Origin of the sequence: Stenotrophomonas sp. MYb238 (genome assembly GCF_009496535.1) — a bacterium.
In the GTDB taxonomy this organism is placed as follows: domain Bacteria; phylum Pseudomonadota; class Gammaproteobacteria; order Xanthomonadales; family Xanthomonadaceae; genus Stenotrophomonas.
In genome coordinates, this window is sequence record NZ_WIDL01000011.1 from 1 (window position 1) to 56,937 (window position 56,937).

Here is a 56,937-nt window from a genome sequence, read left to right on the forward strand (position 1 = left end):
TGCTGTCGCCCCGCGCACGGCGCCGTCGCCCGCGCCCGCCGCGAAACCGGTGGCCGCTGACAGGATCGCCGCCAAGGCCCGTGTCCAGGAGCCGGCACCGGTCGCGATGCCTCCCCCCTCGCCGGCGCGCGCGACGATCACCCCGCCAGCGCCCCCGGCCCCGGCGGCGCCGGCCGCCTATGTGCTCGAACCGATGCCCGCGGTCGTTGACCAGGCAGCACCGCCACCGGCGTCCGCGGCCCTGCGCCTGCGCTCGGCCGCAGGGCCGACGCTGGAAGTGGACGGGCAGGTCACGGTGACGGCGCAGACGGCGGAGGCGGCCGTCGACGAGGACGCCAAGCTCCCGCTCCGGCAGTGGCTGGCGCGCATCCGCGCGCATCGCGACGGCGGCGACTTCGATACCGCGCGCGCCAGCCTGCGGCGTTTCGTGCAGGCCCATCCGGAAGCGCGCATTCCGCGCGATCTGCGGCCACTGCTCGCCGACTGAGTGGTTCCGCAGGCGCGCCGACGACCGCACCGGTCGGCCAGCGGCGTTGCCTCCGGCAAATAGCGGCCGCGCCCCATAGAATGGGCGCGATGCCCGATACCCTCGCCGCGCCCGCCAGCCACGTGCTGGAAATCAAGCACAGCCGTTTCCTCGCCCAGGCCACCCCGATCGGCAGCGCGGCCGACGCGCTGTCCTTCGTCGCGGACGTGTCGGTGGCCGACGCCACCCACAACTGCTGGGCCTACCGCTGCGGCAACGAGTACCGCTCCAGCGACGACGGCGAGCCGGCCGGCACCGCCGGGCGCCCGATCCTGGCCGCGATCGACGGCCAGGGCTACGACCGCATCGCCGTGGTCGTGACCCGCTGGTATGGCGGCATCAAGCTCGGCGCCGGCGGCCTGGTGCGCGCCTACGGTGGGACCGCGGCCGAATGCCTGCGGCTGGCGCCGCGCCTGCCGCTGGTGGCCACGCGCAGGCTGCGCCTGGCCTGCCCGTTCGACGAGCTCGGCACCGTATACACGCAGCTGGCCGCGCACGCGGCGGACAAGCTGGGCGAGGAATTCGACGAGCATGGCGCGCAGCTGTCCCTCGAACTGCCCGCCGACCGCGCGGAAGGCTTGAAAACCCAGCTGCGCGACGCCACCCGTGACAGGGTGCGATGGCTCGGGGAGTGAGGGAAAGAAGCGGACAGGGACCGCAGGCTCCCCCGCTCCCCATGCATCAGCCGGACCTGCTCCACCGCGGTTTTCCGCGTCTCCTTCCTCTCCACTCACTTCTGGCGCCATGACCGACACCTCCACCGAATCCACTCCCGCCCGCGGCAAGGCCAGACTCGGCACTTTGCGCGCGCTGTGGCCGTTCGTGCGCCGCCACATGGGCCTGTTCACCGCCTGGCTGGTGGCGCTGGCGGTGGCGTCGGCGGCCACGCTCAGCTTCCCGGTCGCGTTCCGGCGCATGATCGACGACGGCTTCAGCAACGGCAGCAACATCGACCAGGTGTTCCTGCTGGTGTTCGTGGTGGTGGTGGTGCTGGCCGCGGCCAGCGCGGCGCGTTTCTTCTTCGTCTCGCTGCTGGGCGAAAAGGTCGTGGCCGACCTGCGCCGGCAGCTGTACGCGCACCTGATCGCCCTGGACGCGCAGTTCCACGACCGCAACCGCAGCGGCGAACTGGTCTCGCGCCTGTCCGCCGACAGCGAGCTGCTGCGCAGCGTGGTCGGCAGCAGCATGTCGGTGGCGCTGCGCAGCACCGTCACCGTGGTCGGCAGCCTGGCGATGCTGTTCGTCACCAGCCCGCGCCTGGCCGCCTTCACCCTGGTCGGCATCCCGCTGGCGGTGCTGCCGATCATCCTGGGCGCGCGCCGTCTGGAAAAGGCCTCGCGCGCCAGCCAGGACCGCGTCGCCGACGCCAACAACCTCGCCAGCGAGACCCTCGGCGCGGTGCGCACCGTGCAGGCGCACGCGCGCGAAGGCTACGAGAGCGGCCGCTTCGCCGAGGCGGTGCGGGTGGCGGTGGCGACCGCGCGCGGCCGCATCCGCACCCAGTCGCTGGTCACCGCCATCGTCATCACCCTGGTGTTCGGCGCGGTGGTGCTGGTGCTGTGGTCCGGCGCGCACGACGTGATCGCCGGGCGCATCAGCAAGGGCGAGCTGGGCCAGTTCGTGTTCTACGCGCTGATCGGCGGCGGCTCGGTCGGCGCGCTCGCCGAGGTATGGAACGAACTGCAGCGCGCGGCCGGCGGCATGGGCCGCATCGCCGAACTGCTGCAGGAGCGCGCGGGCGTGCGTGCGCCGGACGCGCCGCTCGCCCTGCCCGTGCCGCTGCGCGGCGACATCCGTTTCGACGACGTGGTCTTCCACTATCCGCAGCGGCCCGGCCATCCCGCGCTGGACGGTTTCACCCTGCACGTGCGGCCGGGCGAGACCGTGGCCCTGGTCGGCCCGTCCGGCGCCGGCAAGAGCACCGTGCTGTCGCTGCTGCTGCGCTTCCACGATCCCGAATCGGGCGCGGTGAGCATCGACGGCATCGACCTGCGCCAGGCCGAACCGGGCGCGCTGCGCGAGCAGATCGCGCTGGTGCCGCAGCAGCCGGCGCTGTTCGCCTCCAGCGCGGCCGAGAACATCCGCTACGGCCGCTTGCAGGCCAGCGACGAGGACGTGCACGCCGCGGCGCGCGCCGCCGAGGCCGACGACTTCATCCGCGCCCTGCCCGAAGGCTATGCCAGCGAACTAGGCGAGCGCGGCGCACGCCTGTCCGGCGGCCAGCAGCAGCGCATCGCCATCGCCCGCGCCCTGCTCAAGGACGCGCCGATCCTGCTGCTGGACGAAGCCACCAGCGCGCTGGACGCGCAGAGCGAACGCGCGGTGCAGCAGGCGCTGGAGCGGCTGATGGCCGGCCGCACCACGCTGGTGATCGCGCACCGTCTTGCCACCGTGCTCAAGGCCGACCGCATCGTGGTGATGGACCAGGGCCGCATCGTCGCGCAGGGCACACACGAGCAGCTGCTGCGCGAAGGCGGGCTGTACGCGGAGCTGGCGCGGCTGCAGTTCATCGACTGAGGGCCGCTCGACACGTGGCGGTGCATGGCTGCACGCCATGCGCGGCGGGCAACCATGCATGGCGATGCCGGGGTCCATCTGCATCAGTCGTGGCGCTGCGCACCGGCGCAGTGAGACGAACGTCCTCGCGACGCCGCGCTAACGCGCGGCGATGCAGGCTTGCCCGGCCGAACCGGGTTGCATGCCACGCAGGAGGTCGCCATGTCGTTCCGCCAGTTCCCCGCCACCGACAGCAACGGCGAAAGCCGCATCATCATCGAGTTCACGCCCGAACCGGACAGCGCGCCGGACCACAACGACGCATCCCCGCGCTACGAACTGGACGACGGCCGCCACCTGCAGCGCAACGCGCGCGAGTTCACCACCCTCGATGGCGAACTGCGGCTGACGATCTGAAAAATCAGCCCTGTGTAGGAGCGACTTCAGTCGCGATGGGGCTTTCCTCTTGAAGGCCCCGTTCGCGACTGAAGTCGCTCCTACGGGTTTGCGACGCCATGCGGAACATGGCTGGCGAAGAATTCGCCAGCCATCTTGACAGCCTTGCGCCGCAAGGGCTGCCGGCGTTCATCCACAGGCTTGTGCGCAGGTCATCCACACCCGCTGTGGATGAATGCGCGCTCAGCGGTCCAGCACCCGGCCGATACCGCTGCGGTCGATCTCGCGCGCGGCCGCTTCCAGCACCTCCGGCGCGTAGCGCTGCACGAAGCCCATGCGGAAATGCACTTCGCCGCCGGGCGTACGCGAGGAATGGATCGAGGACAGGCTGATGCCGTGACGTTCGAACACATGCAGCAGTTCGCGCAGCGAGCCGGCGCGGTCCTCGGGCAGGTGCACGCTCATCGTGCGCGTATCGGTCAGGTCGGCCAGCAGGTAACCCAGGCGCTCGAAACTGTAGTTGCCGTCGCGCAGCGTCTGCTCGTCCACCGCCTCGCGGTTGTCGTCCAGGAACCGGCGCCGGAACGCCGCGCGCGCCGCATCGCTGCCGTCGGCCAGCAGCGCGCGCAGCTGCCGCAGCTGTTCCAGCAGGTGGTCCAGCACCTCGCCCGCGTGCGGGTTGCCGAACTGGATGTCTTCGTAGATCGCCGGATTGAGCGACAGGATGCGCGAGATCACCGCCGCGTCCAGTTCGAACGCGGTCGAGCGGTATGGCATCAACGCCTGCAGTTCGCCGAGCAGCGGCGCATAGCCGCGCAGCACGCCGGCCTGGGCCAGGTGGGTGGCGTGCACCATCGCCTGCACCAGCGCCATCACCCGGTCGTGGTGTTCCGGCGTGGCGCGCACGCACTCGGCCTCCAGCGCGGCGTACAGCCCTTCCAGCCAGGGGCGCCAGCGCGCCTCCACGCGCGCCTCGCACACCACCATCACCCTGCCCTTGAGCGTGGGCGCCTTGGGCGGGGCGGTCATCGGGTGCAGTCCGGCGACGCTGGCCTGCGAGCCCAGCATCGCCGCCACCGGCGCGCTCTTGATCGAGGTCACGTCCAGCCACAGCCTGCCGCGCTCGCGGCCGGCCGCGCACCGCACGTAATCGGCGATCAACGCCGGCGTATGCCGGATCGGCGCGGAGAACAGCAGCACGTCGGCGCGTTCCAGCAACTGCTCCGGCGTCTGCGAGGCGGCATCGACCGGGTCGTGGCCGATCACCTCCAGGCCCATGCGCGACTGGAAGAAGCGGCGCAGCCAGCGACCGTAGGCGCCGCCGCTGCCGACGATGCCGATGACCGGCGTCGCCGGCGCCTGCGCCACGCTCACGCCAGCCGCTCGGCGCGGAAGCGGTACGGCGTGCCCAGCGCGGCCGGCGCCGCCGCCAGCACGTCGAATTCCTCCACGCCCTGGGCCAGCGTCGCTTCCAGCGCGGCGTGGACGCCGGCGATGGCGCGGCTCACCGCGTCCTCGAAACGATGGCCCTTGAGCAGGAACGCCACCAGCAGCGACATCAGCACGTCGCCGGTGCCGGCCACGTCCACCGGCAGGTGCGGCGAGGTCCAGCGCCAGATTTCGTCGCGGCCGATCGCCAGCGTGACCAGCTCGCCCGGCACGCCGGACACCGAATGCGCGATCACCCACTGCGGGCCGCGCTCGAGCAGCACGCGCGAGGCGGCGATGGCCTCGTCCTGCTCCAGCGCGGGCATGCCGGTCAGTCGTCCCAGTTCGAAGGCGTTGGGCGTGACCAGCCAGGCGTGCGGCAGCAGGCGCTCGGCGAAGATGCGTTCCAGCCCGGGTTCGACATAGGGGCCGGTGTGGGTGTCGCCGATCACCGGGTCCAGGCAGTAGCGCAGGTCCGGGCACGACGGCAGTACCGCGTCCAGCCAGTCGGCGAAGGCCGCGCCGTTGGCGACGCTGCCGAAATAACCGGACACCAGCGCGCCGGCGCGCTGCGGCAGGCCGCGCTCGCTGGCGCCCTGCAGCAGTTCGGCGAACCAGTCCGCCGGCAGCACGCGCCCGCGCAGCGTCGCGTAGAACGGCGCGTTGCTGAGCAGCGTGGTGGGGATCTCCGCCACGCGCAGGCCCAGCGCGCGCAGCGGCGGCACCGCCGCGCTGTTGCCGGCATGGCCGTAGACCAGCTGCGACTGTACGGAGATCACGTCCACCGGCGAAGGCCCGTCCGGGCGCTGCCGGCGACCGTGCACGAGATGGCTGTGGTCGACGTCGTTCATCGCCGCATTCTACGCCGGCGGCCACGGCGGCCGACGGCATGGATGCGCACGCAACCAAACGCCGGAAACGACGAGGCCGCAGCAGGCTGCGGCCTCCGACATTCCCGTAGGAGCGACTTCAGTCGCGATGGGGCTTCACCGGGAAAGCCATCGCGACTGAAGTCGCTCCTACGGACGGGCGCAGGACTCAGGGCGAAGTCATGCGGTCCCAGAAGCCCTTGACGCCGTCCAGGAAGGTGGCCGACTTGGGCGAGTGCTTGCGCGCTTCCTCGCCGACGAAGGTCGCCTCGAACTGCTCCAGCAGCTTGCGCTGCTCGGCAGTCAGGTTGACCGGCGTCTCCACCACGATGCGGCAGTACAGGTCGCCTTCGGCGCGGCTGCGCACCGACCTGACGCCCTTGCCGCGCAGGCGGAACAGCTTGCCGGTCTGGGTCTCGGCGGGAATGCGGATCTCCGCCTCGCCGCCCAGCGTCGCCACGCGCACGGCATCGCCCAGCGCCGCCTGCGAAATGCGGATCGGCACCTCGCAGTGTAGGTCGTCGCCGTCGCGGGTGAAGATCGGGTGCTCGCGCACGCGCACTTCCACGTACAGGTCGCCCGGCGTGCCGGCTGGACCCGCCTCGCCCTCGCCCTGCAGGCGGATGCGGTCGCCGGTATCGACGCCGGCCGGCACCTTCACCGACAGCACCTTGTCTTCCTCGACGCGGCCGTTGCCGTGGCAGGTCTTGCACGGCCTGGCGACGATCTGGCCACGGCCGCCGCAGTTGTGGCAGGCCTGCTGCATGGCGAAGATGCCGCGCTGCATGCGCACCTGGCCACGGCCGCCGCAGACATTGCAGGTCTCGACCTTGCCGTCCTCCGAGCCGCTGCCGTCGCAGTCGCCGCATTCGACCAGGGTCGGGATCTCGACACGGCGCTCCACGCCGGCGACGGCCTCTTCCAGGTCCAGCTCCATCACGTAGCCGATGTCGGCGCCGCGCCGCGCCTGGCGCGCGCCACCGCCGCCGAAGATGTTGCCGAAGATGTCGCCGAAGATGTCGCCCATGTCCGGGCCGCCCGGGCCGCCGCCCATGCCGCCCATGCCGTGCTCGAAGGCGGCGTGGCCGTGGGCGTCGTACAGGCGCCGCTTGTTGCCGTCGGACAGGACCTCGTAGGCCTCCTTGCACTCCTTGAAAGCCACCTCGGCCGCGGCGTCGCCCGGATTGCGGTCCGGATGGTGCTTCATCGCGCAGCGGCGATAGGCCTTCTTCAGTTCCTCGTCACCGGCGTCGCGGGAGACGCCCAGTACTTCGTAGTAATCGCGCTTGCTCATGCTCTACCTCTCCCTCCCCCTCCGGGGGAGGGCTGGGGTGGGGGTTCGTTGATGCGACAAGGGTCCGGGACCGCAATACGGCCCCGAACCCTCACCCCGACCCCTCTCCCGAAGGAGAGGGGCAATGGACACCGTCAGGACTTCTTGTCGTCCTTGACCTCGGTGAACTCAGCATCGACCACGTCGTCGTGCGACGGGCCGGCCGCGTCTGCGCCCGGGGCCGGGCCACCCTGCTCGCCGGCCGAGGCGGCGGCGTACAGCGACTGGCCGGCCTCCTCCAGCGCCTTCGACCGCGCCTCGATCTGCGCCTTGTCGTCGCCCTTCATCGCGGTTTCCAGGTCGGCCAGCGCCGCTTCCACCTTGCCGATGACATCGCCGCCGACCTTGCTGCCGTGCTCGGTGATGGCGCTGCGGGTGGCGTGGATCAGGCCGTCGGCCTGGTTGCGGGCCTGCACCAGTTCCTGGAACTTCTTGTCTTCCTCGCGGTGCGTCTCGGCGTCGGCCACCATGCGGTTGATCTCGTCCTCGGACAGGCCCGAGCCGGCCTTGATCTCGACCTTCTGCTCCTTGTTGGTCTTCTTGTCCTTGGCCGACACGTGCAGGATGCCGTTGGCGTCGATGTCGAAGGACACCTCCACCTGCGGCAGGCCGCGCGGCGCCGGCTCGATGCCGGTCAGGTCGAACTTGGCCAGCGACTTGTTGTAGCGGGCCTGCTCACGCTCGCCCTGCAGCACGTGCACGGTCACGGCCGACTGGTTGTCCTCGGCGGTGGAGAACACCTGCGAAGCCTTGGTCGGGATGGTGGTGTTCTTCTCGATGATCTTGGTGAACACGCCGCCCAGGGTCTCGATGCCCAGCGACAGCGGGGTCACGTCCAGCAGCAGCACGTCCTTGACGTCGCCGCCCAGCACGCCGCCCTGGATCGCCGCGCCCAGCGCCACGGCCTCGTCCGGGTTGACGTCCTTGCGCGGCTCCTTGCCGAAGAACTCGCTGACCGCCTGCTGCACCTTCGGCATGCGGGTCTGGCCGCCGACCAGGATCACCTCGTTGATGTCGCTCGAGCGCAGGCCGGCATCGTTGAGCGCGGTGCGGCACGGCTCGATCGACTTCTTGATCAGGTCTTCCACCAGCGCTTCGAGCTTGGCGCGGGTCAGCTTGATGTTCAGGTGCTTCGGACCGGACGCGTCGGCGGTGACGTACGGCAGGTTGACTTCGGTCTGCTGCGCGCTGGACAGCTCGATCTTGGCGCGCTCGGCGGCGTCCTTCAGGCGCTGCAGGGCCAGCGGATCCTTGCGCAGGTCGATGCCCTGGTCCTTGTTGAACTCGTCCACCAGGTACTCGATGACGCGGTTGTCGAAGTCCTCACCGCCCAAGAAAGTGTCGCCATTGGTGGCCAGCACCTCGAACTGCTTCTCGCCGTCGACGTTGGCGATCTCGATGATCGACACGTCGAAGGTGCCGCCACCCAGGTCGTAGACGACGATCTTGCGATCCTTGTTGTCGCCCTTGTCCAGGCCGTAGGCCAGCGCGGCGGCGGTCGGCTCGTTGATGATGCGCTTGACGTCCAGGCCGGCGATGCGGCCGGCGTCCTTGGTCGCCTGGCGCTGGCTGTCGTTGAAGTAGGCCGGCACGGTGATGACCGCCTCGGTGACCTTCTCGCCGAGGAAGTCCTCGGCGGTCTTCTTCATCTTCTCCAGCACCTTGGCCGAGATTTCCTGCGGCGCCATCTTGCGGCCGTCGCTGGTGGCCACCCAGGCATCGCCGTTGTCGTGGGCCAGGATGCTGTACGGGACGTGGGCGATGTCCTTCTGCACTTCGGCGTCGGTGAACTTGCGGCCGATCAGGCGCTTCACCGCGTAGAAGGTGTTCTTCGGATTGGTGACGGCCTGGCGCTTGGCCGAGGCGCCCACCAGCACTTCGCCGTCCTTGGTGTAGGCGACGATGGAGGGCGTGGTGCGGTCGCCTTCCGAGTTCTCGATGACGCGGGCCTTGCCGCCGTCCATGATCGCCACGCACGAGTTGGTGGTGCCGAGGTCGATACCAATGATCTTGCCCATGGGGGACTCCTAGAGGATTCGTGTGCCGGCAGCCGCCGGGTATGAACGGGATGTGGGGGACGGCCGGACGACATTCAAGCCACCCCCGGAACGCTGTTTGCCGCCGGCCGCCCGCGTTAAGGCGGCGGCCAGCCGGCCGGGATCAGTCGACCCGGGCCACCACCACCAGCGCCGGCCGCAGCAGGCGCTCGTTGAGCAGGTAGCCCTTCTGGAACACGGTCACCACCGCGCCCGGGGCGATGCCGGCGGGGGCCTCGACCTGGCTGATGGCCTGGTGGTGTTCCGGATTGAAGGCCTGGCCGACCGGGTCGAGCAGGGTCAGGCCGTTGTCGGCGGCGACCTTGAGCAGCTGCTTGTAGGTCAGCTCCAGCCCTTCCCGCAGCGGGCTGGGCTCGCTGCCGGCCGCGGTCAGGCCCGCATCCAGGCTGTCGAACACCGGCAGCAGCTCGCCCAGCAGCTTCTCGTTGGCGAACTTGCGCGCCTGTTCGATGTCGCGCGCCACGCGCTTGCGCTGGTTCTCCAGGTCGGCGCGCTCGCGCAGCGACTCGCCCTTGAGCTGCTCGATCTCCGCGCGCAGCGCCTGGAGCTGGGCGTCCTGCGCCGCGGCCGCGCCGCCGGCGGTGTTCTCGGTCTCGAATTCGGGGTGGTCTTGGTTCATTTCCGGTTCCCTGGCGGTCGTTCTGCCGCCTGCCTGCTCCCCCGTATGTGGGCTGCCCCACCGGTTTCAAGGTTCCGGCTCATCCGGTGCGACCGCCGCGCATTAATGTGACCGGCGATGCGCCTTTCCCGGATTGACCTGCCGCATGCGCATGCTAGCTTTGCGCGGCCCCAACCTCTGCCGACCATGCTCAGACATCTTTCGATCAAGGATTTCGCCGTCGTCCGCGCCACCGAACTGGAATTCGGGCCGGGCATGACCGTGGTTTCCGGCGAAACCGGTGCCGGCAAGTCGCTGATGGTCGACGCGCTGGGCTTCCTGTCCGGCCTGCGCGCCGACAGCGGCGTGGTCCGCCACGGCGCCGCCCGGGCCGAGCTTTCGGCCGAATTCGACCTCGCCGACGACGCCCCCGCCCGCCGCTGGCTGCGCGACAACGAGCTCGACGACGAGGAGCAGTGCCAGCTGCGGCGGGTGATCCGCGCCGACGGCGGCTCGCGCGCCTTCATCAACGGCCGCCCGGTGCCGGTCTCGCAGCTGGCCGAGCTGGCCGCCTTCCTGGTCGAGATCCATGGCCAGCACGAACAGCAGGCGCTGCTGTCGCGCCCCAGCCAGCTGGCCCTGCTCGACGCCTACGCCCGCAACGAGGCCGAACGCGCCGCGGTGCGTGCCGCCAGCGGCCAGTGGCAGGCGCTGATCGACGAGCGCGACGCGCTGTCGCAGCAGGGCGACGTCTCCGACCGCATCGCCTTCCTCGAACACCAGCTCGGCGAGCTGCGGCGCGAGGAGCTGGAGCCGGCGGCCGTGGCGGCGTTGACCGCCAGCCACCGCCGCCAGGCGCATTCGGCCGCGCTGATCGAGGCCTGCCAGTACGCCGGCAACGCGCTCAACGGCGACGACGGCCCTGCCCTGCTCGGCCTGCTGCAGCAGGTGCGGCACGAGCTGTCGCGGGTCAGCCAGCACGATGCGCGGCTGGGCGAGATCGACGGCATGCTCGACGCCGCCGGCATCCAGCTGCACGAAGCCCTGGCCCAGCTGGACCGGGTGCAGGACGACCTGGACAGCGACCCGGAGGCCTTCGAGGAGATCGAGCGCCGGCTCGGCCGCCTGCACGACCTGGCGCGCAAGCACCGCGTGCCCATGGAGGAGCTGGCCACCACCGGCGACCGCATCGAAACGGAGCTGGAACAGCTGCGCGGCGCCGACGAGCGCCTGTCGCGGCTGGCCGGCGAGATCGACAAGGCCGCCGCGCACTGGCAGGCGCAGGCCGCTGTCCTCAGCGCCAGCCGCACCGTCGCGGCCAAGGCCCTGTCGGACACCACCACCGCGCTGATCGGCGAGCTGGGCATGGGCGGCGGGCAGTTCCTGATCGAACTGGAACCCCAGCCGCAGCCGCGCCCGGACCCCAATGGCGCCGAACGGGTCGAATTCCTGGTTGCCGCCAATGCGGGGCAACCGCCGCGCGCGCTGCGCAAGGTCGCTTCCGGCGGCGAACTCTCGCGCATCTCGCTGGCCATCGAAGTGGCCGCGCTGGGCCTGGATGCCGTGCCGACCATGGTGTTCGACGAGGTGGACTCGGGCATCGGCGGCGCCGTGGCCGACATCGTCGGCAAGAAACTGCGCGCGCTGGGCGAGCGCCGCCAGGTGCTGTGCGTGACCCACCTGCCGCAGGTCGCCTCCAAGGGCCACGCCCACTACCGGGTCAGCAAGGCGCCGGTGGAAGGCATGACCCAGAGCGCGGTGGAGCTGCTCGACGCCAAGGGCCGCGAGGAAGAGCTGGCGCGCATGCTCGGCGGCGCCGAGGTCAGCAGGGAAGCCCGCGCCGCTGCCCGCAAGCTGCTGGCCGAAGTCTGAAACAAGCCCCTGCGGGGCTTGGCAAGGTTTGCGCGCCACTGGCGCGCCTGCGGTGGAGCCTCATGCCGCAGGCCCGGGCGCAGGCGGGACTGGGCAGAAAGCAGGCGGCAGAATTCCACGCCTCGAATTACCGCGGGGCCTCGCCTCCGCCTCTCGTCCAGCACCCGCGCGCCGTTCTCCCGTTGGGAGAAGAGAGATTGCCGCCCGGGCGAACTCACGGCGGCGGCATCGAACCCACCCCATGAACGACGACACCGGCCCAAGGCCGGTGTCTTCTTCTTGCCTGCACGGGAATGAAAACCGGCCTCAGCGCCGCTTCTTGCGCACGTACAGCACCAAGGAATGCTCTTCAAGCTCGTAGCCGTGCTCGGCCGCGATCTTCTTCTGCAGTTCCTCGATCTCACGGCTCTCGAACTCGATGATCTTGCCGGTATCCACGTCCACCATGTGGTCGTGGTGGCCGCCTCGGTCCAGTTCGTAGACCGCCTGCCCGCCTTCGAAATTGTGCTTGAGCACCAGGCCGGCTGCCTCGAACTGGGTCAGCACGCGGTAGACCGTCGCCAGGCCGATCTCGTCGCCGCAGTCGAGCAGCTGGCGGTAGATGTCCTCGGCGGTCATGTGGTGCTGGGGCGTGTTCTGCTCGAGCAACGCCAGGATGCGCATCCGCGGATGCGTCACCTTCAGGCCGACTTTGCGCAGGTCGTTGGATTCCATGGCCATCGTGTTCATTGGCGGTTTAACGCCAGTTGCCTCCGGTCAGATCGCGCTGGGTGCCGGGGAGTGTATCATCGCCGGGATTTCCTCAATCGCCTGTCCCAATGCGCAACCTCCTGCTGATCGCCGTTGTCGCCCTGTCCACCGCCGGCTGCGGCATCATCTACAAGCAGCCCATCTACCAGGGCAACCTGCTGCAAGAAAAGTCCGTCGCGCAACTGCAGGCCGGCCAGAGCAAGCAGCAGGTCAACGCGCTGCTGGGGACGCCGTCCATTCCCGACCCGTTCCATGCCCAGCGCTGGGACTACACATCCAGCCAGCGCGTGAACCGCCTGGGCAAGACCGAGGTGAAGAATTTCACCGTGTTCTTCGAGAACGACCGCGTCACCCGTTGGGAAGGCGACTACTTCCCCAACCAGGATGCGGAACTGGCCCAGAAGAGCGTGCGCCAGTTCGGCCGCAACCTGGCCAAGGACAAGAAGAAGCGCGGTGGCCGCTGAGGCCGGGCGCCACGCACCGGATCAATCGCCGCCGCGCGCCCGCCGGCGGCGATTTTCTTTGGGGTCGGCCAGCAACGGCCTGAGCAGTTCGACGCGATCCCCGTCATGCAGCGCCTGCTGTGGCCGCGCGAGCACGCCATGCACGGCCGTGGCCACGGAATCGCCACCGGCATCGAGCGCCGCGGCCTCCACCGCGTCGGCGACGGTGCACCCCTCCGGCAGGAGCAGTTCCTGGCGCAGGTAACGCTCCGGCCAGGCCAGCACCACTTCCACGCGCATGGCTCAGCCCTCCTGCTCGGCCACACGCACGAAATCGTTGACCATGCGGTCGGCCAGCCCCTGGAAGCCCAGCGCCAGCGCCGGCCCGAGCAGGCGCGAGGTGGGCTCGAACTCGAGCTCGAGACTCACCTTGCACGCGGCATCGGACAACGGCTGGAACTGCCAGCGGCCGTGCAGGCGCTTGAACGGGCCATCCTTCAGCTGCATGTCGATGCTGCCGGGGCGCTGCAGCGTGTTCTCGGTCATGAACCAGGTGCGGAACGAACCCAGCCCCAGATCCAGGCGCGCCACAAGGCGCTCCGGCCCTTCCTCCAGGATCTGCGCCGCCTCGCACCAGCGGAAACGCCGCGGATAGGCGGCGACGTCGTTGACCAGGTCGAACATGCGCTCGGCCGGCTGTTCGACCAGGGCGCTGCGGCGGATGGTAGGCATGCGGGATACGGATGGATGTTCGGAATGCCCCCGAATCGGAGACAATACGGAAATGAGCAAGAAACCCGGTAAGGATAAAGCAAAGAACGCGCAGGCCGACAAAACCATCGCGCTCAACAAGCGTGCCCGCCACGAATACCACCTGGAAGAACGCTTCGAGGCCGGCCTGGTGCTGCAGGGCTGGGAGATCAAGGCCATCCGCGCCGGACGCGGCAACATGACCGATGCCTACGCCTACGTGAAGGACGGCGAGATCTTCCTGATCGGCGCGCAGATCACGCCGCTGATCCAGGCATCCACCCACACCGTTCCCGAGGACCGCCGCCAGCGCAAGCTGCTGCTGCATCGGCGCGAGATCGACAAGCTCATCGGGCGGGTGGAACGCGACGGCTACACGCTGGTGCCGACCGCGATGTACTGGAGCAAGAACCGCATCAAGCTGGAAATCGCGCTGGCCAAGGGCAAGCAGGCCCACGACAAGCGCGATGCGGCCAAGGACCGCGACTGGGCCCGCGAGAAGCAGCGCGCCCTGCGCGCCCACAACCGCAACGCCTGAGTGGCGTGGCGGGGTTCGCCCGCCGCCTCACCTTCAGCCCTGCAGCAGCGCCCGCCTGCCGTACACATGGGCATCGCACCTGCGCTGCGCGACATGCAGCGCCGCGAGCCGCACCGCCAACGCGAGTCGCCCGGCATCACAGCCGGCGCCGGCCATCCAGCGCTGCGCCTCCTCCGCCGCGTCCGCTGGCAACAACGCCAGCAGTTCGACATTCTCCAGGGAATCGACGACCGCCTGGAGACGCACGGAAAGGCCGACGACACGTGCCGTATAGCCACCCGCCTGCACCACGGCAATCACGACCGCCAGCCCTGCCGCGCCTCTGGAATCCCACATGCCCATGGCGACGCCCAAGGCCGACAACGACGCCAGCAGCAGCATTGCGGCAAACCCGGAATGCCTGAGCGGAACCATCGCACGCCGCCGGAACGCCCGGTGACAGAGCAACGCAAGCGCCAGGACGGCCAACGCCTGTACGCCCGGCTGCGCGGCCATGAGCGCAGCGCCCGCCGCCGATGCCAACCCCAGGCAGATCCACGAAGATGGCATCGCTCGCCTGCGGAAATCCGCGCCAACGGTCGCTGCCAATCCACTCAGGCGATACGGACAAGGAGAGTGCATCTGGTCATGCGATCACGGAAACATGACAGCCATGGTGGACAGCCCCATGTCGCAGATCGGTCGCAGCGCCGTTAAGCCATTCCGCCATGCTTCCAGCACGCTGCACACCGACTGCGGCCCGTGCATCCAGGCAAAAGAAAAGCCCAGCCGGTGAAGGCTGGGCTTTATAGATGGTGGAGGTGGGCGGAATTGAACCGCCGTCCGAAGGCACTCCATCCCCGGTACTACATGCTTAGCTCGCCGTTGTATCTCGTCCCGGAACAGCACGGCGCGCAAAGCGCATCCCGGAACCAGCCCGCTTCATCTAGCCTGGAGCTGACGGGCAGCCACCCCATGCGATTCCGTGATGATGACCCTACGCAGCGAGCACGGACACAAGCTGTTTCGGGGCTTAGGCCTTAAGCGGCCAGAGCGTAGTTGTCGTCGTTGGCAACTATGAGTTTTGCAGCTGGATTTACGAGGAAAGCTACCCCCTCGGCATGCACCAAGCGACTTCACAACCCCCGTCGAAACCAGTGCACCCCCGATTTCTTCAAGAATCTTCAGTCTTCAGCGTCCGGATCCGCGGCGCGGTCCGAACGATGCTCGACAACCGCCATGGTACGCGATGCAGCCCAATGCGTCACCTGCGCACATCGCCGTGGACATCCCGCAGTCATGCGTTACCCGCGTCTCCGCGCAACGATGCACTCCATGTCCCTGAAATGAAAAACGTCCACAAACCCGAGGTCTGCAGACGTTCTTCAACTGGCGGAGTGAGAGGGATTCGAACCCTCGATAGAGCTTTTGACCCTATACTCCCTTAGCAGGGGAGCCCCTTCGGCCTCTCGGGCATCACTCCGTTTTCTTTCGTCCTGCCGCGTGTTCCGTGGCAGGGCGCGAAGAATACCGTTTAACGGGGTGAAAGGTAAACCCTTATTCGGAAGTTTCTTCGCTTCCCGGGGCAGCCGGCTCGTCGCCGCGCTGGATACGCTGGAAAATTTCCTCGCGGTGCACCGCCACGTCCTTCGGCGCGGTGATACCGATACGGACCTGGTTGCCCTTGACGCCGAGCACGGTCACGCTGACCGAGTCACCAATCATCAGGGTTTCGCCTACACGGCGAGTCAGGATCAACATTGTGCGAATCTCCATGGAACCGGCGGGGGCTTCCCGCCGGCATTGGCGCGCTGGATACCTGCGCCCCACGACAAAGGGAAAAGACTCCCAATGTTAACGGCAGGGCGCCGGCGCCTTCAAGGCGCGCGACTGTGTATGTTCATGCCAAGTGTGGCTTGACCCATTCCATCACCCCGTCGAGTGCGGCGACCAGCTTGGGGCCGTCTTCGCCACCACCCTGCGCCAGATCGGGTCGACCACCACCCTTGCCACCGATCTGACCGGCGACGTGGGACAGCAGTTCCCCGGCCTTCACCTTGCCCGTTGCCGAGCCGTTCACACCGGCCACCAGAGACGCCTTGCCGTCCTGCGTGCCGGCCAGCAGGATCACCGCGTCTCCCAGCTGCTGCTTGAGCCGGTCCATCGCGTCGCGCAGCGCCTTGGCGTCGAAGCCCTCCAGACGTGCCGCCAGCACCTTCACGCCGCCGATCTCGACCGCGGAGGCGCCCAGGTCGGCGGTAGCACCCGAGGCCAGCTTGGCCTTGAGCGCTTCCAGCTCGCGCTCGAGCTTCTTCTGCCGCTCGCCGAGCTGGCGGATCTTCTCGACCACGTCGGTCGCCGCGCCGCCCAGCAGGCTCGCGGCCTCGGCCAAGCGGGCCTCCTCGGCGTCCACGTGGTCCAGCGCACCCTGCCCGGTCACCGCCTCGATGCGGCGCACACCGGAGGAGACGCCGCCTTCGGAGGTGATCTTGAACAGGCCGATGTCGCCGGTGCGCGACACATGGGTGCCGCCGCATAGCTCGGTGGAGTACTCGCCCATCTTCAGCACGCGGACGTTCTCGCCGTACTTCTCGCCGAACAGCGCCATCGCGCCGAAATCCAGCGCCTGCTGCATGCCCATGTGGTGCACTTCGGCGGAATTGTTGGCGCGCACCTGCTCGTTGACCTTGCGCTCGATGACCGCCAGTTCGTCCGCGGTGATCGGCTGGAAATGCGAGAAGTCGAAGCGCAGGCGGTCCGGCGCCACCAGCGAGCCCTTCTGCTGCACGTGGGTGCCGAGCACCTCGCGCAGGGCGGCATGCAGCAGATGGGTGGCGGAGTGGTTGAGAATGGTGGCGCTGCGACGGGCGGTATCGATCGCACCGGACAGCACGTCGCCCAGCCTGATCGTTCCCTGCTTCACGCTGCCGACATGACCGTGGAACTGGCCGGCAAACTTCTGCGTGTCGGAAACCGCCACGTCCACGCCACTGCCGGACAGCGCGCCGGTGTCGCCGACCTGGCCGCCCGACTCGGCGTAGAACGGGGTCTTGTCGGTGAACAGGATCACCTCGTCGCCAGCCTGCACGGCGTCCACCGGGCGGCCGTCCTTGAGCAGCGCGACCACCTTCAGGCCGTCGGCCTGCAGCTGCTCGTAGCCCAGGAAGGCGGTCGGCGACAGCGTGGCGACCAGTTCGGCCGGCAGCTGCACGCCGCCACCGAACTTGCCGGCGGCACGCGCCATTTCGCGCTGGTGCTCCATAGCGGTGTCGAAGCCGGCCATGTCCACCGTCATGCCGCGCTCGCGGGCGATGTCGGCGGTCAGGTCGACCGGGAAGCCGTAGGTGTCGTACAAGCGGAACGCATCGGCGCCGGGAATGACGCCGTCGCCGACCTTGGCCGCAACGTCGTCGAAGATCTTCATGCCGGCATCCAGCGTCTCGGCGAAGCGCTCTTCCTCGGCCAGCAGCGCCTTCTGCACCGTCGCGGCGGCGGCCGGCAGCTCCGGATAGGCCTCGCCCATCAGCTCGACCAGGGTCGGCACCAGCTTGTGGAAGAACGGCTGGCGCACGCCCAGCATCCAGCCGTGGCGCAGGGCGCGGCGGATGATCCGGCGCAGCACGTAGCCGCGGCCTTCGTTGGACGGCAGCACGCCATCGACGATGAGGAAAGAGCAGGCGCGGATGTGGTCGGCGATCACGCGCAGCGACTTGTTCTCCAGGTCGGCGGTGCCGGTCAGCCCGGCAGCGTGGCGGATCAGCGCCTGGAACAGGTCGATCTCGTAGTTGGTGTGCACATGCTGCAGGATCGCCGCCAGGCGCTCCAGGCCCATGCCCGTGTCCACGCATGGCGCCGGCAGCGGCACCAGGGTGCCGTCGGGCTGGCGGTCGAACTGCATGAACACCAGGTTCCAGATTTCGATGAAGCGGTCGCCATCCTCGTCCGGCGAGCCCGGGGGACCGCCGGCGATGTGCTCGCCGTGGTCGAAGAAAATCTCGGTGCATGGGCCGCACGGACCGGTATCGGCCATCTGCCAGAAATTATCCGAGGCATACGGCGCGCCCTTGTTGTCGCCGATGCGCACGATGCGGTCTTCCGGCACGCCGACCATGTCGCGCCACAGCGCATAGGCCTCGTCGTCGTTGTGGTAGACGGTGACCAGCAGGCGTTCGGCCGGCAGCTTCCAGACCTGGGTCAGCAGTTCCCAGGCCCAGGCGATGGCGTCCTTCTTGAAGTAGTCGCCGAAGGACCAGTTGCCCAGCATCTCGAAGAAGGTGTGGTGGCGGGCGGTATAGCCGACCGAATCGAGGTCGTTGTGCTTGCCGCCGGCGCGCAGGCAGCGCTGGACATCGGCCGCGCGCACGTAGCTGCGCTTCTCCGCGCCCAGGAACACATCCTTGAACTGCACCATGCCGGAGTTGGTGAACAGCAGGGTCGGGTCGTTGCCCGGCACCAGCGGCGCCGACGGCACGATGGTATGGCCCTTCCCCCTGAAGAACTCGAGGAAGTCGGCGCGGATCTGTGAGGTGGTGAACTTTACGGGTGTATTCATGGAGGACTGGCGATAGGCGGGCTGGCGGCCGCCGGCTCCCACGCGGCGCGTGGATCCGGAAAGGCCGAAACCCTGAAAGGGTATCAGGCCCGGTCCATTCAGTCCTCCGGGTCGTAGCGGGTGGCGCTGCGGATGCAGCTCCCGTCGAAGCCGCGCCGGGCCAGCATGTCCGCCGCCTTGCGCCGCTGCGCCAGGTCCTGGGGGCCATCGGGGCCGAAACGGCGGCGGACCAGTTCCCGGGCCAGTTCCGCCCAGTCGCCCTCGAAGGTGGCCATCGCGGCCTCGATCCGTTCGCTGTCTAGGCCATGGGTGCCCAGTTCGGCACGGATATGCAGCGGGCCATAACCGCCTCCGGTGCGGTTGCGCACCAGCGCCTCGGCGAACCGGGCGTCGTCCTGCCACCCGTCTTCGGCCAGCCGGGCCACGGCCGCCGCCGCCTCATCGGCGTCGACGCCGCGCGCGATGAGCTTGCGCCCCAGCTCCTTGCGCGAGTGCTCGCGCCGTACCAGCAGCCCAAGGGCGCGCTGCACAGGGGTCTGCTCACGCTGGCGCTTGCGGCGGGTGGGCGGGTCTTCGCGGGTATTCATGCCGACGGGATGCTCCTGCGGCCGTACTGGATCAAACAGCATGCCGGGATTGCCGGCCAGCGTGCGGAGGTGGAATTTCTTCCAGCGGGAAAGAAGATGGCCTGCAAATCGCCGGGGCGCCGGACGGGGTGCAATTCATGCATCAGAAGGCTTACTCATCCCCCGACCTGTTTCGTACTTTGGCCCGCGCCGGGAGGGGGGCTGGGCCATGGCATGGGCTCCATTGGCAATGGAGCCCCAGACAGCCTCCCCGGCAAACACGGGAGCTTCAACCGCAAAGATCCTGACAACCGGAAAATCGCAGGGGCGGACGACGTCACTGACGATGCGCCGCCCGCCCCTGCGGGAAAATCATTCCTCGTCTTCGTCGTTGCCCGCATCGCGGGCGGCGTCGGCAGGCTGGAATTTCTCGCGCAGTTCGGCCTCGAGCCGGGCAGCCACCTGCGGGTTGTCGCGCAGGTAGCCGCGGGCGTTGTCCTTGCCCTGGCCGATGCGCTCGTCGCCGTAGCTGTACCAGGCGCCGGCCTTCTCCACGAGCTTGGCGTCCACGCCCATGTCGATCAGTTCGCCCTCGCGGCTGATGCCTTCGCCATACAGGATCTCGGTGATGACCTGCTTGAACGGAGGCGCCAGCTTGTTCTTGACGACCTTGATCTTGGTCTGGTTGCCGATGATCTCGTCGCCCTTCTTGATCGCGCCGATGCGGCGGATGTCCAGGCGTACCGAGGCGTAGAACTTCAGCGCGTTGCCGCCGGTGGTGGTTTCCGGGCTCTGGCCCGGCATCATCACGCCGATCTTCATGCGCAGCTGGTTGATGAAGACCACCAGCGTGTTGGAGCGCTTGATGTTGCCGGTCAGCTTGCGCAGCGCCTGGCTCATCAGGCGGGCCTGCAGGCCCGGCAGCTGGTCGCCCATCTCGCCTTCGATTTCGGCCTTCGGGGTCAGCGCGGCGACCGAGTCGATCACCAGGATGTCCACCGAGCCCGAGCGCACCAGCATGTCGGCGATTTCCAGCGCCTGCTCGCCAGTATCCGGCTGCGACAGCAGCAGGTCGTCCACGTTCACGCCCAGCTTGGCGGCGTAGATCGGGTCCAGCGCGTGCTCGGCGTCGATGAAGGCGGCGGTGCCGCCCTGCTTCTGGCACTGCGCGATGGCCTGCAGGGTCAGGGTGGTCTTGCCCGAGGACTCGGGACCGTAGATCTCGACCACGCGCCCCTTGGGCAGGCCGCCGATGCCCAAGGCGATGTCCAGCATCAGCGAGCCGGTCGGGATGGCTTCGACGGGTTCGACCACGCGGTCGCCCATGCGCATCACCGAGCCCTTGCCGAACTGCTTTTCGATCTGGCCCAGCGCCGCAGCAAGAGCACGCTTCTTGTTATCGTCCATCGGGGTCTTCCTCGTCGTTGATGTCATGGATTTCGTCATGGGTCCACTGTAGCGGGGCCGTATCGCACAGGCTGAGACTGTTTGCGACGTGGCCAGATTATTGGGATGGGAAGGATACCGGCAGCAGCCCTGCCTCCCATTACCCGTAGGAAAACCTCGCGGCGGCGCTGGGAAACGCCATCGTCACCGGTTGGGACGGAGCAGGCCGCAGTACAGCCCCTCGATGGCGAAATCCTGGTCCGGCAGAACTTCGATGGGGGCGTAGTCGGGATTGCGCGGCAGCAAGCGGATGCGGTCCTTGCCCACCTTGAGCAGCTTCACCGTGATCTCGTCGTCGATGCGCGCCACCACGATCTGCCCGGAGCGCGCATCGCGGGTGCGATGAACGCCGATCAGGTCACCGTCGAAAATGCCCTCGTCGATCATCGAATCGCCCTGCACCTTCAGCAGGTAGTCGGGCGCGGGCGAGAAGAACACCTTGTCCAGCACCACGAAGTCGTCCGATCCCGCCCCGATGTCCGCCCCGATCGGCAGGCCGGCGGCGACCCGCCCCAGCACCGGCAAGCGCAGCACGTGTTCCTCGACCTTCGTGTCCGCCGGCATGACGGCTTCGTCGTCGCCGGCCGGCCGCACCAGGCGGATGCCGCGCGCCCTGCCCGGCACGCGCTCGATGGCGCCGGCAGCCTCCAGGGCATCCAGGTGGTATTGCGCCGAGCGCACCCCCTTGAAGCCGAAGGCACGGGCGATCTCGGTCTGCGACGGCGGCACGCCCTCGCTGTCGATGCGCTCGGCGATCAACTGCAGGATCGCCTGCTGGGTCTGGGTCAGGTCCATGGTTAGTAGTATTACTACTAACTAACATCATCGCAAGTATCTGGGACCGATCAGGCGACCTCTTGGGTCGATTGGCTCATCGGCAGTAACAGAGAGGCCGGGGGGCCGCATCCGGCTCCCCGCATCCGCTGCGGAAAGTAGCCGGCTGGTGACCGGCCCTGCACCGGAATCCCTGCGGAATCCAGCGGCCGGCAAGCGCCTACGGCCGCTTCCCGCTGCGCCAGATCGAGAACAGGATCCACACGCCGCACAGTCCGGCGCCGAGGAAGCCGGCCACGCCCAGCGTCAGCAGCCAGCGGTTGGCGCCGCTGCCGATGCTGTTCATGACGATGGACGAGCCGATGATCAGCGCGGCGGTGACGATGCCAACGGTAAGCCGGTTGGCGGCGCGATTGACCTGGTCGCCGAAGCCTTTCAGCGCCGGGGTGTCCACCATCAGCCGCATGCGCCCGCGGCGGGCCGCCTGCAGCAGGCGGCGCAGGTCGCGCGGCAGGTCGCCGGCCAGGTCCAGCGCGCCCATCAGGCTGCGACGGCTGCGCCGCAGCACCGCGCGCGGCGCGTAGCGGCGGCGCATGATCCGCTCCAGGAAGGGGCGCGCGGCGCCGGCCATGTCGAAATCCGGGTCCAGTTGCCGGCCCATGCCTTCCAGGGTCAGGAAGGTCTTGATCATCAGCGCCAGGTCGGCCGGCAGGGTCAGGCCGTACTGCCGCAGCAGCGCGGTCACGTCGCCCAGCATCAGGCCGATGCGCAGGTCCTTGAGCGGCACGCCGCGGTACTGGTCGACGAAACTGCCCAGGTCCTGCTGCAGGCGCGATTCGTCCACTTCCACGCCGCCGGCCCATTCCAGCAGCACGTCGGTCACCGCTTCCGGATCCTGCGACACCAGCCCGTGCAGCAGCCGCGCGACCTGGAACCGGCGCTGCTCGGACAGGCGCCCGACCATGCCGAAGTCGATGATGCCGATGCGGCCGTCGCGCATGTAGAAGATGTTGCCCGGGTGCGGATCGGCGTGGAAACAGCCGTCGTCGAGCACCATCTTGAGGATGATCGCCGCGCCGGTGTGGGCCAGCGCCACGCGGTCCAGGCCGGCGGCGTCGACGGCGTCCAGGTCGCGCCCGGGAATGCCATCGACGAAGTCCTGCACGTTGAGGCTCTCGCAGGTCCATTGCCAGTGCACGCGCGGGATCAGCACCTCCGCATGGCCGGCGAAGTTGCCGGCGATGCGCTCGGCGTTGCGGCATTCGGCGGCGAAATCCAGTTCGCGGCGCAGCGACTGGGTGAACTGCTGCACCACTTCCGAGGGCCGGTAGCGGCGCAGGTCCGGCAGGCGCGCCTCGATGATCTCGGCCAGCCTTGCCAGCAGGCGCAGGTCGGCCTCGACCACGTCGCGGATGCCGGGCCGGCGGACCTTCAGCACCACCGTGGTGCCGTCGTGCAGCCAGGCGCGGTGCGCCTGCGCCAACGAGGCGGCGGCCATCGGCCGCTCCTCCAGGCGGGCGAAGGCCTGCTCCGGCGGCTCGCCCAGGTCGGCCTCGAGCTGCCCGCGCACCTGCTCGTACGGCAGCGCCGGCACCGCGTTCTGCAGTTCGCTGAACTCGGCGATCCATTCCGGCGGGAACAAGTCCACGCGCGTGGCCAACACCTGTCCCAGCTTGACGAAGGTGGGGCCGAGATCCTCCATCGCGCGCCGCACCCGCACCGGGGCCGACATCTTCAGGATCTGGCCGGGATCGTTCCAGTGCAGCAGGCGCCCGGCGCGCTGCAGCACCTCGGCCATGCCGATGCGGCGGACCACGTCGCCGAAGCCGTAGCGGATCAGGACCGCGGCGATTTCCTGCAGCCGGCCCAGATCGCGCACAGTGCCCAGGGCTTCCCACATCAGCCGCGCCCTCCGCGTCCGCGCTGGCGGCGGGGCGTCACAGCAGGGCCTCCAGCCCCTCCAGCGCGCACGCCACGGTCTGCCGCCGCACCGCGTCGCGGTCGCCGTCGAAATGGAACAGTTCGGCATGGGTGTAGCCGCCGCGCCGCTTCCAGCCGATCCATACCGTGCCGACCGGCTTGTCGGCGCTGCCGCCGCCCGGCCCGGCGATGCCGGTGACCGCGACGGCGACGCTGGCGCCCGAATGCACCAGCGCGCCGGACACCATCTCGATCACCGTCTCGCGGCTCACCGCGCCCTGGCTTTCCAGCGTCTGCGGGCGCACACCCAGCAGCGCCTGCTTGGCCTCGTAGCTGTAGGCCACCATGCCGCTGTCGAACCAGTCCGAGGAGCCGGCCACGCCGGTCATCGCCTTGGCGATCCAGCCGCCGGTGCAGCTCTCGGCGGTAACCACCCGGTCGCGGGCGGCGCGCAGGCGCTCGCCGATGCGGGCGGCGAGCCGCTCCAGTTCGGTGTCGTCGGGAAGGGGCATGTCGGCGTCTGCGCGGAACGGTCACCCGTTGTAACGCAAAAGCGCGCAGCGGCGAAACCGCCGCAGCCGCGCGCCATCGCTCAGCGGCCGCAGCCTTCCAGCTTCAGCGTCTGGCCCGGCTTGAGCGCATAGGCCGGCGCACGCAGGCCGTTGGCGCGCGCCAGGGCCGGCACGTCGCACTGGAAGCGCGCGGCGATGCGGCCGAGCGTGTCGCCCTTGGCGACCTTGTAGCTGCGCGCGGCCGGACGCGGCGCCGGTCGCGCCGGCGCGGCCGGCACGACCGCGGCGGCGGCAACCGCCGACTGCATCGACTGCACGTCGCCCACCGCCACGTTGCCAGTATAGGCCGCGGCCTGCGGCCGCTTGATGGCCGCGTTGAGGTCGGCGGTGATCAGCGCCCGCGCCAGGTCCGCGCGCGGCCCGCTGACGCATTCGCGGTTGTACAGCCCGGCGATGCGGGTGGTCGCGTTGATCGTGGTACCTGCCGGGATCCAGCCATCGGCCTCGTAGCGCGGGTTGAGGTTGCGCAGCACGCGCATGTAGCCGTCGCGGGTACCGGCGCTGCCCAGGCAGATGGTCAGTTCGTAGATCGTGGTGGAGCGGGCCAGGCGGATCGTCGCCGGCTGCGCGTTGACCTTCGGGAACTCGACGCCGTATTGCCGCGGGTGCAGGAAGATCCAGGCCGCGGCGATCACCATCGGCACGTAGTCCTTGGTCTCGCCGGGGAACTGGTTGTAGACCGAATCGGTCCAGAAACCCTGGCCCGCGCTCTGGTTGAACACCCGCAGCGCCCTGCCCTCGCCGCCGTTGTAGGCGGCCAGCGCCAGTTCGATGTTGCGGTTGAGCTGGCCCATGCGCTCGTTCATGTAGGCGGCGCTGGCCTCGGCGGCGCTGCGCGCGTCGAAACGGGTGTCGAAACCGGTGCCATCCGGGCCGAGGCCGAAGCGGCGGCCGGTGGCGGGCATGAACTGCATCAGCCCGGCCGCGCCGGCGCGCGAGGAGGCATGCACGCGGCCGTTGGACTCCTTGGCCAGGATGCCGAACAGCAGGGCCTCGGGCAGGCCGCGCTTCTCCCATTCCGGCCACATCACCGCGCGCAGGTTCATGTAGTTCTCGTAGCTGGTCAGCAGCGCCGGGCGCATGTCGGTCAGCCAGCGGCGGATGCCGGCCTGGATCGCCGGGTTGTATTCGACCATCTCGTCGAAGGCGTGGCGGGGGTCGTTGAGCAGCGCCGCCGCGCGCGCGGCCTCCGGGACGTCGGCGACCAGCGGGCCGACGTGGTCCGGGTCGGCCTCCAGGGTGTCGCCGGCCTCGTCGGCGGCGTCGCCGGCGCTGTCGTCGGCGCGCTTCTTCAGCAGCCGCTTGTAGGTGGCCAGCAGGGTGCCGACCTGGCAGCCCTTCTGGCCGATGCAGGCGTCGATCACGTCCTCCATGTCCTCCAGCGCCGCGTCGCCCTCGGCAGAGCCCTTGGGGTCGGCGTTGGCCACCAGCAGCAGCGCGTCGGTGTAGCGCTTCTCCGCTGCCGCCATGCGCTGCTCGATCGCATCGACCCTGGCCTTGTCGCGGGCGGACACGCGCTGCGCGTAGGCGGAGGGAACGGCGACCAGCAGCGAAACGGCGACCAGCAGCGAGCAACGACGGACGGACGGAACGGAAGCGGGCATCAGCGGCATTACAGGCGGAAAGGCTGGCAGGGTAGCCGCCGGCCTCGCCCGGCGGCAACCGGCGCATGGAGGCGATACAGTCGGCCGTTAGAATCCTTCCCAGTCCCTCCAAGAGCTCCCCATGGATCCCATCCTGATCGGCAAAGGCGTAACCGACGACATCGCCGTCACCCTGCTCCCGCGCTTCGGCAACCGCCACGGGCTGGTGGCCGGCGCCACCGGCACCGGCAAGACGGTGACCCTGATGACCCTGGCCGAGGGTTTCTCGCGGCTGGGCGTGCCGGTGTTCCTGGCCGACGTGAAGGGCGACGTGGCCGGCCTGGCCGTGGCCGGCGACGGCGGCGAGAAGCTGGCCCAGCGCGCCGCCGACATCGGCGTGGCCGACTACGCGCCGGCCGCCAGCCCGGTGGCGTTCTGGGACCTGTACGGCCAGCTCGGCCATCCGGTGCGCACCACGGTCAGCGAGATGGGGCCGACCCTGCTGGCGCGCATCCTCGAGCTCAACGACACCCAGGCCGGCGTGCTCGACATCGTGTTCAAGCTGGCCGACGACCGCGGCCTGCTGCTGCTCGACCTGGACGACCTGCGCGCGCTGCTCAACCTGGTGGCCGAGGAGCGCAAGGACGTGTCCACTGAATACGGCCTGGTCAGCGCGCCGTCGGTGGCGGCGATCCAGCGCGCGCTGCTGCGCCTGTCGCAGGACGGCGGCGAAAAGTTCTTCGGCGAACCGGCGCTGGAACTGGCCGACATCATGCGCGTCAACCACGACGGCCGCGGCGTGATCGGCATCCTCGCCGCCGCGCAGCTGATCCTCAAGCCGCGCCTGTACTCGACCTTCCTGCTGTGGCTGCTGTCCGAGCTGTTCGAGAAGCTGCCGGAAGTGGGCGACCTGGAGAAGCCCAAGCTGGTCTTCATCTTCGACGAGGCGCACCTGCTGTTCGACGACGCCCCGGCCGCGCTGGTGCAGCGCATCGAGCAGGTAGTGCGGCTGATCCGCTCCAAGGGCGTGGGCGTGTACTTCTGCTCGCAGTTCCCCGACGACGTGCCGGCCAACATCCTCGGCCAGCTCGGCAACCGCGTGCAGCACGCGCTGCGCGCCTTCACCCCGCGCGACCAGAAGGCGGTGAAGACCGCGGCCGAGACCTTCGTCCCGAATCCGAAGCTGGACGTGGTCGCCACGCTGTCGCAGCTGGGTACCGGCGAGGCGCTGGTCTCCACCCTGCAGGACAAGGGCATCCCCTCGCCCGTGCAGAAGACGCTGGTGGCGCCGCCGCGCTGCCGCATGGGTTCGATCACCGACGCCGAACGCGCGCAGGTGCGTGCCGGCAGCCCCGTCGGCGCCCGCTACGACACCGCGGTCAACCGCGAATCGGCGGCGGAGATCCTGGCCCGGCGCACGCAGCAGGCCGCCGAGCAGGCCAAGGCCCCGGCCGCGCGCACCCGCGAGCAGGACGAGAGCCAGGAAGGCGGCTTCGGCCAGGCCATCAAGGACGCCATCTTCGGCACCAAACGGCGCCAGGGCATGATCGAGACCATGGCCAAGCAGACCACGCGCACGGTCGGTACCAAGCTGGGCAACCAGATCGTGCGCGGCATCCTCGGCGGCATCTTCGGCGGCAAGCGCTGAGCGCGGCATGCGCGGAGCCGGCCGTTGCCGGCTCCGCGCACCTCCCCCACAATCGCGGCAGCACATCACGGGGGATGTCATGGAAGACCGCAGGCGCAACCGCACCCACACGCAACCGCAGCCGTTCTGGCAGCGGCTGCGCGCCATCACCTTCTATCCGCTGCACGGCCCGGCGCTGTATTCGCTGGTCGCGCTGACGCTGTGCACCCTGCTGGGCCTGCTGCCGGGCATCGGCTGGATCCTCAACCTCGTCACCTGGGTCGCGATCTACCGCTACGCGTTCGAGATCCTGCGCGAAACCGCCAATGGCCGCATGCGCTCGCCCGAGCACACGCTGGGCAGCAGCGACGGCACCGTGGTCCGCCTGCTCGGCCTGATGATCCTGATGGGCCTGTTCGTGGTCGCGGCGGCGGTGTTCCTCGGCCCGGTCGTCGGCCTGGTGGCGCTGGCGGCGGTGGTGTTCCTGCAACCGGGCTGCGTGATTTCGCTGGCGATGGACGGCAGCCTGCGCACCGCAGCCAACCCGGCCACCCCGATCACCCTGGCCGTCCGCATCGGCTGGCCGTATCTGGCCGCGTTCGGGCTGCTGTTCGTCATCCAGGCCAGCGCGCTGACCGCCGGCAAGTGGCTGCACGCGTGGATGCCGCCGGTCGTCGGCGAGCTGGCGTTGACCTTCTTCGCCATCTGGGGGCTGTTCTCGGCGTTCCACCTGCTGGGCTATCTGGTCTACCAGTATCACGTCGAACTCGGCTTCGATCCGGAAGGCGCCGCCGAGCCGCTGTCGCGCCACGAACCGGACCGCGCGCTGCTGGACGAGGCCGAACACTACGTCCGCGAAGGCCATCCGGACGCGGCGATGGACACCCTGCGCGGCGCCATCCGCACCCGCGCGGTGGGCCTGCCCGTGCACGAGCTCTACCAGCGGCTGCTGCTGCGCAGCGGCGCTCCCGACGCGCTGCGCGACCATGGCCGCCAGTACATCAGCCGGTTGCTGATGGAAAATCAGGAACGCACGGCGATGAACGTGCTGCGCGAAACGCTGGAACGCGCCCCGGACTTCACGCCCGCCGAGGCGCAGCAGGCCGAACTGCTGGCCGCGCGCGCCGGCATGGGCGGCCAGTTCCAGCTGCAGGTGGATGCCCTGCGCGCCATGCTGCGGGCCTGGCCGCGCGCCGCGCAGGCGCCGCAATGGGCGCTGCAGGCGGCCATGCTGCTGGGCGAACGCTACAACCGCGACGACGAAGCGCTGCAGCTGCTGGACGAGGCGCTGGCCCGCTGCGATGAGGAGGAACAACGGCGCAGGCTCGATGCCGCGCGCCGTGCCTTGCAGCCCCAGCCGATCCGGGAAACGGCGCGCGATCGGTCGTGAGCGCCGCCGCATGACCGCCGGCAGCGTGCACGCACGACGGGCACGGGAAAGGGCCTAGTCGTTCTCCAGCAGAAACCGCGCCTTTGCCGCCTGGGGCGCCTGCGGATAACGCTGTTCCAGCACGGCCAGCAGGCGTCGCTGTTGTTCGCGGGCGTGTAGTTCGCCGTGGCGCAGCGCCAGCCGCAGCCACGCCTGCGCCGGCTCCCCGCCCGGCTCCGCGGCAACCCGTTCCAGCGCGGCCTCGGCTTCCTGCAGCCATCCCGCCTTGAGGCAGCGTTCGAACAGCAGGCGCGCGGCTTCCGCCGTTGGCGGCATGCCGGCCGCCAGCCCCTTCTTTGCGATCTCCTGCTGCGCGGCCAGGCCGGCGGCGTCGCCCCCGGCATCCAGCCGCAGCAGGTCCAGCGCCCTGGCCTGCATGTCGGCGGGCCTGCCGGCGTTGCAGGCCACCCGGTAACGCGCGACCGCCACGTCCAGCCGGTGCGGCTGTTCGCCGGCGAGTTCGACCAGCAGGCGTTCGGCCGCGGCGTTCTCCAGCCGCCCCATGTGCTGCAGCGCCTGCTCCCAGCGTCCATCGACGGCCGCCGCGCCTGCATCGTCGGCCATGTAATCCCCGCGGACCTGGCGCGTCAGCACCAGCAGGCCGCCCAGCGCCGCACCGGCCATCAACCCGCCGGCGTGGGCATCGAAGCCGATCCCGGCTTCGGCATTGGCCAGCAGGTTGTATACCTCCCAGCCCAGCCACAGCGGCAACAGCCAGATCGCCGGTGCCCGCACGTAATCGAACACCACCCCGAACCAATAGAAGAAACGCACCGGGCGCGTCCCCCAGACCACGCAGAACGCGCCCATCACCGCGGCGATCGCCCCCGACGCGCCCAGCCCGCTGCCGCTCTCTCCCCAGCGCCACCACAGGCTGGCCAGGCTGGCGCCGAACGCGCCCAGCAGGTAGACGCCGAGAAAGCGCCAGCGGCCCAGCGCGCCCTCCAGCAACAGCCCCAGGATCACCAGGAACACCATGTTGCCCAGCAGGTGCATGAAACCGCCATGCAGGAACGCCGAGGACAACATGCGCGCCGGCGACCATTCGGAACTGCGCATGACGTGGCGCAGGGTGAACACCTCGTCCAGCCGTGCCTGGTACGGCCGGCGCAATGCCTGCCAGGCGCCATGCTGCTGCGCCGATTCGAACAGCCGCCCTTCCTCCAGCGCGGCAAGGAACGCCACGTCGCCCAGGGTGGACATGCCCACGAAGCCGGCGCGCTGCGCTTCCGGCACCGCTTCGAGGTTTGCCAGCGCATCGCGCCGCGTGGTCAGCCGCAGGTGCTTCTCATAGGCCGGCACTTCGTACTCGCCCAGCCCCGATTGCCGGTACCACGCCTGCGCCGCCTCGATCCTGCGTTCGTCGCCCAGCTGCCAGCCGAAGTAGACCATCACGTTGGCCACGACCAGCAGCACCGTCACCAGCGGCAGCGTCGCCAGGTTGAGCGGCTTGTGCAGCGGCAGGATCAGCATCGTCGGGCATCCGTGTCGAGCGCCGCAGCTTCAGCCATCGGTTGGCCCGGCGCAAGCGTCCACGGCTACCATGCGTCCCTTCTTTCCGATGTTCCACCGCGATGAGCCGCTGGCGTCCCCCCGCAGAAAAGAGCACCGCCCTGATCACCGCGCAGGGCCACGCACGGCTGAAGGCCGAACTGGACGAACTGTGGCGGCAGCGCCGGCCCGAAGTGGTCAAGGCACTGGCGGCCGCCGCGGCCGAAGGCGACCGTTCGGAAAACGCCGAGTACACCTACCGCAAGAAGCAGCTGGGCGAGATCGACCGACGCGTGCGCTACCTGAGCAAGCGCCTGGAGGTGCTGCGCGTGGTGGACACCCGCCCGAGCGACCCGGATGCGGTGTTCTTCGGCGCGACGGTGGAACTGGAGAACGTCCAGTCCGGCCAGACCCACGTCTACCGCATCGTCGGCCCGGACGAGACCGACGCGACGGCCGGCTGGATCAGCATCGACTCGCCGCTGGCCCGCGCCCTGCTGAAGAAACGCATCGACGACGCGTTCGACGTGGAACTGCCCAGCGGGAAACAGGGCTTCGCCATCGTCGCCATCGACTACGCGGCCGGCCCGCAGGATCCGTCGGGCGCCGATGCCTGAGCGTCCGCCGCGCCTTGGTCGCGGCGACGATCCGCGCACCCGGCACATACGCCAGCGCATGCGATCAGCCCGCCCGCATCGTGGAATCAAGCCACTAGCCAGCGCCGTCCGGAACATACCCGGACGTATTTGACGCGCCTTCGCCGGCCTGTGTATTGCTCTGCGGTTGCCCATGTCACGGAAGAAGCATGCACGCGCCCGACACCATCGCCCCCGCCCTCGAACAAGACGTCGCCAGCCAACGCCGGCAGGCGCGTACCGGCATCGTCATCGACGCCTCGTGCGACGTGTCGGCCGATTTCATCGCCCATCCCGACGCGGCGGTGATTCCCATCCCGATCCGCATCGGCCCGGTCACCTATGTCGACCAGCACGACGCCGACGCGACCAGCCGCTACATGCGCGAGAACGCCAACGGCGAGGGCGTGTCCGGCCAGTCGATCCCGCTGGACGCGGCGCAGATGAGCGCGTTCTTCCTCGAGCGCTTCGCGCTGGAATACGACTCGGTGTTCTGCCTGACGATCACCGCCAGCCGCAGCCCGATCCACGATGCCGCCCGCCACGGCAGTACCCTGGCGATGAACGCCATCCGTGCCGCGCGCCAGGCCTCGGGCATCACCCGGCCGTTCCAGTTCCGGGTCATCGACACCCGCAACATGTTCGCCGGCTCCGGCGTCCCGGCCATGGCCTTGATGGACATGCTGCGCGCGCAGGTGCCGCCCAAGGACATCCGCGATCCCCTGCAGCGCATCATCGACACCACCCACACCTATTACGTCCCGGACAACCTGGGCTACGCGCGCACCCGTTCGCGCGTGCGCGGCGACCGCAGCATCAAGCTGCTCAACGTGCTGCTCGGCAGCGCGCTGGACATCAAGCCGATCATCCTCGGCCGCAACGGCGACACCCATCCGGTCGCACGCTTCCGTGGCCGCGACGAAGCCTGGAGCCGCCTGTTCGCCCACGCCGGAACACGGGTGCGGCGTGGGCTGCATGCCCCGCACCTGGTCGTTTCCTACGCAGGTCCAGTGCAGGAAGTGCTGCAGCTCGAGGCGCTCGCCCAGTTGCGCCATACCTGCGAGGCGGAAGGCGTGCGCCTGCACGTGCTGCCGATGAGCATCACCGGGATGATGAACATCGGCCCCGGCGGGCTCACCCTGGCCTTCGCCGGCGAGCCGCAGAACGACCGTTTCTGAAGCCGGCCGCAGGAGCGCATCGTAGGAGCGCCTGTAGGAGCGCACTTCAGTGCGCGACGGGCTTTACCGGGAAGGCCTCATCGCGCACTGAAGTGCGCTCCTACAGGTGCCCCTACATGCGCTCCTGCGCTTCATGCAGCGGCGGCGGATACCGGCGGCCTGCGCGCAGCGGCCGGAAGTAGTCGGCCCGCGCGTGGAAGGCGGCGTCCTGCCGCGGGTGCCAGCCCGGCACGCCGGCCAGCGGCAGCGGCCGCAGCTGCAGCGGGTCGTCGAGGATTTCGCCGGCCGCCATCGCTTCGGCCACGCGCGCCACGCAGGCTGCGTCGTCCCCGCCCTGCGCCACCACGCACCGCCCGACCAGCAGGCGCCCGGGCGCCAGCGCCTGCTCCATCAACGCGTGCCCGATCACCGCGGCAACGGCGATGCCGCCGTCCTGCCAGCGCGACGCGTGCGTAGCGAACAGTTCGTACCAGCGATGGCCGTCCCACAGTGGCAGCAGGGCCGGATCGGCGATGCGCACGATCACCCCGCATTCGTCGAACTGGGTCAGCGCCTGCTGCGCGCGGTTGCGCCGCTGCGGCCCCAACGCGGCGATGTGCAGGCACTGGCGCGTGTTGAGCGCCAACTTGATCGCCGGATGGCGCGCCCAGACCAGCGCATTGAACAGGTCGTGCCAGTTCTCCATGCGGGTGGCGATATGGCCATGCGTGGCGATGCGCGTCTCGTAATGCAGGCCATCGGCGAGCAGCGCCGCATCCTGCGCGACGAAGCGCCGCCCCGGCAGCGGCAGCGCCGTGTTGAGCGCGTCGATGCCGGGCCACGCCGCCGAGGTCAGCAGCGCCCGGTGCCCGGCATAGGCCTCGAACAGCGGATGCCGGAAACATGCCGGATCGACCTGCGCCCGCGGCGGCGCGACGAAGCGGCGCCGACCGGATGCGGCATCGGCACCGGCATCGTCCGGCGCGGCGCGGCCGTCCCTGTCGCCCGGCTGGCCGGTCACAGCACCTTGAGATCGAACGGCCTGGCGGCCTGCGTGACGAGGGCATCGCCGAACAGGTCGTGCTCGTCGCTGTCGGTGATCTCCACATCGACGAAATCGCCCACGCGCAGCCCGGCCTCGGCGGCGTTCTGCACATGCACCAGGCCGTCGATTTCCGGCGCATCGGCCTTGGAGCGCGCCACCGCGATGCCGTCCTCGATGGCATCCACCAGGCACTGCTGCACGCTGCCGATCTTCGCTTCGAGCTTGGCTGCGGAAATGGCGGCCTGCTTCTCCATGAAGCGCGCCAGGCGCTCCTGCTTCACTTCTTCCGGCACCGGATCGGGCAGGTCGTTGGCGGTGGCGCCGTCCACCGGCGAATAGGCGAACGCGCCGACGCGGTCGAGCTGGGCGGCGTCGAGGAAATCGAGCAGCTGCTCGAACTCGGCCTCGGTCTCGCCCGGGAAGCCGACGATGAAGGTCGAGCGCACGGTGATGTCCGGGCTGATCTGCCGCCAGCGCAACACGCGCTCCAGGGTCTTGTCGACCGCGCCCGGGCGCTTCATCAGCTTGAGGATGCGTGGGCTGGCGTGCTGGAACGGGATGTCCAGGTACGGCAGGATCCGGCCCTGCGCCATCAGCGGCACCACGTCGTCCACGTGGGGATAGGGGTAGACGTAGTGCAGGCGGGTCCATGCGTCCAGTTCGGACAGGCCCTCGCACAGCGCCTTCATACGGGTCGCGTATTCCTTGCCGCGCCAGGTCCCCGGCGCATACTTCCGGTCCACGCCGTAGGCCGAGGTGTCCTGCGACACCACCAGCAGTTCGCGCACGCCGCCCTTCACCAGGCGCTCGGCCTCGCGCAGCACGTCCTCGACCGGGCGCGACACCAGGTCGCCGCGCATCGACGGGATGATGCAGAAGCTGCAGCGATGGTTGCAGCCTTCGGAGATCTTCAGGTAGGCGTAGTGGCGCGGGGTCAGCTTGATGCCGTAGTCCGGCACCAGGTCGACGAACGGATCGTGCTTCGGCGGCAGCGCGGCGTGCACCGCGTCCATCACGCTGGTGTAGTCCTGCGGCCCGGACACCGACAGCACGTCCGGGTACTGCTCGCGGATCATCTCCGACTTCTTGCCCAGGCAACCGGTGACGATGACCTTCCCGTTCTCGTTCATCGCCTCGCCGATGGCGTCCAGCGATTCGGCCACGGCCGAGTCGATGAAGCCGCAGGTGTTGACCACCACCACGTCGGCCGAGTCGTAGGACGGCACAATGTCGTAGCCCTCCACCCGCAGCTGGGTGAGGATGCGCTCGGAATCGACGAGGGCCTTCGGGCAGCCAAGGCTGACGAAGCCGACTTTGGGGTTCAGCTGGGACATGGGGTCTGCGGTTCTGGGGGCCGGGGATCGGAATGACCTGGGGCCGGAAGCGCGGCGATTATACCGGGCCGGCCATGAACTCCTCGCCCCGCCTCGGTTCCCCCGCCCCTGTAGGAGCGACTTCAGTCGCGATGGGGCTTTCCCCGTGAAGGGATCGTCGGAAAAGCCCCATCGCGACTGAAGTCGCTCCTACGGAAGGGGTGCGCCACGCGTGCCGGGCGCGATAATCCCGGCACACCCCCTTGGAGTCCCGCCATGTCCCAGTGGATCACCCTCGACACCGCCCACGGCCCGGTACGCGCCTGGCAGGCCCTGCCCGATGGCCCCGCGCGCGCCGCGCTGGTGGTGATACAGGAAATCTTCGGGGCCAACGCCCACATCCGCCGCGTCGCCGACCAGTACGCCGCCGACGGCTATGCGGTGCTGGCGCCGGCGTTCTTCGACCCGCTCGAACCGGGGCTGGAGCTGGACTACGACGCCGCCGGCACCGCCCGCGGCAAGGCGCTGGTGGACGAGCTGGGCGTGGACCGCGCGGTGGACATCGTGGACGCCGCCGCCCGCGCACTGGCCGGCCATGGCAGGGTCGGCACCGTGGGCTATTGCTGGGGCGGCACCATCGCCATGCTCGCCGCGCAGCGGTTGGGCCTGCCCTCGGCCAGCTACTACGGCGCGCGCAACGTGCCGTTCCTGGACATCCCGTTCAAGGCCCCGGCGATCTTCCATTTCGGCGCGCAGGACCCCTCGATCCCCGCGGCCGCCGTTGCAGCGCATCGTGAAAAGCAACCATCGATGCAGGTATACGTGTACCCCGCCGACCACGCCTTCAACCGCGAGGTCGGCGCGCACTACCACGCTCCGAGCGCCGCACTGGCGCGCGAACGCACCTTGGCCTTCTTCAGCGAGACCCTGCGATGACCGAAGTTGTGACGTCCGATTTCGAGCTTGACACCCGCCTTGCCGCCGACAGCGTCCTGATCGCCGACGGCCCGCTGTCCCAGATCCGCCTGATGAACGACGACCGCTTTCCGTGGGTCGTGCTGGTCCCGCGCGTTCCCGGCGCCAGCGAGTGGATCGACCTGGACGGGAACCAGCAGCGCCTGCTGCTGGCCGAGATCAACCAGATCTCCCGCCACCTGAAGCAGAAACCCAACGTCACCAAGCTCAACATCGGCGCGCTGGGCAACATCGTGCCGCAGCTGCACATCCACCTGGTCGGCCGCCACGAAGGCGATGCCGCCTGGCCCGGCCCGGTCTGGGGCAGCGGTCCGGCGCAGCGCTTCGACCCGGCCGTGCTGGCCGAGCGTGTCGAAATCTGGCGCCAGCGGCTACGATAGCCGCCACCTCAACCAAGGACCTGCAAGTCGATGCGCTCCAATCTGATCGCCGCCCTGATCCTGATCGTCGTCGGCCTGTTCTTCCTGGCCAAGAACCTGGGCTGGATCAACGGCAACATCGGCTCGATGCTGGCCACGTGGTGGCCGGCCATCCTGGTGGCCGTGGGCATCGGCATGCTATTCGGGCGCGGCAAGTAACCCCAACCGCCGCTGGAAACGAAAAGGGCGCGGATTCCGCGCCCTTTTCATTGCTGCGACCGCAGCGGCGGCTCAGGTGCGCGGCAGGGTCACGCCGGTCTGGCCCTGGTACTTGCCACCGCGGTCGCGGTAGGAAGTCTCGCAGACGTCGTCCTTGTCGGCCTGGAAGAACAGCATCTGCGCCACGCCCTCGTTGGCGTAGATGCGCGCCGGCAGCGGCGTGGTGTTGGAGAACTCCAGCGTCACGTGGCCCTCCCATTCCGGCTCCAGCGGCGTCACGTTGACGATGATGCCGCAGCGCGCGTAGGTGCTCTTGCCCAGGCACACCACCAGCGTGTCGCGCGGGATGCGGAAGTACTCCACCGTGCGCGCCAGCGCGAAGGAATTCGGCGGGATGATGCACTCGTCGGCCTCGATGTCGACGAAGCTCTTCGGATCGAAGTGCTTGGGATCGACGATGGTCGAGTTGATGTTGGTGAACACCTTGAACTCGCGCGAGCAGCGCACGTCGTAACCGTAGCTGGACGTGCCGTAGCTGACGATGCGCTGGCCCGCGACCTGCTTGATTTGCCCGGCCTCGTACGGCTCGATCATGCCGTGCTGCTCGGACATGCGGCGGATCCAGCGGTCGCTCTTGATGCTCATTCGGGGTCCTGACGGATCGGGTGGAAAGCGGAATTCTAGCCGGTAGCGCCGGCCACGGGCCGGTACACGCCATCGCGGCGCGCCATCGTCCCATGATCTGCGCAACAACCGCGGGCCCCGGCGGCGCCAGCCAGGCTCCGCGCCTTTGGGGCGCCCCGGACTCGGGGGACGCAACACTCCATGCCGGTCGCTGGCCGGCATCTGCGCCGATGCCCGGGATGCGGGGGCGCCGGCCGCCGGCACTACCCCGCGAATTCAGACCAGCGAGGAAACGATGGGAATCCCGGCGCGCGGGCGCTTGCCCAGTTCCTCGATCATCCGCTGCGCCGCGGCCACATAGGCCTGGGACGCCGCCGATTCCGGCACCGCCGCCACGATCGGCGTGCCGGCGTCGCCCTGTTCGCGGATGCCAATCTCCAGCGGCAGCGAGCCCAGCAACGGCACACCGTACTGCGCCGCCATGCGCTGGCCGCCGCCCTCGCCGAATAGGTGCTCGACGTGGCCGCAGCTCGAGCAGGTATGCACCGCCATGTTCTCGACGATGCCCAGCACCGGCACCTCGACCTTCTCGAACATCTTCAACGCCTTGCGCGCATCCAGGGTGGCGATGTCCTGCGGCGTGGTCACGACCACCGCCCCGGCCACCGGGATCTTCTGCGCCAGGGTCAGCTGGATGTCGCCGGTGCCCGGCGGCAGGTCGACCAGCAGGTAGTCCAGGTCGTCCCAGCGGGTGTCGTTGAACAGCTGGGTCAGCGCCGACGTCGCCATCGGCCCGCGCCAGATCATCGGCGAGTCCTGCTCGACCAGGAACCCGATCGACATGGTCTCCACCCCGAACGCCCGCATCGGCTCGATCGACTTGTTGTCCGGGCTCTCCGGCCGCCCGCTCAGCCCCAGCATCGCCGGCACGCTCGGCCCGTAGATGTCGGCGTCCAGCACCCCCACCCGCGCCCCCAGCCGCTGCAGCGCCACGGCCAGGTTCACCGCCGTCGTCGACTTGCCCACCCCGCCCTTGCCGGACCCCACGGCGATGACATTGCGGATGCGGGGATGGGGGGAGAGGCCCTTTTGCACCTGATGGGCGCCACCCCGTGGAACAGACCGACTCACGTGGAACCTCTACATTTCCAAAGGTGGAACTATAACCGGTGCGATATGCGAGATGGACCGGCAGGCGGCAAGCAGGCAATGGCACCCGGCGAAATGTGTGGCCAATCGCGCCGGCGGACACCAGGCGAAGAGAAGCGCGCCGCCTTCAACGCCCCCAGAGCCAATCGACTGGAAGCCGCATTTCCGTCGATCCAAGCACTTCTGCAGTCTTTCTGCCGGCATGTTGCCGTCTTTGCCCCGAATTCTTGCCGATCCTGGCGGCGACCTTGCCAGATCCGTGCTTTATGACTTTGGAGTGAACAGTTGACCCCAAAGATTAACTGTGTGTTAACTTCACACTATCGGCAATTGAAACGATTTCGCCTGTAACAAAAGCATGCCACTTCACGGCTTCCCTTCCTCTCTCGCCGATCAAGGGGAAGCCTTGGATTCCATACAACGTAAGGGGACATTGATGACTTACCGGAATTCGCTCAGCCGCAACCCGCTGAGCTTCGCCTTGATATCCGCACTGGCGTTCACCGCCACGGCGCCGGCCTTCGCGCAGGAAGCCGCGGAACAGGCAACCACCAATTCGGGCCACCGTGCCACGACCGAACTGGACAAGGTCACGGTGACCGGTTCGCGCATCAAGCGCACCGAAGTCGAAGGCCCCGCACCCGTCACGATCGTGACCGCCGCAGACATCGAGAAGCAGGGCTTCAGCACCGTCTACGACGCGCTCAACACCTTGAGCCAGTTCACCGGCTCGGTTCAGAACGAGCTCAATGCCAACGGCTTCACGCCGAACGGCAGCTTCCTGAACCTGCGTGGCCTGGGCCCGGGTTACCAGCTCGTCCTGATCAACGGTCGCCGCGCAGCCGACTATCCGCTGCCCTACAACGGCCAGTCCAATGCGGTGAACCTGGCCAACATCCCGGCCGCCGCCATCGACCGAATCGAAGTCCTGGCCGGCGGCGCATCCGCCATCTACGGCTCCGATGCCGTTGCCGGCGTGGTCAACATCATCATGAAGACCAACTTCGACGGCGACCTGTTCAGCGTGCGCGCGGGCACCACGACGCGTGGCGGCGGCGACACCGGTCGCTTCCAGTGGGTCGGCGGCAAGACCAGCGAACGCGCCAGCCTGACCTATGCGTTCGAATTCCTTGGCCGCGAAGCGATCTACGCGCGTCAGCGCAAGTTCATGGATTCCACACTCGACGATCCGTCCCTCACCGATCCGGCCCAGGCCACTTCCTACCCCGGTATCCGCTATACCGCCTGGGTGGATGCCAACGGCAATCCGACCGCCAACCCGAATGCCCCGGGCCGCAAGCTCGGTTGGCTGATGGCCGACAATCTCAGCGAGACCTGCGGCCGCTTCGCCGAGTTCGATCCGGTGACCGCCAGTGGCCAGGCCTATTGCGGCTATTTCGGCTATCCGGCCGGCCAGTCGATCCGCAATTCCGACAAGACCTACAACACCTACGCATACGGTACGTATGACGTGACCGACTCGACCCAGGCATGGGCGCAGTTGAGTTACAGCAACAGCCAGGCCACCGTTGCCTCCAGCTCCCGCTTCTTCAGCAGCGCCGCGGTGCTCGGCAGCAACAACTTCTATGATCCGAACATCGGCGGCGTCGTCGGCAACGTCTATCGCTTCATCACGCCGAGCGAAATCGGTGGCGGCGGCGGCCAGCCCAGCAAGTACAAGGAACAGTCGCTGGACGTCGCCGCGGGCCTGCGCGGCTCGATGCTCGATGGCCGCTTCGACTGGGATGCCACCGTTTCCCATTCCCGCTACGAAGCCGACGAAGAGTACAACTGGCTGGTGCAGTCGAAGGTCCGCGACCTGTTCTTCGGCCCGCGCCTGGGCACCCACGCCGGCACCGGTTACGGCATCTATGCGATGAACATGGACCGCCTGCTCAAGCCGCTCAGCTCGGCCGATGTCAAGGCCATCAGCTCGTCCTACAAGAACGAGTCGTCCTCCCAGGTCACCCAGGGCTCGCTGGTCATCAGCGGCGACCTGTTCGAGATGCCGGCCGGCAGCCTGTCCATGGCCGCGGTGCTTGAAGCGGCTGGCCAGAAGTACGACGTCAGCCCCGATGCCCGCGCGCGCCTCGACTACGAAGGCGACGATGCTCCGATGGGCCTGACTTCGACGGGCGGTACCGGTACGCGCGATCGCTACTCGGCAGGCCTGGAGTTCAGCATTCCGCTGCTTTCCTCGCTGAAGGCCAACCTCGCGGGCCGTTACGACAAGTTCGACGACGCCAGCGACGTCAACGGCGCGTTCACCTGGTCCTCGGGCCTGGAGTGGCGTCCGATCAACAGCCTGCTGCTGCGCGGCTCCTACGCCACCAGCTTCAAGGCGCCGGACATGCACTATATCTACGCCGGCGAATCGGGCTTCTACACCTATGCGTTCGACGAATACGCCTGCCGTGCGGCCGGCCTGAACCCCACCAGCACCGCGGACTGCGGCGGCTCGCTGTACCACCCGCAGGTCTTCGGCACCCGCAAGGGCGATCCGCGCCTGAAGGCAGAAGAAGGCAAGTCCTTCACCGCTGGCGTGGTGTGGGACATCATGGATGACCTCTCGCTGACCGTCGATTACTACAACATCGAACTGGAAGGTGCGATCAGCGACCTGACCGGCCGGCTCTACCGCGACGAAGCGGCCTGCCGTCTGGGCACCAACCGCGATGGCTCGCCGATCGACGCGAACTCCGACCGCTGCGTCGAAGTGCTGGATCGCGTGATGCGCGACAGCAACGGTGACATCGTCGAGATCGCGACCTACCCGCAGAACCAGGCCATGACCAAGACCGCGGGCATCGATGCCTCCGCGGACTACAAGCTCACCACCGATCGCATGGGCAAGTTCGGCGCCAAGGTGGCATGGACCCACGTCCTGAAGCTGGATGTGCAGCAGTACGACGGCGAGGTGTTCGAGAATCGCCGCGACCACAAGCAGTACTTCAACTTCCGCAGCCGCCTCAACTGGGAAGTCAACTGGGAACGTGACGACTGGGCTGCCAGCGTCTACGGCTACCGTTGGGGTTCGCTGCCGAACTGGGCCGAAACCGGCCGCATCGCGCCGCACATCATCTGGAACACCAACATCCGCAAGAAGATCACCAACAAGGCCACGGTGGGTCTGTACGTGAACAACGTATTCGACAAGATCCACCCGAGGGACGATACCTACAACTCGTATCCGTACTTCTTCTACACCTTCAGCCCGGTTGGCCGCGAAGTCTTCATCCAGTTCGACTACAAGTTCAACTGATAGGCGACGCAGCATCGGAAAGCCCGGCTCCGGCCGGGCTTTCCTTTGTTGCTCCACCGATACCCGTTCAACTCCTGGAGAACACTCTTGAAATGCATTCTGCCCCTGCTGGCAGTGGCCATGTCCGGCGCCATCGCCGATGCACATGCCGCCACTTCGCAGCCGATCAAGGATTTCGTGGGCCATGCCACGTATGGCACCGTCAAGATCTCCCCGACCGGCGAGTACCTCGCCATCACCGTCGACCAGGGCGACCAGGACGTACTGACCGTCCTGCGCACCAGCGACCTGAAGGTCCTGAAGATCAACCAGCTTCCCGAAAAGAAGAGCATCGGCTCCTTCTACTGGACCAGCCCCGAGCGGCTGATGTTCAATTCCGTGAAGAAGATGGGCGGCTACGCCCAGCCCAGCCCCACCGGTGAGTGGTATGCGGTCAATGCCGACGGCAGCCAGCCGCGGCCCCTGATCCATTACGGCGCGCAGGACAGCACCCAGCGTGGCAAGACCGTCGGCAACCAGGGATTCTCGCTGCTGGATACGCTCCGGGATGACGACCAGAACGTCATCATGCAGTCGATCTCCTACCGCTCTTCGGAAGGCGGCAATACCGAAGTAGTGAAGATGGACACGCTGACCGGCCGCCGCACCTCGCTTGGCCGCGCGCCCAAGGAGAACTGCAGCATCGCCCTGGATGCGGAAAAAATGCCGCGCTTCGCGATCTGCTCCTCCAGCAAGAACGAGGACGGCGAATACGAGGAACGCAGCGAACTGTATCGACGCGACGGCAGCAGCTGGACGCTGCTCAATTCGTCGAAGTCCGACGGCAAGCATCTGGACGTGGTCCGCACCACGCACGAAGGAACGGTCTACGCCAGCGAGGACGACGAAAAGGCACCTGCGGCCATCGGCACGCTCGATGTCACGACCGGCACGTTCAACAAGCTGTTCCAGGACCCTGTCGCCGAAGTCTCGGACATGATCTGGTCCACGGACGACAACACCCTCATCGGCGTGGTCACTGAAGCCGGCACGCCCGCGGTCAAGCTGCTGAACGAGGATCATCCCGACGCCGAGATCTACGCCTCGCTGGCGTCGGCGTTCGAAGGCCAGATGGTGGACTTCTCCAGCTATACGCAGGATGGCAAGAAGATCATCGTAAGCGTCTACAGCGACAACAATCCGGGCGAGCTCTATCTCTACGACCGCGATACCGGGAAGGCCCGCTTCCTGATGGCAAGGCGCCCCCAGCTCAACAAGGCGCAGATGGCGTCCATCCGGTCGTTCAGCTTGACGACCAAGGACGGGAAGCGGATCTACGGCTACCTGACCATTCCCCACGGCTCCGACGGCAAGAACCTGCCGCTGATCGTCAATCCGCACGGCGGTCCCATCGGCCCCCGCGACAACTGGGGCTTCAATCCGGAGACCCAGCTGTTCGCCAGCCGCGGCTACGCGACGCTGCAGGTGAACTTCCGCGGCTCCAGCGGATATGGCAAGGCTTTCCAGGACGCCGGCCACCGCCAGTGGGACCAGGGAATCCAGAACGACATCCTGGAAGCCACGCATTGGGCCATCGACAACGGCTACGTCAATCGCGATCGCATCTGCATCTACGGCGGCAGCTTCGGCGGCTACTCGGCGCTGATGGCCCCGATCCGCGAACCGGGACTGTTCCAATGTGCATTCGGCTATGTCGGCGTCTACGACGTGGACATGCTGTTCAAGAAGGGCGACATCCCGCAGCGGGATTCGGGCCTGCGCTACCTGCGCAGGACCCATGGTTCCGACCGCGCCGACTGGAACCGCGCCTCGCCGGCACTGCGTGCGGGCGAGGTCAAGATTCCGGTCTACCTCGCCGCGGGCGCACGCGACGAGCGTGCCGTCCCCGAACAGACGGAGCTGATGAACAAGGCGTTGATCGCCGCTGGCAACAAACCTGAAGGGATGATCATCCAGTCGGGCGAGATGCACGGTTTCTACGGCGAGGAAGCCCGGGTGAACCTCTACACCGAAATGCTGAACTTCTTCCAGCGCCATATCGGCGATGGCAAGGGCAGCGTGGGCAACTCGACGCCGGTTTCCGAGGCGAAGTAAATCCCGGTCACATCGGCCACGCCGATGCGTCCTGGCAGCATGGCAATGGAGGCTACGGCCTCCATTGCCTTTTCGGCCAATGACTTCTGGCCGTTCACGCCCCTTCCGCTTTCACCGACCATGTCGCCAAGACATGGAATGCACAAGGACCCCGCATGATTCGCAAGACCCCCATCGCCCTGGCCGCGCTGCTCGTGTTCGCCACCGCCGCGCCGGTAGTGGCGGGCAACAATGCTGCGGCGCCGGCCGATCCCACCGAGGATCAGCTGATGATCACGGCCGGCTTCCTGAATGGCCACCCGGACCTGCGCTTCCGCCTGCTGGGCCTGGAGAAGCACAAGGCAGGCGACCGCGAAAAGGCTTTCCAGTATTTCCAGTACGCCTCGTTCTATGGAGACAAGCCCTCGCAGGGGATGGTCGCCGAAATGCTCTGGACCGGCGTGGGCACCGCCGAGGATCGCGCGTTGGCCTATGCCTGGATGGACCTCGCCGCCGAGCGCGGATACGAAGGGTTCGCGGGGTTGCGCGAACGTTATTGGGCGGAGCTGTCCGAAAGCGAGCGCACCAGGGCGATAAGCCTGGGACAGGACATCTACGCGCGCTATGGCGATGCCGCCGCGCTGCCGCGCATCGCCACCAAGCTGCGCCGCGAGCGCCGGGCGTTGACCGGCAGCCGCACGGGCTTTGCCGGGAACGTCAAGATCATCGTTCCTACGGCCAGTGGCACCACCCAGATCGATGGCACCAAGTTCTATGACGACCGCTACTGGGATCCCGCCAAGTACCAGGCGTGGCAGGACTCGGTGTGGATGAAACCGCGTATCGCCACGGTCAACGTCGGTTCTGCCCAACAGATCCCCGCCGATGCACAGCCGCCCCGTATACCCGCGGTCGCGCCGCTGCAGGACGTTTCGGAACCGGATGCGGGCAATGAAATGCCCCGCATTGAAGGCATCGGCGACAAGCCCTGAGGGACAGAGGCATCGCCCGCCGTCAGCGAGCGATGCCTCAACTGCAGGGCGACGCCGGCAAACGCTGATGGCCGCCTGGCAATAACCCACAACAGCCGCTCTTAGCGGCTGTTGTTTTTTAGAATCGCCCGCGCCGCGTTGTGCCCCGGCGCTCCAGTCACACCGCCCCCCGGATGCGTGCCCGAACCACACAGGTACAACCCGGGGATCGCGCCGCGGTAGTCGGCCTGGCCCAGCATGGGCCGGGCGCTGAACAGCTGGTTGAGGCTCAGCGCGCCGTGGAAGATGTCGCCGCCGATCAGGCCGAAGGTCCGCTCCAGATCGAGCGGACTGAGGATCTGCCGGCCCAGTACCGAGGCGGCGAAGCCGGGGGCGTGGCGCTCGACGGTGGCGATCATCAGGTCGGCCACTTCCTCGCGGTGGTCGTCCCAGCTGCGTCCGTCCGGCAGCTGCGGGGCGACGTGCTGGCAGAACAGGCTGGCGACATGCTGGCCCGGGGGCGCCAATGAATCGTCCAGCGTGCTGGGAATCAGCATTTCCACCACCGGTTCGCGCGACCAGCCGTGGCGGCGCGCGTCCTGCCAGGCGCGGTCCATGTAGTCCAGGCTGGGGGCGATGATGATGCCGGCGGTGAGGTGGTCGCCCTGCCCCGGCAATACGCTGAAATCCGGCAGGCGCGACAGCGCCACGTTCATGCGGAAGGTGCCCGAGCCGCAGCGCCAGTTCGCCATGCGCTCGCGGGTAGCAGCCGGCACATCCGCCGGCGCCAGCAACCGCTCGTACAGCAGTTTCGGGTTCACGTTCGCGACCACCGCGCGGGCATGGATGATCTCGCCGGCATCGGTCACCACGCCCGTCGCCCGGCCGCCTTCCACCAGCACGCGCTCCACCCCCGCGCCGGTGCGGATGACAGCGCCCGATTCGATCGCCGAACGCGCCATGGCCTGGGTGATCGCGCCCATCCCGCCGATCGCGTGCCCCCACGCGCCCTTGACGCCGTTGCTCTGCCCGAACACGTGGTGCAGCAGCACGTAGGCAGTACCCGGCGCATACGGGCTGGCGTAGTTGCCGACGATGCCGTCGAAGCCGAACAGCGCCTTGATCGGTTCGCTTTCGAACCAGCGGTCCAGGTACTCTGCCGCGGAGATGGTGAACAGGTCCAGCAGTTCCTGCTTCAGGCCGGCGTCCAGCCCCTGCAGGCGCCGCCCCAGCTGGCCAGCCTTCCACAGTTCCGGCAGCGCGCGCAGCCAGCCCCCGTCGGTCACGTTCGGCGGGGGCTGCAGCGCCACCGCGCGCAGCACGTCGGCGAACATTTCCAGGCGCTGCTCGTAGGCGGGCAGGCGCTCGGCGTCGCGGGCGGAGAACTTCGCCACCTCCCGGCGGGTGCGCCCGCCGCCGGCCAGCAGGTAGCGGCCTCCGGGCAGCGGCAGGAAGTTGTTGATCCGCCGCGGCACCACGCGCAGGCCGTGGCGTTCGAGCGCAAGGTCCTCGATCACCCTGGGCTGCAGCAGGGACACGGTGTAGGACGCCACCGAGTTGCGGAAACCGGGGTGGAATTCCTCGGTGACCGCGGCGCCGCCGACCACGTCGCGCCGCTCCAGCACCAGCACCCGTTTGCCGGCCCTGGCCAGGTAGGCCGCGCAGACCAGTCCGTTGTGGCCGCCGCCCACCAGCACCGCATCCCACTGCCGCGAAGAGTTGTCTGCCATGGGGACCTGTATATCACCCGCCGCCCGCCGCCGGCCCCGGCAACCGGCATGACCTTCGACACCCTTTCGGCGACGGTTACAGGCGTATCTTCTGCGCACGCCCCTGTGATCGGGGTCTCACCCCATGCACCGAATCCGGCCTGGAGGCCTCCTGTGATCGTTCGCAAACCCCAGATTCTCCTGCTGACCCTGGCCGTCTCGGCCGCGCTGGTCGGCTGCAAGAAAGAAGAAACCCCGGCCGCGGCCGTCGCCACGCCGGCGCCCGAGGCCGCCGCCGAACTGAAGCTGGACGAGTCCAAGCTGCCGGCCTACAACGCCTTCACCGCGGCCGACCTGGACCCGAGCAAGGACGCCTGCACCGACTTCGGCGGCTACGTCAACGACAAGTGGCTGAGCGCCAACGAGATCCCGGCCGACCGCACCAGCTGGGGTGCCTTCACCATCCTGGACGAGCGCTCGGTCGCCGTGCAGCACCAGCTGGCCGAGCAGGCCGCGGCGATCAAGAACGCCACCGGCGTGGAGAAGATCGTCGGCGACTTCTGGGCCTCGGGCATGGATGAAGCCAAGATCAATGCGCTGGGCATCACCCCGCTGAAGGCCGACCTGGACGCCATCGACGCCCTGCAGGACAAGGACGCCATCGCCAACTACCTGCGCACCAGCGCGGCCAAGGGCGAGAACGTGCTGTTCGGCTTCGGTCCGGAAGCGGACTTCAAGAATTCGTCGGTGAACATGGCCTACGCCAGCCAGGGCGGCCTGGGCCTGCCGGACACCACCTACTACACCGACGCCAAGAAGGCCGACAAGCTCAAGGCCTACCAGGCGCACGTGGCCAAGGTGCTGGAACTGTCCGGCGTGGCCGCGGCCGATGCCGCCAAACAGGCCGAGGACGTGGTCAAGTTCGAGACCCGCCTGGCCAAGGCCTCCAAGTCCAGCGTCGAGCTCTCGCGCGACGTGTCGCTGTACTACAACCCGGTCACCGTCGCCGACGCCGATAAGCTCACCCCGAACTTCAGCTGGAGCAAGTTCTTCGAGGCGCAGGGCGTGGCCACGCCGGAGAAGTTCTCGCTGGCGATCCCGGGCTTCCACCAGGAAGTGAGCAAGATGCTGGGCGACACCGACCCGGCCATGTGGCGCACCTACCTGCGCTTCCACACCGTCGACGGCGCCTCGCCGTACCTGAGCGATGCCTTCGTACAGGAGAACTACGCGTTCTACGGCAAGGAGCTCAACGGCCAGAAGGAAATCAAACCGCGCTGGAAGCGCGTGCTGGGCACCATCGAGAACGACGCCGGCGAAGCCTTCGGCCAGATGTACGTCAAGGTCGCCTTCTCGCCGGAAGCCAAGGCCAAGATGGAAGAACTGGTGAAGAACCTGGCCGCCGCGCTGAAGGACCGCATCCAGAACCTGCCGTGGATGAGCGAGGAGACCAAGGCCAAGGCCATCGCCAAGTGGGAGACCTTCACCCCGAAGATCGGCTACCCGGACAAGTGGCGCGACTGGAGCGGCCTGCAGACCTCGCATGACGACTACCTGGGCAACATCCGCGCCGCGAACGCGTTCAACTACAAGTTCGCGCTGTCCAAGATCGGCCAGCCGGTGGACAAGACCGAGTGGGGCATGACCCCGCAGACGGTCAACGCCTACTACAACCCGCTGCAGAACGAGATCGTGTTCCCGGCCGCCATCCTGCAGCCGCCGTTCTTCGACCCGAACGCCGACGACGCGCTGAACTACGGCGGCATCGGCGCGGTGATCGGCCACGAGATGACCCACGGTTACGACGACCAGGGCAGCCGCTTCGGGCCGACCGGCAACTTCGAGAACTGGTGGAGCGAGGCCGACGCCAAGGGCTTCTCCGGCCTGACCGGCAAGCTGGTCAAGCAGTTCGACGCGTACAAGGTCGGCGACCAGAACGTCAACGGCTCGCTGACCCTGGGCGAGAACATCGCCGACCTGGGCGGCCTGGCCACGGCCTACGACGCCCTGCAGAAGGCCAGCGCCGGCAAGGAAGACCCGAAGGTCGACGGCTTCACCCGCGACCAGCGCTTCTTCTTCAACTGGGCCACCGTGTGGCGTACCAAGTACACCCCGGAGAACGCCAAGGTCCGCCTGGCCACCGACCCGCACGCACCGGCGCAGTTCCGCGCCATGGGCGCGCCGTCGAACCTGCCGACCTTCGCCGCCGCCTTCCAGTGCAAGGCCGGCGCGCCGATGGCCCGTACCGGCGACAAGCAGGTGGTGATCTGGTAAGCCGCGGCTGAAACCACGGTACCGACGAAGGCCCGGAGCGATCCGGGCCTTCGCTTTTTCCGGTGCGTGTTCCCGTGTCCGGCAGTGCGCGGCGGCGGTTCCGCCCACGGCCGGCGCGGCATGGCCGGGGCGCTGCACGAGGTAAATGTACGGCAGCGCCGTCCCGCACCGCGGCCGACGGCACGACGACACCCGCGCCGGTGCCGGCTTGTTAAACTCCGCCCACTTTCAATCCATGATGGATTCGCTGCACATGCCCACTCTCCGTCCGCTTTCCCTGGCACTGGCCTTCGGCCTGGCCGCCGCGCTGTCCGCGCCAGGCGCCGATGCCGCGCGCAAGAAGGCCGCGCCCCGCGCGCCAGCGGTCAGCCCCGCCTGTACCGATTTCTACGAGCAGGCCAACGCGGACTGGCTCAAGGCCAATCCGGTGCCGCAGGTCGGCGCGGTGACGGCGCTGGGGCAGCTGGCGGAGAACGCGCGCGACCAGCAGCGCCAGCTGCTGGACCGCGCGATGACGGCGCCACAGGGCAACGTGCAGAAACTGCTGGGCGACTTCTGGGCCAGCGGCCTGGACGAGGCGGCGGTGGAGGCCGACGGCTCCAAGCCGATCGCGCCGCTGCTGGGCCGCATCAACGCGATCAAGAAGGCCAAGGACATCCCCGCCTCGATCGCCGCGCTGCACCAGGTCGGCATCCCGGTGGCGTTCAACTTCGCCCCGGACGTGGACCTGAAGGCGCTGGACCGCCACATCGGCTACTTCATGCAGGGCGGCATGGGCCTGCCCGACCCGGCCTTCTACACCCGTACCGATGCCGACACCGTCGCGCTGATGGGCCGCTACCGCGCCTACGTCAAGCAGATCCTGGCGCTGACCGGCACCGCGGCCAACAGGCTCGACGCCGAATCGGCGCTGGTGATCCAGCTGGAGACCGAACTGGCGCGCAGCGCGCAGCCGCTGGCCGGCATCAACAACCCGTTCAACAACTATGCGCCGGTGTCCACCAAGGACCTGACCGGCCGCTACAAGAACCTGCAGCTGGACGCTTTCCTCAAGGCGCAGGGCGTCAACGACGACCTGGTGTCGCTGTCCGATCCGGCGTTGTTCCAGCAGCTCAACGGCCTGATCACGCGCCTGCCCGCCGAGCAGTGGAAGGCCTACCTGCGCTGGCGCGTGGGCGATGCGATGGCACCGTACCTGTCCAAGGCCTACCGCGACGCCGAATTCGAGTTCCGCGGCCGCGTGCTGCGCGGGCAGACGATCGCCCCGGCGCGCAGGGAGCAGGTGCTCGACGCCATCAACGTCGCCGCCGGCCCGATGCTGGGCCACGAGTACGCCGCCGCCTACGTCAGCCGCGACGCGCTGCGCCAGGCCGGGCTGATGGTCGACCAGATCCGCGAGGCGCAGATCGCCGCGGTCAAGCGCAGCACGTGGATGAGCGCCGAGGCCAAGGCCGAGGCCGAGGCCAAGCTGGCCGCGCTGAAGATCGAGATCGGCAAGCCGCTGCGCGACCTGGACTACACCGTGCAGCCGATGGGCCGCGGCAGCTTCGGCGGCAACATGCTGATCGCCTCGACCTGGCGCCACGCCCAGGAAATGAAGCGCATCGGCAAGGGCAACGCCGACCGCCGCTGGGACGTGCTGCCGCAGCAGCCGGCGCTGGCCTACGACCTGGCGCAGAACCGCCTGATCGTCACCGCCGCCGCGCTGCAGGGCCCGATCTTCACCGATGCCGCCGGACTGCCCGGCAAGTTCGGCGCCTACGGCGCGCTGGTCGCCCACGAGATCAGCCGCGCGATCGACGCCAAGGGCGCGCTGGTCGACGCCAAGGGCGAACTGCGCAGCTGGTGGACCCCGGCCGACAAGAGCGCCTGGACCCTGATCGGCAACCGCGTCGCCGCGCAGTACGCCGGCTACGCGTTCCCGGGGGTGAAGGACGCCAAGGTCAACGGCGAGCTGACCCGCGACGAGAACATGGCCGACATCTCCGGCATGGAGATCGCCTGGGAGGCCTTCGCCGCCGCGCAGCCCGAGGCCAAGCCGGCCGACCAGCAGGCCTTCTTCCGCGCCTGGGCCTCGCTGTGGCCGCAGCAGCTCTCGCCCAACGCGGCAGTGCAGCGGCTGACCGCCGAGGCCCGCGCGCCGGGCCGCTGGCGCACCAACGGCCCGCTGGCCAACCTGCCGGCCTTCGGCACGGCGTTCCAGTGCAAGCCGGGCCAGCCGATGCAGCGCACCGAGGCCGAGCAGATCAAGGTCTGGCGCTGACCGGCCGCGCCGCCACGCACCACGAAAAAGGCGCGGAATCCCGCGCCTTTTTCGTTCTCTGTCTTCGTAGGAGCGCAGCTTGCTGCGCGATGGAGACTTCTCGGTAAAGCCTCATCGCGCAGCAAGCTGCGCTCCTACGTGACGCGCGTTGCGCGTCACTTCACCCGGCGCAGGTGGTTCGGCCGCCCGCCACCGCCGCGCCGGTTGAACGGCGGCTGCCCGCGCCAGTAGCGGATCAGCAGCCAGCCGAACAGCATGCCGCCCAGGTGCGCGAAGTGCGCCACGCCCGGCTGCCAGCCGGTGAAACCCAGCATCAGTTCGATCGCACCGAACACGATCACGAAGGTGCGCGCCTTCATCGGGATCGGCGGGAACAGCAGCATCACCCGCTGGTTCGGGAACAGCATGCCGTAGGCCAGCAGCAGGCCGAACACGCCGCCGGAGGCGCCCAGCACCGGGCCGCCCTCGCCCACCAGCGCCGCCACCAGCAGCTGGCACAGGCCGGCGCCGGCCACGCACGCCAGGTAGTAAATGGCGAAGCGCTTCTCGCCCCAGGTCAGTTCCAGCGGCGCGCCGAACATGAACAATGCCAGCATGTTGAAGAACAGATGGCTGAAACCGCCGTGCAGGAAGCCGTAGGTCAGCAGCTGCCAGGGCTGGAAGTTCTGACCCGGCGAGAACGGATCGAAGCCACCGGAACTGATCGGCCACAGCATGAACGGCTCGAACGTTTCCAGCCCCAGCAGGAACGGCTGCTGGAGGACGAACAGGACGACGTTGGCGATCAGCAGCGCCTTGGTGACGGTGGGCAGTCGGGGAAACATGGCGGCATCCTTGGGAACTGCTGCCATGATAGCCGGGGATGCGTCATGGCCTTCGCCGATGCGTCATCGCTTCGGCAAGGTAAACCGCGGGTCCCATCTCGCGCTCCCATACCCCCACCGCTTCCCGCCGCCCTCCCCCTGGACTCAGGGGGAATGCGTCATCGCCTCCGCGCTGACGCCCCACGGTTTGCCGCGCAAACCGTGGGCCCCATCTCGTGCTTCCATACCCCGCCGCTTCGCGGCCGCCCCCTGACCCAGGGGGAATGCATCATCGCCTTCGCGCTGACGCCCCACGGTTTGCGGCGCAAACCGCGGGCTCCATCTCATGCTTCCATACCCCCGCCGCTTCGCGGCCGCCCCCTGACTCAGGGGGGAATGCGTCATCGCCTTCGCGCTGACGCCCCACGGTTTGCGGCGCAAACCGCAGGCCCCATCTCGTGCTTCCATACCCCCGCCGCTTCGCGGCCGCCCCCTGACTCAGGGGGCTTTCCTCCGGACACATCCGCGGGTGCCGGCTGTCAGCCGCACTCTCGATCCGCTCACTTGAAACCCGCGGGCGCGGTGTCCCCCTTTCGTTCCCCGCTCCTCTTCATTCGCTCCTGCTTCAGGCAGGTCCCCAGATCTGGGCATCCAGGTCACGCGCCGGGCGCTCGCGCTTGACCCGGCCGTTTTCGACCTGGACACCCTCGGCGCGCAGCCGCTGGCCCTGCTCGCGCCAGCCGGCCGAGCCCTCGGGCATGGCGATGCGCCCGTCCGAGCGCAGCACCCGGTGCCACGGCAGGCTCCGGTCCTCGTTGGCGCCGAGCAGCTTCGCCACCAGCCGCGCGCGGCCCGGCAATCCGGCCTTGGCCGCGACTTCGCCATAACCCATCACCTGCCCGCGCGGGATGGCGCGGATCACCGCCAGGATGCGCGCGTGCGTGGTGCCGGCAGCGTCGGCCGCACTCATCGCTTCCTGGCCACGCCGCTGCCCACCAGCAACACGCCCAGCAGCACCAGCACGGTGCCGGCGGTCTGCCACGGGCCCATCGGTTCGTCGAGCAGCCATACGCTCAGCACAATCGTGGATACCGGGCCCAGCATACTCACCTGCGCCGCCAGCGAGGAGCCGATGCGCTTGACCCCGACCATGATCGCCAGCACCGGCAGCACCGTGCACACGGTGCCGTTGAGCAGCGACAGCCAGTACACCGGCGCCGGCTGTTCCGCGAGCGCGGCCAGCGGCTGCAGCAGCAGGTACTGGCCGATGCACAGCGCGCAGGCCACGGTGCTGGCGTAGGCGGTCAGGCGCACCGCGCCGATCCGCGCCACCGCCTGCCCGCTGCCGAACAGATAGACCGCGTAGCTGAGCGCGCTGGCGAACACCAGCGCCGAGCCGATCAGCGTGCGCCGGCCGTCGAGCTGGATGTCGTGCCCGAACGCCAGCAGCACGCCGAGGTAGCTGACCAGCAGCGCGGCCACCTGCAGCCGCGTCGGCCGCTGCCGCAGCACCGCCAGCGCGATCAGCACCACCAGGGTCGGGCTGAGGTAGAGGATCAGCCGTTCCAGCGTCGCGCTGATGTACTGCAGTCCGAGGAAATCCAGGTAGCTGGACAGGTAGTAGCCGCTGAAGCCCAGCACCGCCACCCGCCACAGGTCGCCGCGCGACAGCGGCTGCGCCCGGCGCGTGGCCCACGCGCCCATCGCCACGAAGAACGGCAGCGCGACCAGCATGCGCAGCGCCAGCAGCGTGGTGGCGTCGGCGCCGTGGCGGTAGGCGAGCTTGACGATCACCGCCTTGCCGGAGGCGGCGATGGCGCCGAGGGCGGCCAGCAGCAGCCCGCCGGCGAGCAGGCGGCGCGAGGTGGTCGGCAGCGGCGAAGGAACGGGCGCCGGCGGCGCCGCGGCGGCGCGCCTGGAAGGAGCATTCACGGGATGACGGCATCGGGGGGAGATGGCCCCGGCATTATCCCGCCAGCGGCGCGCTCAGCGCATCAACACTACCTCCTCGGCCGAGGTCGGGTGGATCGCGACCGTGTCCGCCATCTGCCGGCGGGTCACCCCGGCCTTCAGCGCCACCGCGAACCCCTGCAGGATCTCCTCGGCGCCATCGCCCAAGAGGTGGAGGCCGACGACCCGCTCGTCCTCGCCGGCGCAGACCATCTTGAACAGCGTGCGCGTCCGTCCGTCGCCGAGCGCCTGCAGCATCGGCCGGAACCGGCTGTGGTACGTGCTGACCGTGTCGAAGCGGTCGCGCGCCTGTTCCTCGCTCAGCCCGACGCTGCCCAGCGGCGGGTGCGAGAACACCACGCTGGGCACGTTGTCGTAGTCCAGCCGCGCGTCCGGCTGGCCGCCGTACAGGCGATCCATCAGCCGGCGCGCGGCGGCGACCGCCACCGGCGTCAGCATCGCCTGCGCGGTCACATCGCCCACCGCGCTGATGCCGGGCACGGAGGTGTCCTGGAACGCATCGACCACGATGGCGCCCTGGTCGTCGAGCGCCACGCCCGCCGCTTCCAGCCCCAGCCCGCGCGTGCTCGGCGCGCGGCCGGTGGCGAACAGCACGGTATCGAACACGGCATCGGCCGGGCCGTCCCGCAGGTGCGCGTGGATGCCGTCCCCGCGCCGCTGCAGCGCCTGCACCTGGCATCCGAAGCGCACGACGATGCCCTGCTGGCGCAGGTTCTCCGCCAGCTGCGCGGTCATCTCCGCATCGAACTGCGACAGCAGTTCCCCGCCGCGCACCAGCAGCGTCACATCGCTACCCAGTCCATGCAGCACGCCGGCCAGTTCGACCGCGATATAGCCGCCGCCGACGATGGCCACCCGCGCCGGCGCGGCCTGCAGGGCGAAAAAATCGTCCGAGACGCCGCCCAGCCCGGCGCCGGGCAGGTCCGGCTTCAGCGCATGCGAGCCGGTGGCGATGACGATGTGCCGGGCATGCAGCCGGGTGCCGTCGCCGCATTCCACGGTGCGCGCGTCGAGCAGGCGGCCGCGCTGGGCGATGTGCGCCACGCCGGTGTCCTGCAGCCGCTGGCGGTAGCTGGCGTGGATGCCGTCGATGTACGCCTGCCGGCGCTGCAGCAATCGCGGCCAGGCCACCTGCGGCGCCGCCGGCACGTCGAACCCCAGCTGCGAGGCGAGCGCGATGCGTTCGGCCAGGTCGGCCGCCAGCCACATCGCCTTCTTCGGCACGCAGCCGACGTTGACGCAGGTGCCGCCCAGCAGCGCCGGTTCCAGCATCGCCACCGTCGCGCCGTGGGAGGCCGCGCGGAACGCCGCCGCCAGGCCGCCGGAGCCGCCGCCGAGCACCACCACGTCGAACGACTGCGGGCTCACCGGCAACACGCCAAGCGGCGGCGGAAAGGGTCGATCATCGGCGCATGCCCGGTGATGAATTCGGCCATCGGTTGTCCACTCCTGTTGCCCATGCTGATGGCGAGCATGCCATGTCCGGCTGTAGCGGGCCTGCAAATGCTTCCAGGGCCCGAAGCGGCAAGACCGGACGTTTCCTTCTCACTCCGGAGCGATCGGGCGGGCGATGCCCCTCTCCCGCTGGGAGAAGGCTTCTTGCTGCAGGTCGACGGCGCCTTGCTATTGCGCGCCCGCTTCGCCGCGGCGCAGCGGCGGCAGCCGCCAGTAGGTGATCGCCCGCCACAGCCACTCCACCGGCCCGAAGCGGAAACGGCGCAGCCAGAACCGGCTGAGCGCCACCTGCGCGGCGAACAGCGCCACCGCGAACAGCAGCTGCCAGGCGCGTCCCATCTGTTCGAACCCTCCCAGCCCGTAGCCGTAGAACAACAGCGTGCACACCAGCGACTGCCCGAGGTAATTGCTCAAGGCCATGCGGCCGGCCGGCGCCAGCCACCTCAGCGCGTGGCTCCAGCGCACGCCCCAGGCCAGATAGCCCAGGCACATCAGCAGGCCCGCGACCGAGCCGGCGGCATACGCCACGGCCGAGCGCAGGTCGAAACGGCCCGGCGCCAGCCAGGGCTGGTACCACGCGCTGGCCAGCATCAGCGCCAGGCCCAGCGGCAAGGCGCCCCGGCGCAGCCAGGCGAACAGGCGCGCATGCTGGTCGGGCCGGGCGATGGCACCGCTGCGCGCGAACCAGCTGCCGATCAGGAACATGCCCAGCACCTGCGGCCCCACCACCAGCAGCGCGCCCAGCGACGCGCCGAAATCGTGCAGGCGCTGCAGCACCGCCTGCGCATAGGTGCCATGCCCGTAGGCCTGGCGTTGCGCCTCGATCGCCGCCTGCGCGCTGGCCGCCTGCGCGGCATCGGCCGGCATCAGCATCACCATCGCGCCCAGCAGCAGCATCAATCCGACCGCTGCCAGCCAGGCCAGCACGCCCATCGCCGGCAACCAGGCGCGCGGCGCCTCGCGGAAGGCCAGCAGCAGGAAGGACAGCAGCGCATAGGCGACCAGGATGTCGCCGGACCACAGCAGCAGCGCATGCGCCAGGCCGATGCTCAGCAGGCCCAGGCTGCGGCGCAGGTAGAAACCGGTGAAGTCGCGCCCGGCGGCCTCGGCGCGCTGCGCCATCACCGCGAAGCCGGCGCCGAACAGCAGCGAGAACAGGGTGAAGAACTTGCCCTGCACGAAGACGTAGACGAAGGCGTCCGCCCAGCGGTCCACGCCCTGCCAGTGCGGGTCGATGCCAGTGGTGGACAGGTCCAGCGGGCCGACGAAGCCCTCCATGTTCATCAGCAGGATGCCCAGCAGCGCCAGGCCGCGCAGCACGTCGAGCGTGGCGATGCGCTCGTCCGGGGCGATGGGCTGGAATGCGGGGGTGGACAAGACGACGGGCTCCTGCGGCGGTGCACGCGATTATGGGGGAGCGGCGCGGTCGTTCCCTGCGCGGCCGCCGGGCTTGCCCGCCCGGAAAACGGAACGGCCCGCGCAGGGCGGGCCGTTCGCGGCGGCGTCTGCCGGTCGGGCGGTCAGTGGTGGTGGCCGCCGTCGCCGTGCACGTGGCCGTGCTGCACTTCTTCCTCGCTGGCCTCGCGGACCTCGACGATCTCCACGTCGAAGTACAGGTCCTTGCCGGCCATCGGGTGGTTGAGATCGACGTCGACCACGGTCATGCCGACCTTCTCGACGGTGACCGCGCGCGGGCCGAAGTTGGTCTGCAGGATCACCTGCTGGCCCGGGACCAGGCGGGTGTTGCCGAAATGCTTCTTGGGCACGCGCTGGCTCAGGCCCTCGCGGCGCTCGCCGTAGGCGTCGGCCGACTTCACGTCCACGCCGAAGCTCTCGCCGGCTTCCTTGTCCATCATCGCCGTCTCCAGGCCCGGGATGATGTTGCCATGGCCGATCAGGATCGCCAGCGGCTCGCCACGCTCGCGGGAGCTTTCGATCGGCTCCTGGCCGGCTTCGGAAACGGTGTAGTGGAAACGGACGACGCGGTCTTTTTCGATCTTCATGCGCAACTCTTCAGTGGCTGCCCGCTGGCAGACGTTGGGACGGCCTTGCCGGCCGACGGGGAGGCGGCCATCATGGCGGCCGTCTTGAGGTGGCGCATTATCCGGGCTCCATGCACATCACGCCAGTTTTCCGCGGCCGCCGCTGGCGGCTGCCGGCCCTGCTCGCCGCGGTCGCCATCCTGGCCGCCTGCGGCCATGCTCCGGCCAGGCGCACGCCCCCTCCCGCCGCCGCGCATGCCTGGCCGCAGGTGACGCCGGCCGACCCGGCCGCCGCCGCGTCGGTGCTGATGCGCGCCCTGGGCCTGGTCGGCACGCCCTACCGCTACGGCGGCAACACGCCCGAATCCGGCTTCGACTGCAGCGGCCTGGTCAACTACGTCTACCGCGACATGCTGGCGCTGAACCTGCCGCGCACCTCGCGGGAGCTGGCCGCGCTCCAGGGTCCGCGCATCGAGCCGCGCCAGCTGGCCGCCGGCGACCTGGTGTTCTTCGGCGACAGGGGCAATGTCTGGCATGTCGGCATCTATGTCGGCGAGGGCCGTTTCGTGCATGCGCCGAGCACCGGCGGCACGGTCCGGCTGGACCTGCTGGACGGCCCCTATTGGCGCGACCACTACACCGGCGCCAAGCGCGTGCTGCGCTGAAGTGCGGACCGCGTCACATCGAATAATGAAAAATTAAC

Annotated in this window: 49 protein-coding genes, 1 tRNA gene, 1 other RNA gene and 1 pseudogene; 21 read left to right on the forward strand and 31 right to left on the reverse strand. The window is 68.7% G+C overall.

The features are described from left to right. The 4 genes and pseudogenes from CQ393_RS18050 to CQ393_RS08985 all read left to right on the forward strand — a co-directional run. Window positions 1-487: pseudogene (locus CQ393_RS18050) on the forward strand (hypothetical protein); the annotation flags it as partial. An 89-nt stretch (window positions 488-576) separates the two neighbouring features. Further along, the gene (locus CQ393_RS08975) at window positions 577-1,161 is read left to right on the forward strand and encodes a YigZ family protein (protein WP_194269629.1); all 585 of its coding nucleotides are present in this window, start codon (window positions 577-579) and stop codon (window positions 1,159-1,161) included. A 109-nt stretch (window positions 1,162-1,270) separates the two neighbouring features. Continuing rightward, the gene (locus tag CQ393_RS08980) at window positions 1,271-3,043 is read left to right on the forward strand and encodes an ABC transporter transmembrane domain-containing protein (protein ID WP_153191224.1); all 1,773 of its coding nucleotides are present in this window, start codon (window positions 1,271-1,273) and stop codon (window positions 3,041-3,043) included. A gap of 201 nt (window positions 3,044-3,244) precedes the next feature. Continuing rightward, window positions 3,245-3,439, forward strand: coding sequence for a hypothetical protein (locus CQ393_RS08985; RefSeq protein ID WP_153191225.1), 195 nt, complete (start codon window positions 3,245-3,247; stop codon window positions 3,437-3,439). Window positions 3,440-3,661: 222 nt separating this feature from the next. Here the strand turns inward: CQ393_RS08985 and CQ393_RS08990 are convergent, their stop codons facing one another. The 5 genes from CQ393_RS08990 to grpE form a co-directional block, all read right to left on the reverse strand. Continuing rightward, window positions 3,662-4,786 (reverse strand): prephenate dehydrogenase, encoded by a 1,125-nt coding sequence (locus tag CQ393_RS08990; protein ID WP_343199910.1) that lies wholly within the window; start codon window positions 4,784-4,786, stop codon window positions 3,662-3,664. A 2-nt stretch (window positions 4,787-4,788) separates the two neighbouring features. Then, window positions 4,789-5,697 carry a pyridoxal kinase gene (pdxY, locus tag CQ393_RS08995; RefSeq protein WP_153191226.1) on the reverse strand — a complete coding sequence of 303 codons (909 nt, stop codon included), beginning with the start codon at window positions 5,695-5,697 and terminating at the stop codon, window positions 4,789-4,791. Window positions 5,698-5,884: 187 nt separating this feature from the next. After that, entirely contained in the window at window positions 5,885-7,009 is a 1,125-nt protein-coding gene (gene dnaJ / locus CQ393_RS09000) for a molecular chaperone DnaJ (RefSeq protein WP_153191227.1), read from the reverse strand. A 134-nt stretch (window positions 7,010-7,143) separates the two neighbouring features. Beyond that, window positions 7,144-9,066, reverse strand: a complete 1,923-nt coding sequence (gene dnaK / locus CQ393_RS09005; RefSeq protein ID WP_153191228.1) for a molecular chaperone DnaK — start codon at window positions 9,064-9,066, stop codon at window positions 7,144-7,146. A gap of 142 nt (window positions 9,067-9,208) precedes the next feature. Beyond that, window positions 9,209-9,724 carry a nucleotide exchange factor GrpE gene (grpE, locus tag CQ393_RS09010; protein WP_153191229.1) on the reverse strand — a complete coding sequence of 172 codons (516 nt, stop codon included), beginning with the start codon at window positions 9,722-9,724 and terminating at the stop codon, window positions 9,209-9,211. Window positions 9,725-9,910: 186 nt separating this feature from the next. Here grpE and recN point away from each other — a divergent pair, with 186 nt between their 5' ends. Further along, window positions 9,911-11,575: a DNA repair protein RecN gene (gene recN / locus CQ393_RS09015; RefSeq protein WP_153191230.1), complete on the forward strand. Its 1,665-nt coding sequence runs from the start codon at window positions 9,911-9,913 to the stop codon at window positions 11,573-11,575. A gap of 306 nt (window positions 11,576-11,881) precedes the next feature. Here recN and fur read toward each other — a convergent pair whose 3' ends face one another. Continuing rightward, the gene (gene fur / locus CQ393_RS09020; RefSeq protein ID WP_194269633.1) at window positions 11,882-12,289 is read right to left on the reverse strand and encodes a ferric iron uptake transcriptional regulator; all 408 of its coding nucleotides are present in this window, start codon (window positions 12,287-12,289) and stop codon (window positions 11,882-11,884) included. A 104-nt stretch (window positions 12,290-12,393) separates the two neighbouring features. Between fur and bamE the strand changes: the two genes are divergently transcribed. Further along, window positions 12,394-12,789 carry an outer membrane protein assembly factor BamE gene (bamE, locus tag CQ393_RS09025; protein ID WP_153191232.1) on the forward strand — a complete coding sequence of 132 codons (396 nt, stop codon included), beginning with the start codon at window positions 12,394-12,396 and terminating at the stop codon, window positions 12,787-12,789. A gap of 21 nt (window positions 12,790-12,810) precedes the next feature. Here bamE and CQ393_RS09030 read toward each other — a convergent pair whose 3' ends face one another. Then, window positions 12,811-13,068 (reverse strand): RnfH family protein, encoded by a 258-nt coding sequence (locus tag CQ393_RS09030; protein ID WP_153191233.1) that lies wholly within the window; start codon window positions 13,066-13,068, stop codon window positions 12,811-12,813. A 3-nt stretch (window positions 13,069-13,071) separates the two neighbouring features. Beyond that, window positions 13,072-13,500, reverse strand: coding sequence for a type II toxin-antitoxin system RatA family toxin (locus tag CQ393_RS09035; protein ID WP_153191234.1), 429 nt, complete (start codon window positions 13,498-13,500; stop codon window positions 13,072-13,074). A 52-nt stretch (window positions 13,501-13,552) separates the two neighbouring features. Between CQ393_RS09035 and smpB the strand changes: the two genes are divergently transcribed. Next, window positions 13,553-14,056, forward strand: coding sequence for an SsrA-binding protein SmpB (gene smpB / locus CQ393_RS09040; protein WP_054666626.1), 504 nt, complete (start codon window positions 13,553-13,555; stop codon window positions 14,054-14,056). A gap of 33 nt (window positions 14,057-14,089) precedes the next feature. On the opposite strand, the gene CQ393_RS09045 is transcribed toward smpB, so the two are convergent. Further along, window positions 14,090-14,551 carry a hypothetical protein gene (locus tag CQ393_RS09045; protein WP_153191235.1) on the reverse strand — a complete coding sequence of 154 codons (462 nt, stop codon included), beginning with the start codon at window positions 14,549-14,551 and terminating at the stop codon, window positions 14,090-14,092. Here CQ393_RS09045 and CQ393_RS09050 point away from each other — a divergent pair. Further along, entirely contained in the window at window positions 14,550-14,831 is a 282-nt protein-coding gene (locus CQ393_RS09050) for a hypothetical protein (protein WP_153191236.1), read from the forward strand. The genes CQ393_RS09045 and CQ393_RS09050 overlap by 2 nt on opposite strands. A gap of 17 nt (window positions 14,832-14,848) precedes the next feature. Here CQ393_RS09050 and ssrA read toward each other — a convergent pair. The 10 genes from ssrA to CQ393_RS09100 form a co-directional block, all read right to left on the reverse strand. Further along, window positions 14,849-15,202: a transfer-messenger RNA gene (gene ssrA, locus CQ393_RS09055) on the reverse strand. Window positions 15,203-15,425: 223 nt separating this feature from the next. Then, window positions 15,426-15,518, reverse strand: a tRNA-Ser gene (locus tag CQ393_RS09060). A 74-nt stretch (window positions 15,519-15,592) separates the two neighbouring features. After that, window positions 15,593-15,796 carry a carbon storage regulator CsrA gene (csrA, locus tag CQ393_RS09065; RefSeq protein ID WP_055765406.1) on the reverse strand — a complete coding sequence of 68 codons (204 nt, stop codon included), beginning with the start codon at window positions 15,794-15,796 and terminating at the stop codon, window positions 15,593-15,595. 139 nt (window positions 15,797-15,935) lie between these two features. Then, window positions 15,936-18,587: an alanine--tRNA ligase gene (alaS, locus tag CQ393_RS09070; protein WP_153191237.1), complete on the reverse strand. Its 2,652-nt coding sequence runs from the start codon at window positions 18,585-18,587 to the stop codon at window positions 15,936-15,938. Window positions 18,588-18,685: 98 nt separating this feature from the next. Continuing rightward, window positions 18,686-19,174, reverse strand: a complete 489-nt coding sequence (gene recX / locus CQ393_RS09075) for a recombination regulator RecX (RefSeq protein ID WP_153191238.1) — start codon at window positions 19,172-19,174, stop codon at window positions 18,686-18,688. Window positions 19,175-19,525: 351 nt separating this feature from the next. Then, the gene (gene recA, locus CQ393_RS09080) at window positions 19,526-20,560 is read right to left on the reverse strand and encodes a recombinase RecA (RefSeq protein WP_153191239.1); all 1,035 of its coding nucleotides are present in this window, start codon (window positions 20,558-20,560) and stop codon (window positions 19,526-19,528) included. A gap of 183 nt (window positions 20,561-20,743) precedes the next feature. Next, window positions 20,744-21,394 carry a transcriptional repressor LexA gene (gene lexA, locus CQ393_RS09085; RefSeq protein ID WP_153191240.1) on the reverse strand — a complete coding sequence of 217 codons (651 nt, stop codon included), beginning with the start codon at window positions 21,392-21,394 and terminating at the stop codon, window positions 20,744-20,746. Window positions 21,395-21,593: 199 nt separating this feature from the next. Further along, window positions 21,594-23,273: a 2-polyprenylphenol 6-hydroxylase gene (ubiB, locus tag CQ393_RS09090; RefSeq protein WP_153191241.1), complete on the reverse strand. Its 1,680-nt coding sequence runs from the start codon at window positions 23,271-23,273 to the stop codon at window positions 21,594-21,596. Window positions 23,274-23,310: 37 nt separating this feature from the next. After that, window positions 23,311-23,805 carry a CinA family protein gene (locus CQ393_RS09095; protein ID WP_153191242.1) on the reverse strand — a complete coding sequence of 165 codons (495 nt, stop codon included), beginning with the start codon at window positions 23,803-23,805 and terminating at the stop codon, window positions 23,311-23,313. Window positions 23,806-23,885: 80 nt separating this feature from the next. Beyond that, entirely contained in the window at window positions 23,886-25,469 is a 1,584-nt protein-coding gene (locus CQ393_RS09100; RefSeq protein ID WP_153191243.1) for a transglycosylase SLT domain-containing protein, read from the reverse strand. A 121-nt stretch (window positions 25,470-25,590) separates the two neighbouring features. On the opposite strand from CQ393_RS09100, the gene CQ393_RS09105 reads away from it, so the two are divergent. Then, on the forward strand, window positions 25,591-27,096 hold the full coding sequence (locus tag CQ393_RS09105; RefSeq protein WP_153191244.1) for a helicase HerA-like domain-containing protein: 1,506 nt from the start codon (window positions 25,591-25,593) through the stop codon (window positions 27,094-27,096). 79 nt (window positions 27,097-27,175) lie between these two features. Further along, window positions 27,176-28,465 carry a hypothetical protein gene (locus CQ393_RS09110; RefSeq protein ID WP_153191245.1) on the forward strand — a complete coding sequence of 430 codons (1,290 nt, stop codon included), beginning with the start codon at window positions 27,176-27,178 and terminating at the stop codon, window positions 28,463-28,465. A gap of 54 nt (window positions 28,466-28,519) precedes the next feature. Here CQ393_RS09110 and CQ393_RS09115 read toward each other — a convergent pair whose 3' ends face one another. After that, on the reverse strand, window positions 28,520-29,977 hold the full coding sequence (locus CQ393_RS09115; RefSeq protein WP_153191246.1) for a rhomboid family intramembrane serine protease: 1,458 nt from the start codon (window positions 29,975-29,977) through the stop codon (window positions 28,520-28,522). 101 nt (window positions 29,978-30,078) lie between these two features. Here CQ393_RS09115 and greB point away from each other — a divergent pair, with 101 nt between their 5' ends. Together greB and CQ393_RS09125 are read left to right on the forward strand one after the other, a co-directional pair. Then, window positions 30,079-30,612 (forward strand): transcription elongation factor GreB, encoded by a 534-nt coding sequence (greB, locus tag CQ393_RS09120; RefSeq protein ID WP_153191247.1) that lies wholly within the window; start codon window positions 30,079-30,081, stop codon window positions 30,610-30,612. A gap of 188 nt (window positions 30,613-30,800) precedes the next feature. After that, window positions 30,801-31,808 (forward strand): DegV family protein, encoded by a 1,008-nt coding sequence (locus CQ393_RS09125; RefSeq protein ID WP_153191248.1) that lies wholly within the window; start codon window positions 30,801-30,803, stop codon window positions 31,806-31,808. A gap of 112 nt (window positions 31,809-31,920) precedes the next feature. Here CQ393_RS09125 and CQ393_RS09130 read toward each other — a convergent pair whose 3' ends face one another. Together CQ393_RS09130 and rimO are read right to left on the reverse strand one after the other, a co-directional pair. After that, window positions 31,921-32,808 (reverse strand): DUF3025 domain-containing protein, encoded by an 888-nt coding sequence (locus CQ393_RS09130; RefSeq protein WP_343199905.1) that lies wholly within the window; start codon window positions 32,806-32,808, stop codon window positions 31,921-31,923. Next, window positions 32,805-34,166 (reverse strand): 30S ribosomal protein S12 methylthiotransferase RimO, encoded by a 1,362-nt coding sequence (gene rimO, locus CQ393_RS09135; RefSeq protein ID WP_153191249.1) that lies wholly within the window; start codon window positions 34,164-34,166, stop codon window positions 32,805-32,807. Before rimO ends, CQ393_RS09130 begins: the two co-directional genes overlap by 4 nt. Window positions 34,167-34,421: 255 nt before the next feature. Here rimO and CQ393_RS09140 point away from each other — a divergent pair, with 255 nt between their 5' ends. Genes CQ393_RS09140 through CQ393_RS18055 form a run of 3 tightly spaced genes read left to right on the forward strand, consistent with a single transcriptional unit; the run spans window position 34,422 to window position 35,698 of the window. Beyond that, on the forward strand, window positions 34,422-35,081 hold the full coding sequence (locus tag CQ393_RS09140) for a dienelactone hydrolase family protein (RefSeq protein ID WP_153191250.1): 660 nt from the start codon (window positions 34,422-34,424) through the stop codon (window positions 35,079-35,081). Beyond that, entirely contained in the window at window positions 35,078-35,500 is a 423-nt protein-coding gene (locus CQ393_RS09145; protein WP_153191251.1) for an HIT family protein, read from the forward strand. Before CQ393_RS09140 ends, CQ393_RS09145 begins: the two co-directional genes overlap by 4 nt. 30 nt (window positions 35,501-35,530) lie before the next feature. Next, entirely contained in the window at window positions 35,531-35,698 is a 168-nt protein-coding gene (locus tag CQ393_RS18055) for a DUF5668 domain-containing protein (RefSeq protein ID WP_162838910.1), read from the forward strand. Between the two features lie 72 nt (window positions 35,699-35,770). On the opposite strand, the gene dcd is transcribed toward CQ393_RS18055, so the two are convergent. Beyond that, the gene (dcd, locus tag CQ393_RS09150; RefSeq protein WP_153191252.1) at window positions 35,771-36,343 is read right to left on the reverse strand and encodes a dCTP deaminase; all 573 of its coding nucleotides are present in this window, start codon (window positions 36,341-36,343) and stop codon (window positions 35,771-35,773) included. 255 nt (window positions 36,344-36,598) lie between these two features. After that, on the reverse strand, window positions 36,599-37,453 hold the full coding sequence (apbC, locus tag CQ393_RS09155; protein ID WP_343199906.1) for an iron-sulfur cluster carrier protein ApbC: 855 nt from the start codon (window positions 37,451-37,453) through the stop codon (window positions 36,599-36,601). Between the two features lie 454 nt (window positions 37,454-37,907). On the opposite strand from apbC, the gene CQ393_RS09160 reads away from it, so the two are divergent. The 3 genes from CQ393_RS09160 to CQ393_RS09170 all read left to right on the forward strand — a co-directional run bounded on the left by CQ393_RS09160 (window position 37,908) and on the right by CQ393_RS09170 (window position 43,798). Further along, complete coding sequence (locus tag CQ393_RS09160; RefSeq protein WP_194269630.1) at window positions 37,908-40,733, forward strand: TonB-dependent receptor; 2,826 nt, start codon at window positions 37,908-37,910, stop codon at window positions 40,731-40,733. A gap of 87 nt (window positions 40,734-40,820) precedes the next feature. Continuing rightward, a complete protein-coding gene (locus CQ393_RS09165) occupies window positions 40,821-42,827 on the forward strand; it encodes a prolyl oligopeptidase family serine peptidase (RefSeq protein WP_228114389.1) in 2,007 nt (668 codons plus the stop codon). Window positions 42,828-42,982: 155 nt separating this feature from the next. Beyond that, window positions 42,983-43,798 (forward strand): sel1 repeat family protein, encoded by an 816-nt coding sequence (locus tag CQ393_RS09170; protein ID WP_153191254.1) that lies wholly within the window; start codon window positions 42,983-42,985, stop codon window positions 43,796-43,798. 101 nt (window positions 43,799-43,899) lie between these two features. Here CQ393_RS09170 and CQ393_RS09175 read toward each other — a convergent pair whose 3' ends face one another. Next, window positions 43,900-45,507 (reverse strand): NAD(P)/FAD-dependent oxidoreductase, encoded by a 1,608-nt coding sequence (locus CQ393_RS09175; RefSeq protein ID WP_153191255.1) that lies wholly within the window; start codon window positions 45,505-45,507, stop codon window positions 43,900-43,902. A gap of 156 nt (window positions 45,508-45,663) precedes the next feature. Between CQ393_RS09175 and CQ393_RS09180 the strand changes: the two genes are divergently transcribed. Together CQ393_RS09180 and CQ393_RS09185 are read left to right on the forward strand one after the other, a co-directional pair. Beyond that, a complete protein-coding gene (locus CQ393_RS09180; RefSeq protein WP_343199911.1) occupies window positions 45,664-47,760 on the forward strand; it encodes a M13-type metalloendopeptidase in 2,097 nt (698 codons plus the stop codon). 253 nt (window positions 47,761-48,013) lie between these two features. Further along, entirely contained in the window at window positions 48,014-50,023 is a 2,010-nt protein-coding gene (locus CQ393_RS09185) for a M13 family metallopeptidase (RefSeq protein ID WP_153191257.1), read from the forward strand. Window positions 50,024-50,178: 155 nt separating this feature from the next. Here CQ393_RS09185 and CQ393_RS09190 read toward each other — a convergent pair whose 3' ends face one another. From CQ393_RS09190 to CQ393_RS09215, 6 genes are all read right to left on the reverse strand, one after another. Further along, entirely contained in the window at window positions 50,179-50,847 is a 669-nt protein-coding gene (locus tag CQ393_RS09190; RefSeq protein WP_153191258.1) for a rhomboid family intramembrane serine protease, read from the reverse strand. A gap of 604 nt (window positions 50,848-51,451) precedes the next feature. Continuing rightward, window positions 51,452-51,796, reverse strand: a complete 345-nt coding sequence (locus tag CQ393_RS09195) for an MGMT family protein (RefSeq protein ID WP_153191259.1) — start codon at window positions 51,794-51,796, stop codon at window positions 51,452-51,454. Further along, window positions 51,793-52,701, reverse strand: coding sequence for a DMT family transporter (locus CQ393_RS09200; RefSeq protein ID WP_153191322.1), 909 nt, complete (start codon window positions 52,699-52,701; stop codon window positions 51,793-51,795). The genes CQ393_RS09195 and CQ393_RS09200 overlap by 4 nt, the downstream gene beginning before the upstream one ends. Before the next feature lie 111 nt (window positions 52,702-52,812). Next, a complete protein-coding gene (gorA, locus tag CQ393_RS09205; RefSeq protein WP_153191323.1) occupies window positions 52,813-54,171 on the reverse strand; it encodes a glutathione-disulfide reductase in 1,359 nt (452 codons plus the stop codon). 249 nt (window positions 54,172-54,420) lie between these two features. After that, entirely contained in the window at window positions 54,421-55,629 is a 1,209-nt protein-coding gene (locus tag CQ393_RS09210; protein ID WP_153191260.1) for a DUF418 domain-containing protein, read from the reverse strand. A gap of 143 nt (window positions 55,630-55,772) precedes the next feature. Next, entirely contained in the window at window positions 55,773-56,255 is a 483-nt protein-coding gene (locus CQ393_RS09215; RefSeq protein WP_153191261.1) for a peptidylprolyl isomerase, read from the reverse strand. Window positions 56,256-56,365: 110 nt separating this feature from the next. Here CQ393_RS09215 and CQ393_RS09220 point away from each other — a divergent pair, with 110 nt between their 5' ends. Continuing rightward, on the forward strand, window positions 56,366-56,899 hold the full coding sequence (locus CQ393_RS09220) for a C40 family peptidase (RefSeq protein WP_153191262.1): 534 nt from the start codon (window positions 56,366-56,368) through the stop codon (window positions 56,897-56,899). Window positions 56,900-56,937 lie beyond the last annotated feature (38 nt).

Bases quoted from the DNA above. Each gene is read 5' to 3' on its own strand.
- CQ393_RS09195 (WP_153191259.1), bottom strand. From the start codon at position 51,796: ATGAGTGCGGCCGACGCTGCCGGCACCACGCACGCGCGCATCCTGGCG.
- CQ393_RS09125 (WP_153191248.1), top strand. From the start codon at position 30,801: ATGCACGCGCCCGACACCATCGCCCCCGCCCTCGAACAAGACGTCGCC.
- CQ393_RS09185 (WP_153191257.1), top strand. From the start codon at position 48,014: ATGCCCACTCTCCGTCCGCTTTCCCTGGCACTGGCCTTCGGCCTGGCC.
- CQ393_RS09145 (WP_153191251.1), top strand. From the start codon at position 35,078: ATGACCGAAGTTGTGACGTCCGATTTCGAGCTTGACACCCGCCTTGCC.
- dnaJ (WP_153191227.1), bottom strand. From the start codon at position 7,009: ATGAGCAAGCGCGATTACTACGAAGTACTGGGCGTCTCCCGCGACGCC.
- fur (WP_194269633.1), bottom strand. From the start codon at position 12,289: ATGGAATCCAACGACCTGCGCAAAGTCGGCCTGAAGGTGACGCATCCG.
- bamE (WP_153191232.1), top strand. From the start codon at position 12,394: ATGCGCAACCTCCTGCTGATCGCCGTTGTCGCCCTGTCCACCGCCGGC.
- CQ393_RS08985 (WP_153191225.1), top strand. From the start codon at position 3,245: ATGTCGTTCCGCCAGTTCCCCGCCACCGACAGCAACGGCGAAAGCCGC.
- lexA (WP_153191240.1), bottom strand. From the start codon at position 21,394: ATGGACCTGACCCAGACCCAGCAGGCGATCCTGCAGTTGATCGCCGAG.
- CQ393_RS09035 (WP_153191234.1), bottom strand. From the start codon at position 13,500: ATGCCTACCATCCGCCGCAGCGCCCTGGTCGAACAGCCGGCCGAGCGC.
- greB (WP_153191247.1), top strand. From the start codon at position 30,079: ATGAGCCGCTGGCGTCCCCCCGCAGAAAAGAGCACCGCCCTGATCACC.
- CQ393_RS09215 (WP_153191261.1), bottom strand. From the start codon at position 56,255: ATGAAGATCGAAAAAGACCGCGTCGTCCGTTTCCACTACACCGTTTCC.
- CQ393_RS09140 (WP_153191250.1), top strand. From the start codon at position 34,422: ATGTCCCAGTGGATCACCCTCGACACCGCCCACGGCCCGGTACGCGCC.
- csrA (WP_055765406.1), bottom strand. From the start codon at position 15,796: ATGTTGATCCTGACTCGCCGTGTAGGCGAAACCCTGATGATTGGTGAC.
- grpE (WP_153191229.1), bottom strand. From the start codon at position 9,724: ATGAACCAAGACCACCCCGAATTCGAGACCGAGAACACCGCCGGCGGC.
- dnaK (WP_153191228.1), bottom strand. From the start codon at position 9,066: ATGGGCAAGATCATTGGTATCGACCTCGGCACCACCAACTCGTGCGTG.
- CQ393_RS09105 (WP_153191244.1), top strand. From the start codon at position 25,591: ATGGATCCCATCCTGATCGGCAAAGGCGTAACCGACGACATCGCCGTC.
- CQ393_RS09170 (WP_153191254.1), top strand. From the start codon at position 42,983: ATGATTCGCAAGACCCCCATCGCCCTGGCCGCGCTGCTCGTGTTCGCC.
- recN (WP_153191230.1), top strand. From the start codon at position 9,911: ATGCTCAGACATCTTTCGATCAAGGATTTCGCCGTCGTCCGCGCCACC.
- CQ393_RS09100 (WP_153191243.1), bottom strand. From the start codon at position 25,469: ATGCCCGCTTCCGTTCCGTCCGTCCGTCGTTGCTCGCTGCTGGTCGCC.
- ubiB (WP_153191241.1), bottom strand. From the start codon at position 23,273: ATGTGGGAAGCCCTGGGCACTGTGCGCGATCTGGGCCGGCTGCAGGAA.
- CQ393_RS09110 (WP_153191245.1), top strand. From the start codon at position 27,176: ATGGAAGACCGCAGGCGCAACCGCACCCACACGCAACCGCAGCCGTTC.
- CQ393_RS08980 (WP_153191224.1), top strand. From the start codon at position 1,271: ATGACCGACACCTCCACCGAATCCACTCCCGCCCGCGGCAAGGCCAGA.
- CQ393_RS09030 (WP_153191233.1), bottom strand. From the start codon at position 13,068: ATGCGCGTGGAAGTGGTGCTGGCCTGGCCGGAGCGTTACCTGCGCCAG.
- CQ393_RS08975 (WP_194269629.1), top strand. From the start codon at position 577: ATGCCCGATACCCTCGCCGCGCCCGCCAGCCACGTGCTGGAAATCAAG.
- alaS (WP_153191237.1), bottom strand. From the start codon at position 18,587: ATGAATACACCCGTAAAGTTCACCACCTCACAGATCCGCGCCGACTTC.
- CQ393_RS09160 (WP_194269630.1), top strand. From the start codon at position 37,908: ATGACTTACCGGAATTCGCTCAGCCGCAACCCGCTGAGCTTCGCCTTG.
- CQ393_RS09220 (WP_153191262.1), top strand. From the start codon at position 56,366: ATGCACATCACGCCAGTTTTCCGCGGCCGCCGCTGGCGGCTGCCGGCC.
- pdxY (WP_153191226.1), bottom strand. From the start codon at position 5,697: ATGAACGACGTCGACCACAGCCATCTCGTGCACGGTCGCCGGCAGCGC.
- CQ393_RS09045 (WP_153191235.1), bottom strand. From the start codon at position 14,551: ATGGCCGCGCAGCCGGGCGTACAGGCGTTGGCCGTCCTGGCGCTTGCG.
- CQ393_RS09050 (WP_153191236.1), top strand. From the start codon at position 14,550: ATGAGCGCAGCGCCCGCCGCCGATGCCAACCCCAGGCAGATCCACGAA.
- CQ393_RS09175 (WP_153191255.1), bottom strand. From the start codon at position 45,507: ATGGCAGACAACTCTTCGCGGCAGTGGGATGCGGTGCTGGTGGGCGGC.
- CQ393_RS09115 (WP_153191246.1), bottom strand. From the start codon at position 29,977: ATGCTGATCCTGCCGCTGCACAAGCCGCTCAACCTGGCGACGCTGCCG.
- rimO (WP_153191249.1), bottom strand. From the start codon at position 34,166: ATGTCCCAGCTGAACCCCAAAGTCGGCTTCGTCAGCCTTGGCTGCCCG.
- recA (WP_153191239.1), bottom strand. From the start codon at position 20,560: ATGGACGATAACAAGAAGCGTGCTCTTGCTGCGGCGCTGGGCCAGATC.
- dcd (WP_153191252.1), bottom strand. From the start codon at position 36,343: ATGAGCATCAAGAGCGACCGCTGGATCCGCCGCATGTCCGAGCAGCAC.
- CQ393_RS09190 (WP_153191258.1), bottom strand. From the start codon at position 50,847: ATGTTTCCCCGACTGCCCACCGTCACCAAGGCGCTGCTGATCGCCAAC.
- recX (WP_153191238.1), bottom strand. From the start codon at position 19,174: ATGAATACCCGCGAAGACCCGCCCACCCGCCGCAAGCGCCAGCGTGAG.
- CQ393_RS18055 (WP_162838910.1), top strand. From the start codon at position 35,531: ATGCGCTCCAATCTGATCGCCGCCCTGATCCTGATCGTCGTCGGCCTG.
- CQ393_RS09095 (WP_153191242.1), bottom strand. From the start codon at position 23,805: ATGCCCCTTCCCGACGACACCGAACTGGAGCGGCTCGCCGCCCGCATC.
- smpB (WP_054666626.1), top strand. From the start codon at position 13,553: ATGAGCAAGAAACCCGGTAAGGATAAAGCAAAGAACGCGCAGGCCGAC.